General features: G+C 30.6%; 61 protein-coding genes and 1 tRNA gene. 20 read left to right on the forward strand and 42 right to left on the reverse strand.

What is annotated here, in order from left to right; translation table 11 throughout:
* Positions 1–52 precede the first annotated feature (52 nt).
* Genes Q0F04_RS02340 through Q0F04_RS02350 form a run of 3 tightly spaced genes read right to left on the reverse strand, consistent with a single transcriptional unit; the run spans position 53 to position 1,741 of the window.
* Positions 53–271 carry a hypothetical protein gene (locus Q0F04_RS02340; protein ID WP_117924904.1) on the reverse strand — a complete coding sequence of 73 codons (219 nt, stop codon included), beginning with the start codon at positions 269–271 and terminating at the stop codon, positions 53–55.
* 7 nt (positions 272–278) lie between these two features.
* Positions 279–1,376, reverse strand: a complete 1,098-nt coding sequence (locus Q0F04_RS02345) for a M56 family metallopeptidase (RefSeq protein WP_295749712.1) — start codon at positions 1,374–1,376, stop codon at positions 279–281.
* Complete coding sequence (locus Q0F04_RS02350; protein WP_256268729.1) at positions 1,376–1,741, reverse strand: BlaI/MecI/CopY family transcriptional regulator; 366 nt, start codon at positions 1,739–1,741, stop codon at positions 1,376–1,378. The genes Q0F04_RS02345 and Q0F04_RS02350 overlap by 1 nt, the downstream gene beginning before the upstream one ends.
* A gap of 702 nt (positions 1,742–2,443) precedes the next feature.
* Here Q0F04_RS02350 and Q0F04_RS02355 point away from each other — a divergent pair.
* The 3 genes from Q0F04_RS02355 (at position 2,444) to Q0F04_RS02365 (ending at position 4,562) form a co-directional block, all read left to right on the forward strand.
* Positions 2,444–3,004: a hypothetical protein gene (locus tag Q0F04_RS02355; protein ID WP_256268728.1), complete on the forward strand. Its 561-nt coding sequence runs from the start codon at positions 2,444–2,446 to the stop codon at positions 3,002–3,004.
* Between the two features lie 32 nt (positions 3,005–3,036).
* A complete protein-coding gene (locus Q0F04_RS02360) occupies positions 3,037–3,252 on the forward strand; it encodes a hypothetical protein (protein ID WP_256268727.1) in 216 nt (71 codons plus the stop codon).
* Positions 3,253–4,004: 752 nt separating this feature from the next.
* On the forward strand, positions 4,005–4,562 hold the full coding sequence (locus tag Q0F04_RS02365) for a DUF3267 domain-containing protein (RefSeq protein ID WP_295749718.1): 558 nt from the start codon (positions 4,005–4,007) through the stop codon (positions 4,560–4,562).
* Between the two features lie 388 nt (positions 4,563–4,950).
* On the opposite strand, the gene Q0F04_RS02370 is transcribed toward Q0F04_RS02365, so the two are convergent.
* The 8 genes from Q0F04_RS02370 to Q0F04_RS02405 form a co-directional block, all read right to left on the reverse strand.
* The gene (locus Q0F04_RS02370; protein ID WP_295749721.1) at positions 4,951–6,621 is read right to left on the reverse strand and encodes an ABC transporter ATP-binding protein; all 1,671 of its coding nucleotides are present in this window, start codon (positions 6,619–6,621) and stop codon (positions 4,951–4,953) included.
* 70 nt (positions 6,622–6,691) lie between these two features.
* A complete protein-coding gene (locus Q0F04_RS02375) occupies positions 6,692–6,877 on the reverse strand; it encodes a hypothetical protein (protein WP_295749724.1) in 186 nt (61 codons plus the stop codon).
* 32 nt (positions 6,878–6,909) lie between these two features.
* Entirely contained in the window at positions 6,910–8,193 is a 1,284-nt protein-coding gene (locus Q0F04_RS02380) for a hypothetical protein (RefSeq protein ID WP_295749727.1), read from the reverse strand.
* A complete protein-coding gene (locus Q0F04_RS02385) occupies positions 8,194–9,267 on the reverse strand; it encodes a hypothetical protein (RefSeq protein WP_295749730.1) in 1,074 nt (357 codons plus the stop codon).
* A complete protein-coding gene (locus Q0F04_RS02390; RefSeq protein WP_050755978.1) occupies positions 9,264–10,139 on the reverse strand; it encodes an ABC transporter ATP-binding protein in 876 nt (291 codons plus the stop codon). The genes Q0F04_RS02385 and Q0F04_RS02390 overlap by 4 nt, the downstream gene beginning before the upstream one ends.
* Positions 10,123–10,404 carry a hypothetical protein gene (locus Q0F04_RS02395; RefSeq protein ID WP_295749735.1) on the reverse strand — a complete coding sequence of 94 codons (282 nt, stop codon included), beginning with the start codon at positions 10,402–10,404 and terminating at the stop codon, positions 10,123–10,125. The genes Q0F04_RS02390 and Q0F04_RS02395 overlap by 17 nt, the downstream gene beginning before the upstream one ends.
* The gene (locus Q0F04_RS02400) at positions 10,394–11,413 is read right to left on the reverse strand and encodes a hypothetical protein (RefSeq protein WP_295749738.1); all 1,020 of its coding nucleotides are present in this window, start codon (positions 11,411–11,413) and stop codon (positions 10,394–10,396) included. Before Q0F04_RS02400 ends, Q0F04_RS02395 begins: the two co-directional genes overlap by 11 nt.
* Positions 11,403–12,818, reverse strand: a complete 1,416-nt coding sequence (locus Q0F04_RS02405) for a radical SAM protein (RefSeq protein WP_295749741.1) — start codon at positions 12,816–12,818, stop codon at positions 11,403–11,405. The genes Q0F04_RS02400 and Q0F04_RS02405 overlap by 11 nt, the downstream gene beginning before the upstream one ends.
* Before the next feature lie 321 nt (positions 12,819–13,139).
* Here Q0F04_RS02405 and Q0F04_RS02410 point away from each other — a divergent pair, with 321 nt between their 5' ends.
* The 6 genes from Q0F04_RS02410 to Q0F04_RS02435 all read left to right on the forward strand — a co-directional run bounded on the left by Q0F04_RS02410 (position 13,140) and on the right by Q0F04_RS02435 (position 17,852).
* Positions 13,140–13,589: a hypothetical protein gene (locus Q0F04_RS02410; protein WP_295749744.1), complete on the forward strand. Its 450-nt coding sequence runs from the start codon at positions 13,140–13,142 to the stop codon at positions 13,587–13,589.
* Between the two features lie 563 nt (positions 13,590–14,152).
* On the forward strand, positions 14,153–14,515 hold the full coding sequence (locus Q0F04_RS02415; RefSeq protein WP_295749747.1) for a type II toxin-antitoxin system PemK/MazF family toxin: 363 nt from the start codon (positions 14,153–14,155) through the stop codon (positions 14,513–14,515).
* A 109-nt stretch (positions 14,516–14,624) separates the two neighbouring features.
* Positions 14,625–14,807, forward strand: a complete 183-nt coding sequence (locus tag Q0F04_RS02420; protein WP_295749750.1) for a helix-turn-helix domain-containing protein — start codon at positions 14,625–14,627, stop codon at positions 14,805–14,807.
* A gap of 12 nt (positions 14,808–14,819) precedes the next feature.
* Positions 14,820–16,139, forward strand: coding sequence for a hypothetical protein (locus Q0F04_RS02425; RefSeq protein WP_295749753.1), 1,320 nt, complete (start codon positions 14,820–14,822; stop codon positions 16,137–16,139).
* A gap of 5 nt (positions 16,140–16,144) precedes the next feature.
* Positions 16,145–17,503, forward strand: coding sequence for a site-specific integrase (locus Q0F04_RS02430; protein WP_295749756.1), 1,359 nt, complete (start codon positions 16,145–16,147; stop codon positions 17,501–17,503).
* Positions 17,504–17,775: 272 nt separating this feature from the next.
* A tRNA-Arg gene (locus Q0F04_RS02435) sits at positions 17,776–17,852 on the forward strand.
* 253 nt (positions 17,853–18,105) lie between these two features.
* Here the strand turns inward: Q0F04_RS02435 and Q0F04_RS02440 are convergent.
* The 5 genes from Q0F04_RS02440 to Q0F04_RS02460 all read right to left on the reverse strand — a co-directional run bounded on the left by Q0F04_RS02440 (position 18,106) and on the right by Q0F04_RS02460 (position 22,243).
* On the reverse strand, positions 18,106–19,458 hold the full coding sequence (locus tag Q0F04_RS02440; protein WP_295749759.1) for a tyrosine-type recombinase/integrase: 1,353 nt from the start codon (positions 19,456–19,458) through the stop codon (positions 18,106–18,108).
* Between the two features lies 1 nt (position 19,459).
* Positions 19,460–20,752 carry a hypothetical protein gene (locus Q0F04_RS02445; protein WP_295749762.1) on the reverse strand — a complete coding sequence of 431 codons (1,293 nt, stop codon included), beginning with the start codon at positions 20,750–20,752 and terminating at the stop codon, positions 19,460–19,462.
* Between the two features lie 14 nt (positions 20,753–20,766).
* On the reverse strand, positions 20,767–20,949 hold the full coding sequence (locus Q0F04_RS02450; RefSeq protein ID WP_118114646.1) for a helix-turn-helix domain-containing protein: 183 nt from the start codon (positions 20,947–20,949) through the stop codon (positions 20,767–20,769).
* 112 nt (positions 20,950–21,061) lie between these two features.
* Positions 21,062–21,424, reverse strand: a complete 363-nt coding sequence (locus Q0F04_RS02455; RefSeq protein WP_295749765.1) for a type II toxin-antitoxin system PemK/MazF family toxin — start codon at positions 21,422–21,424, stop codon at positions 21,062–21,064.
* A 396-nt stretch (positions 21,425–21,820) separates the two neighbouring features.
* The gene (locus Q0F04_RS02460) at positions 21,821–22,243 is read right to left on the reverse strand and encodes a helix-turn-helix domain-containing protein (RefSeq protein WP_003864690.1); all 423 of its coding nucleotides are present in this window, start codon (positions 22,241–22,243) and stop codon (positions 21,821–21,823) included.
* A 366-nt stretch (positions 22,244–22,609) separates the two neighbouring features.
* Here Q0F04_RS02460 and Q0F04_RS02465 point away from each other — a divergent pair, with 366 nt between their 5' ends.
* The 9 genes from Q0F04_RS02465 to Q0F04_RS02505 are packed head-to-tail and all read left to right on the forward strand — an operon-like array spanning position 22,610 to position 34,822.
* Positions 22,610–22,834 carry a helix-turn-helix transcriptional regulator gene (locus tag Q0F04_RS02465; RefSeq protein WP_118114649.1) on the forward strand — a complete coding sequence of 75 codons (225 nt, stop codon included), beginning with the start codon at positions 22,610–22,612 and terminating at the stop codon, positions 22,832–22,834.
* A gap of 29 nt (positions 22,835–22,863) precedes the next feature.
* Positions 22,864–26,094: a helicase-related protein gene (locus tag Q0F04_RS02470; RefSeq protein ID WP_295749770.1), complete on the forward strand. Its 3,231-nt coding sequence runs from the start codon at positions 22,864–22,866 to the stop codon at positions 26,092–26,094.
* Positions 26,091–26,819, forward strand: a complete 729-nt coding sequence (locus Q0F04_RS02475; RefSeq protein WP_295749772.1) for a DUF4391 domain-containing protein — start codon at positions 26,091–26,093, stop codon at positions 26,817–26,819. The genes Q0F04_RS02470 and Q0F04_RS02475 overlap by 4 nt, the downstream gene beginning before the upstream one ends.
* The gene (locus Q0F04_RS02480) at positions 26,806–27,201 is read left to right on the forward strand and encodes a DUF2513 domain-containing protein (RefSeq protein WP_295749775.1); all 396 of its coding nucleotides are present in this window, start codon (positions 26,806–26,808) and stop codon (positions 27,199–27,201) included. Before Q0F04_RS02475 ends, Q0F04_RS02480 begins: the two co-directional genes overlap by 14 nt.
* Positions 27,202–27,214: 13 nt before the next feature.
* On the forward strand, positions 27,215–29,125 hold the full coding sequence (locus Q0F04_RS02485; RefSeq protein WP_295749777.1) for a site-specific DNA-methyltransferase: 1,911 nt from the start codon (positions 27,215–27,217) through the stop codon (positions 29,123–29,125).
* 16 nt (positions 29,126–29,141) lie between these two features.
* The gene (locus tag Q0F04_RS02490; protein ID WP_295749781.1) at positions 29,142–32,120 is read left to right on the forward strand and encodes a DEAD/DEAH box helicase family protein; all 2,979 of its coding nucleotides are present in this window, start codon (positions 29,142–29,144) and stop codon (positions 32,118–32,120) included.
* Between the two features lie 12 nt (positions 32,121–32,132).
* On the forward strand, positions 32,133–34,274 hold the full coding sequence (locus Q0F04_RS02495; protein WP_295749783.1) for a PHP domain-containing protein: 2,142 nt from the start codon (positions 32,133–32,135) through the stop codon (positions 34,272–34,274).
* Positions 34,264–34,566, forward strand: a complete 303-nt coding sequence (locus Q0F04_RS02500; RefSeq protein WP_295749785.1) for a hypothetical protein — start codon at positions 34,264–34,266, stop codon at positions 34,564–34,566. Before Q0F04_RS02495 ends, Q0F04_RS02500 begins: the two co-directional genes overlap by 11 nt.
* 28 nt (positions 34,567–34,594) lie before the next feature.
* On the forward strand, positions 34,595–34,822 hold the full coding sequence (locus tag Q0F04_RS02505) for a hypothetical protein (protein ID WP_295749788.1): 228 nt from the start codon (positions 34,595–34,597) through the stop codon (positions 34,820–34,822).
* Positions 34,823–34,835: 13 nt separating this feature from the next.
* Here Q0F04_RS02505 and Q0F04_RS02510 read toward each other — a convergent pair whose 3' ends face one another.
* A complete protein-coding gene (locus Q0F04_RS02510; RefSeq protein WP_295749791.1) occupies positions 34,836–36,308 on the reverse strand; it encodes a lysozyme family protein in 1,473 nt (490 codons plus the stop codon).
* A 141-nt stretch (positions 36,309–36,449) separates the two neighbouring features.
* Here Q0F04_RS02510 and Q0F04_RS02515 point away from each other — a divergent pair, with 141 nt between their 5' ends.
* Entirely contained in the window at positions 36,450–36,695 is a 246-nt protein-coding gene (locus Q0F04_RS02515) for a CPCC family cysteine-rich protein (protein WP_295749794.1), read from the forward strand.
* 86 nt (positions 36,696–36,781) lie between these two features.
* Entirely contained in the window at positions 36,782–37,153 is a 372-nt protein-coding gene (locus Q0F04_RS02520) for a hypothetical protein (RefSeq protein ID WP_118324691.1), read from the forward strand.
* 32 nt (positions 37,154–37,185) lie between these two features.
* Here Q0F04_RS02520 and Q0F04_RS02525 read toward each other — a convergent pair whose 3' ends face one another.
* The 25 genes from Q0F04_RS02525 to Q0F04_RS02645 form a co-directional block, all read right to left on the reverse strand.
* Positions 37,186–37,761 (reverse strand): hypothetical protein, encoded by a 576-nt coding sequence (locus tag Q0F04_RS02525; RefSeq protein WP_118324690.1) that lies wholly within the window; start codon positions 37,759–37,761, stop codon positions 37,186–37,188.
* Between the two features lie 105 nt (positions 37,762–37,866).
* The gene (locus Q0F04_RS02530) at positions 37,867–40,197 is read right to left on the reverse strand and encodes a VirB4-like conjugal transfer ATPase, CD1110 family (RefSeq protein ID WP_295749800.1); all 2,331 of its coding nucleotides are present in this window, start codon (positions 40,195–40,197) and stop codon (positions 37,867–37,869) included.
* Positions 40,139–40,567 carry a PrgI family protein gene (locus tag Q0F04_RS02535; protein ID WP_295749803.1) on the reverse strand — a complete coding sequence of 143 codons (429 nt, stop codon included), beginning with the start codon at positions 40,565–40,567 and terminating at the stop codon, positions 40,139–40,141. The genes Q0F04_RS02530 and Q0F04_RS02535 overlap by 59 nt, the downstream gene beginning before the upstream one ends.
* The gene (locus Q0F04_RS02540) at positions 40,554–40,787 is read right to left on the reverse strand and encodes a hypothetical protein (protein ID WP_003864669.1); all 234 of its coding nucleotides are present in this window, start codon (positions 40,785–40,787) and stop codon (positions 40,554–40,556) included. Before Q0F04_RS02540 ends, Q0F04_RS02535 begins: the two co-directional genes overlap by 14 nt.
* A gap of 65 nt (positions 40,788–40,852) precedes the next feature.
* Entirely contained in the window at positions 40,853–41,155 is a 303-nt protein-coding gene (locus Q0F04_RS02545) for a type II toxin-antitoxin system RelE/ParE family toxin (protein ID WP_295749806.1), read from the reverse strand.
* Between the two features lies 1 nt (position 41,156).
* On the reverse strand, positions 41,157–41,453 hold the full coding sequence (locus Q0F04_RS02550) for a type II toxin-antitoxin system RelB/DinJ family antitoxin (RefSeq protein ID WP_295749809.1): 297 nt from the start codon (positions 41,451–41,453) through the stop codon (positions 41,157–41,159).
* A gap of 79 nt (positions 41,454–41,532) precedes the next feature.
* Positions 41,533–42,363 (reverse strand): hypothetical protein, encoded by an 831-nt coding sequence (locus tag Q0F04_RS02555; protein ID WP_295749812.1) that lies wholly within the window; start codon positions 42,361–42,363, stop codon positions 41,533–41,535.
* Between the two features lie 3 nt (positions 42,364–42,366).
* A complete protein-coding gene (locus Q0F04_RS02560; protein WP_295749853.1) occupies positions 42,367–42,627 on the reverse strand; it encodes a glutamyl-tRNA amidotransferase in 261 nt (86 codons plus the stop codon).
* Positions 42,628–42,649: 22 nt separating this feature from the next.
* Complete coding sequence (locus Q0F04_RS02565) at positions 42,650–44,437, reverse strand: VirD4-like conjugal transfer protein, CD1115 family (RefSeq protein WP_295749814.1); 1,788 nt, start codon at positions 44,435–44,437, stop codon at positions 42,650–42,652.
* A complete protein-coding gene (locus Q0F04_RS02570) occupies positions 44,424–44,630 on the reverse strand; it encodes a hypothetical protein (RefSeq protein WP_295749816.1) in 207 nt (68 codons plus the stop codon). Before Q0F04_RS02570 ends, Q0F04_RS02565 begins: the two co-directional genes overlap by 14 nt.
* 5 nt (positions 44,631–44,635) lie before the next feature.
* Positions 44,636–45,346 carry a PcfB family protein gene (locus Q0F04_RS02575; RefSeq protein WP_295749820.1) on the reverse strand — a complete coding sequence of 237 codons (711 nt, stop codon included), beginning with the start codon at positions 45,344–45,346 and terminating at the stop codon, positions 44,636–44,638.
* On the reverse strand, positions 45,343–46,683 hold the full coding sequence (locus tag Q0F04_RS02580) for a relaxase/mobilization nuclease domain-containing protein (RefSeq protein WP_295749822.1): 1,341 nt from the start codon (positions 46,681–46,683) through the stop codon (positions 45,343–45,345). Before Q0F04_RS02580 ends, Q0F04_RS02575 begins: the two co-directional genes overlap by 4 nt.
* Positions 46,656–47,021, reverse strand: a complete 366-nt coding sequence (locus Q0F04_RS02585) for a hypothetical protein (RefSeq protein ID WP_003864660.1) — start codon at positions 47,019–47,021, stop codon at positions 46,656–46,658. Before Q0F04_RS02585 ends, Q0F04_RS02580 begins: the two co-directional genes overlap by 28 nt.
* A complete protein-coding gene (locus Q0F04_RS02590; protein ID WP_003864659.1) occupies positions 46,972–47,115 on the reverse strand; it encodes a hypothetical protein in 144 nt (47 codons plus the stop codon). The genes Q0F04_RS02585 and Q0F04_RS02590 overlap by 50 nt, the downstream gene beginning before the upstream one ends.
* A gap of 122 nt (positions 47,116–47,237) precedes the next feature.
* Positions 47,238–47,447 carry a hypothetical protein gene (locus Q0F04_RS02595; RefSeq protein WP_295749825.1) on the reverse strand — a complete coding sequence of 70 codons (210 nt, stop codon included), beginning with the start codon at positions 47,445–47,447 and terminating at the stop codon, positions 47,238–47,240.
* 17 nt (positions 47,448–47,464) lie between these two features.
* Positions 47,465–48,163 (reverse strand): DUF5688 family protein, encoded by a 699-nt coding sequence (locus Q0F04_RS02600; RefSeq protein WP_295749828.1) that lies wholly within the window; start codon positions 48,161–48,163, stop codon positions 47,465–47,467.
* 84 nt (positions 48,164–48,247) lie between these two features.
* The gene (locus Q0F04_RS02605; protein WP_295749831.1) at positions 48,248–48,577 is read right to left on the reverse strand and encodes a hypothetical protein; all 330 of its coding nucleotides are present in this window, start codon (positions 48,575–48,577) and stop codon (positions 48,248–48,250) included.
* On the reverse strand, positions 48,561–49,109 hold the full coding sequence (locus Q0F04_RS02610) for a hypothetical protein (protein WP_295749833.1): 549 nt from the start codon (positions 49,107–49,109) through the stop codon (positions 48,561–48,563). Before Q0F04_RS02610 ends, Q0F04_RS02605 begins: the two co-directional genes overlap by 17 nt.
* A gap of 105 nt (positions 49,110–49,214) precedes the next feature.
* Positions 49,215–49,685, reverse strand: coding sequence for a hypothetical protein (locus Q0F04_RS02615; protein ID WP_118325432.1), 471 nt, complete (start codon positions 49,683–49,685; stop codon positions 49,215–49,217).
* 273 nt (positions 49,686–49,958) lie between these two features.
* Positions 49,959–50,882: a DUF3991 and TOPRIM domain-containing protein gene (locus Q0F04_RS02620; protein WP_295749836.1), complete on the reverse strand. Its 924-nt coding sequence runs from the start codon at positions 50,880–50,882 to the stop codon at positions 49,959–49,961.
* Positions 50,879–52,558: an ArdC-like ssDNA-binding domain-containing protein gene (locus Q0F04_RS02625; protein ID WP_295749839.1), complete on the reverse strand. Its 1,680-nt coding sequence runs from the start codon at positions 52,556–52,558 to the stop codon at positions 50,879–50,881. Before Q0F04_RS02625 ends, Q0F04_RS02620 begins: the two co-directional genes overlap by 4 nt.
* 87 nt (positions 52,559–52,645) lie before the next feature.
* Positions 52,646–53,077 (reverse strand): selenium binding protein, encoded by a 432-nt coding sequence (locus tag Q0F04_RS02630; protein ID WP_295749841.1) that lies wholly within the window; start codon positions 53,075–53,077, stop codon positions 52,646–52,648.
* A 61-nt stretch (positions 53,078–53,138) separates the two neighbouring features.
* Positions 53,139–53,906 carry a class B sortase gene (locus Q0F04_RS02635; RefSeq protein ID WP_288522957.1) on the reverse strand — a complete coding sequence of 256 codons (768 nt, stop codon included), beginning with the start codon at positions 53,904–53,906 and terminating at the stop codon, positions 53,139–53,141.
* 5 nt (positions 53,907–53,911) lie between these two features.
* Positions 53,912–56,860 (reverse strand): SpaA isopeptide-forming pilin-related protein, encoded by a 2,949-nt coding sequence (locus Q0F04_RS02640; RefSeq protein ID WP_295749846.1) that lies wholly within the window; start codon positions 56,858–56,860, stop codon positions 53,912–53,914.
* A 385-nt stretch (positions 56,861–57,245) separates the two neighbouring features.
* Complete coding sequence (locus Q0F04_RS02645) at positions 57,246–57,620, reverse strand: PBECR4 domain-containing protein (RefSeq protein ID WP_295749849.1); 375 nt, start codon at positions 57,618–57,620, stop codon at positions 57,246–57,248.
* Positions 57,621–57,671: the final 51 nt, after the last annotated feature.

Consider the following 57,671-nt stretch of genomic DNA (forward strand, 5'->3'; position numbering starts at 1 on the left):
CTTATGTCAATTCCCATTTATACAAAGATATTAAAAGACTATTTTAAATTTATTAACAAGGAATCCAATGGTCTCCAACCCATTTATTCAATGTTTGATTCCATAATCTTCTATACAATTTTCCGTTTATAAATTTGTATTTCCAGACTAGCTGATCTTTGTATGGCATAGTAACATCAATATTTGCAGTGACTTCAGTTTCATTTGCTAAAACAGGTGTTACTATATTCATAGATGCGATCAACACTAACATAATCATTATTTTTTTCATAAATTATTTACTCCTCTATAATCGGAATATCCTTAAAACATTCAATTTTTGGATTTGATATTTCAACTCGCTTTTTGCCAAATACTAATTCATATGTTCCATCTTTATGTTTAATAATATATCCCTTATCTATATCTGATTGATCATACATATCTTCATTGTTTGGAGGTTCAAATGCAGACTCCAAAATAATGCTGTTTGTAAGTAATGGAAGAGCTAATACGGCGATCATTAGAATTTTGCTCGTTTTTTTTCGATACATTCCATCCATTAAATAATTTATACGATATTCTAATACATGTGCATTATCTTGAATCATAAAATGTGTAGATTGTCCCTTGAATTCATTTTTACTTTGAATGTTTTTTTGGATTTCTATAAGTGTATACATATATTTCATTACTTCCTCTTTAGAAAATGGACTTGTTGTTTGATAGTCTACACGCATTTCCAAAAATAAATCAATTTTATCTCTTAATCTATATACTGGAATAAACCACCAATACATGATAACTAATAGATTGATAATTTGTTTAGTGCACACATCATGATTTTTAATGTGCCATGTTTCATGAAGTAATATATTTTTTAAATTTTCTTGTGAAAGGTATACGTCTGGTATCAATATAGTTTTATTAAAGCCCATGACCATCGGGGAAGAAACATAGTTTGTTTTTAACACCACATAATTTTCTTCTTGATAGTTATCTATAAAATCGCTTATATGATAATGTTCTGAATGATTTTCAATACGTTTGTACATGTCTTTGGCAATTTGAATTGCGCGAATCCATTTAATCAGGTTCCATATAATGCCTAATGCCCAAACCAATAATAAGAATTGATATACTTGCACATTTGCATAGATCTTATATTGTAACAGTACAATGATTGGATTCATGATTGTGGGCACTATAATGGTTTTAGTAAATTTGAATTCAAGTGGCACAAACATTCTTACTACGACAACAACAACTAACACTGTTATAAAATCTGTCCGAAATAATTTATAACTTTTCTTGTATGAAAGTAATATGTCTAACAGAAGAATCAATAAAAAACTGATGCACAAAGTAATGAAAAGAGATGATGCAGAAAATCGCATTATTTTAACTCTTTCTCTTTTTCTTGAATCAATTTCTTTAATTGTTCAATCATTTCTAAATCATTTGTGTGTTCAACAAAATAAGCTGAAATTTTTGCACGTGTATCTTCGCCAATAAATGAATTCACATATTGAGCTTCGGATATAACTGGTCTATATAATCTTGTGATTGCCTTCTTGTTCTGTCCAATTCCTGCTACTTTGATATATTTGATCTCCAATAATTTTTGTAACGTTTGCTGAATCGTATTGATACTCAAATCTTTGGAAGCTAATTTAATATCGTTTGCAGACATTGCAATATCATGCTTCCATAAGATATCCATGACCTCATTTTCCTTCTTAGTAAATTGTATATATTTCATGTGCGTTCCTCCATTTAAATTTTTTTGTGTATATCTTCTCTTATATTATATGAATAAATATTTATTTTTTCAATTCGAATATAATTAAATATAACGAATATAAAAAAATATAGCAGATATGAATATTTATATTGTATTTTCATGGGTTTTATATTATATTTGAGTTAGAGATAGCGCTATCTTTGAAAAAGGGATAAGCATACTTGGTAAAGTATGTTGATGATTTTCCTGATAATATTTCAATATGAAAGAGATACACAAAGAGTGTATGAAGTTGTATTTAAAAGAATGGGATTTTTTAAATCATAACTTTCCCATAAAAGTACACTAATCTCCAGTTTGAAAGATGTTGTGTCACAAGAGAAACATTTGATTTTCTGGGTTTACTCATTTCAATAGTAAGACATGGAAGGGTTACTACATTGTGGATTAAAAAATCAGTCGGAAATGAAAAAATGATTTAGCCTGATTTGTAGAAATGTTCAAAAAAGTTTTAAATTGGAAAGGTTCTTTGAAATGTGGCAGGAAAGAATCATTCACCCATATATCCATGTAGATATATGGATTGTGATGAAGAAGCCATATTTATTAAAAAATGTTTAAATGTAGCAGTGGAACTGTATGTGGGAAAATCGCACGTGCATTTTTTAGACGAGTTTAATTTCAATTGTTTAATGTTAAAATTAGGAGGTGTATTTACTTATGAATAGAAAAATTAAACGATTATCGATTCTTGTGTTTAGTATGGTTTTGTCAGTATTTTTTAACACAAATATGTTGAGTGCTAAAGAAATTGATGTGCCTGTTCATTCTCAACAACGCGCCTGTGAAGCAGGAACTATGTATCCTATTCCAGACAAAGGTGAAGTTATTCTACTAGAAGATAACTCAACGATTGAACCATTATATGGATCTGAAATTTCTGCTTTATCTGATGTAAACCGCGCTGCATCAAGAATAAATGTAAATAAGTCATATAGTATTCGCATTCAAGATCAAGGTGGTAGTTGTGTATCAAGTGCTAAAGTCACTGTAACGGGTGCATATACATATAATAACGGGAAAATTTCAAATGTTAGTTTAAATGCCGCAATTACATATGTGCCTACATTATGGACTGTTTCTATTAATTCACAATGGCACAATATTAGTGGTTCTAGCTTAACACATAGTATTAACTATCGTTCTTCTGTAAATGATCCATATTCTTGTTTAGTAGGTGGAGGTTATTGGTATAGTGGTGCAACCATTAAAATTCGATAATATTATTTATAATAAGAAAGAGGGTGTAAAAAATGAAAAAATATGTGGATGCATTCCTTGTGATTATTGGATTATTAATTATTGTTGGGACAGTAATCTGTTATTTATTCTATAATTTAAATCCAACTACAATGTATGCCATCTGTGGAATTGTTTTAGTGATAATGGTTTTATTACTATATATTAGAAACTATAAGAACAATCATTATGGTGGCAAATTCAAAAATGATTTTCCTGATGCACATTAATCCAATTATTATTGATTCTTTTGTATAAATTTAAATTTCTCAATAAAAGAGTATCACTTGTTGCGGTGATACTCTTTCGTAACTTTGGTTTAAGTAGAAAATAAGGGTAATCCGCAATTAGATAGGGTCGACTAAAAGTTGGCTTCAAAAATTGTAGGGTTGAAAACCCTATGAGTGTTTAAAGGATTATTAACTAGGGAGCAGAGATGTTTAAACTGTTTGATGAATTTTTTCATATTTTAGGTAAACATTAATAAACTTTTCTTGAAGATTTATTGGAAGACCTATTGATAGTAATATAATCATGAATTTGTCTTACAATGGTTCCATTTTGATAAACTAATTAAAGATATATTTTACACATGTAATCGAAAAAAGGTGAACGTTTACAAATCTGCGAAATTGCGACATAATTTATGTCTTTAGATAGATTAAATACTCATAGAATTGTATAATAGTACTAGGGAATAGGTTCATGATGAAAACAAGGAAAAAAAACATGGAATAGAATACAAAGAGAAAAGTTAGCGTTGAAGAATTGAATGAATTATCAATTGTTGATGGTAATGATGGAAATCCAGAACCCAGATGTTCTATTTCTAACATTATCATTACGACTGTTTTGGTATCATTAGTGTCTATTTCATATTTTACTACTAGTCCAGAGCAGTGCTAGTTAATTGGATGTATTCCCACGTCTATTCGAATCGCTGCTCCAAATTCGTATAGATGAGTAGAGAGGATTTATGTGTATGGTAGAAAAGTTTTGTGATAATAGAAATTTTAAAATACTTAAAATAAACAAAAAAACAGAAAATATTAGTATGTTGATCATTGTGTTATGTACATTGCTACTATTGGTATTTTTTTTAAAGATTAAAAGATTTTATATTAATGATATAGACTTGTTTTTTTCTGCATTTGGAGCTGTGCTTATTTCTGTTTTTCCTTTTAGTATTATACATGAATATATACATTTGCTATCATATCCGAAAAAAAGTAGAAAAAAAATAATATTCAAAATGAAGAACTTACAACCGATAATATCTGTTGAAAGTGATGCGAGGATGAGCAAGTGTAGAACTCTAATAATGTTAATATCTCCGACGCTTGTCTTGGCAATTATTCCTATTTTTTTATCATTCATTATAAAAAATTTGATTCTTATGACTTTTCTTATTTTTTTTGGCTTTTCAAGCTTAGCAATGTCGGTAAGTGATATATATTTTTTTATTGTTATATTGTTAAAAATGAGAAATAACGAACTTTTTTATCAAGAAGATAATAAGATTTATATTTTAAAAAAATGAAGTTTTTTTCAGTGTGTGAAGGAGAATATGATTATGGAATATCAATTTATAGAATTTACTAAAAATATAATTAATAATTACAAAAACAGAAACTATTTAATCCTAAATTGAGTATTCCATGGTGGCGGAGCCACCCAATCCATGAAAATAGAACCACCGAATCCATTTGGACAGAGCCATGCAATCCATTGCTCAGAGCCACTAAATCCACGAAGAGGTAAGCGTCAAATAGAGCCCATATTAAAAGATCCAATTTGAAATGATACAATGTCATTGCCAAATGGATCTTTTCTATTTTACATATAGATTCTTTGGCTGCTGTTTAGAGCGCAGCAATACACTATTTATGATTTCATTTGATAATCCTTATAATCCGTCTTTAGATTTCTCATAATTTAACTATCTGATCTACATAATCATTCCATTCATTATCATGAGATACGACGATAGTTATTGTATTTTTATTGTATTTTCTAATTAATTTTACAGCATCCTTCTTTGACTCTACATCCATTGCATTTGAAACCTCATCATAGATATTAATCAATTTAGTATTAGCTAAAGATCGTGCAAGTAATATTTTTTGCATTTCTCCTCCAGAAAATGATGTACCATAATCATCTAATTCATTAGAAATAGGGGTGTATATAGTCAATGGAAGTTTTTGTATTTTTGAAGCTATTCCAACTTTATCTAATAAATCCCATACAAGTTTCTCGTCTGCATCCTTATTTTGAATTGGACGCATAATAATATTATAAATTAACGGTAATGCATAAAGTTGGCCATCTTGAAACATTATATTTACATTTTCTTTTAGCCATTTTTGTTCAGCTTTTATTACACCATTTATATAAATATCACCACAAGCTGTCTTGTACAAGCCACATATAATGTTTAATAGTGTAGATTTTCCTGCTCCATTTTTCCCTTGTATCAAATATATCTTATTATTTTGAAATTCATAATTAAAATTATCTATAATTCTTCTGCTTTTGAAAGAAAAAGAAATGTTCTCTAACTTTAGCGAATCTAACAAAAAAGGATAATTATTTAGACAATCATTATCTGATTCTGATTTTTTTGATTCAATGATTTCTTTAAATTCCGAAATATATAAAGAATTTTGGTAAAAATCTGGAATAATATTAAATATTGATTTTATATATAAACATAAATCCATGGTGCTATTATATAAAACTAAAAAATCACTTATCAAAATTTCGTTGACAATATATTTAAAGAATAAAATAATAATTGTACAAAATTGAAGAATAAATTCCAGTATATCTTGCATCATGGTTACTTGAATACTTTTTTTTGCATATTTCTCATTAATATGATATATATCATCAACAGACTTTTTATACGTTGCTTTAATTACTTCAAATATTTTAAATTTTCTTAACTCTTTTGAATATTGCTTTAGATATACAGTTCTTGTAGTATAATCAAATATTCGCGATGGATATATGCTATCTATATTTTTTTTGAAATCTAATTTTGCTTGGTAAAAGTTCAATATTACACTAAATAAAACAACGATAAGGACTAATACTATAATCCGAAAATCATATTGTATGACAATAGATCCAATTCCAATAATTGATAAAATTTGGGTCAATAATTTACCCAAGTTATTTTGTAAAGATAATATATTAGATAAACCTTGTGTCATATTCAAATATATCTTATCGTAATATTCCTTATCTTCGAAAATTAAAACATTTTTATTTAAAATTGAATTATATAAATCAAAGTTTGTGCGTTCTGACATAATTATCTTTTTTAGTTCTATCGATTGCTTTTCAATTTTATTTTGCAAATAATCAACAATTATAGAAATTGTAAAGATTATAAACAACATAATAGTTAATACATTTATTTTTTTTTGTAGAAAAACATCCAATAATACTTTTAATGAATAAACAGAAAATATTGATGAAAAAGCAGTTAAAATGACATTTAAAAATTCAAGAAAAATATAAGATTTGTCTATTTTATATATATACTTGATTGCATAAAATACATTTTTGTAAAAGACTTTTATTTTTTTCATATATATTCCATCCATTCTATCCAATCAAGTAAGCAGTTATTCACCGTGAATAACTGCTTATAACTTAATGTTATCTTGGTGTTACTGCACCAGCAGCACTAGCTGTATTACGCATATAATCATTTTGATCTTTTCTAATCCATTGACCAGGTCTTGTAGTTGCATCACCTGTGCAAACGTTTCGGCATGCGCAAGCTCTAGGTTGAACACTAGACAATGTACTTTTTCCGATTACAGTTTTCTTTAACTTGATCATCTTGCTGTCTCCTTTCTATTTTCCATGATATGTCAAGCGTGCACTTTCTTAGCACACCACTTCAAAACTAAATACAAAATCACACTATATAGTCCAATAATTACAACTCCCGCAAAATATCCAAAATAACTAGTACCTAATAGGTTCATTCCAAAATCTCTGTATGACATTGGATTGAATGTATTGATCTTCTGCATGTTTCCTAATGGCGATGCAAAAGAACAAAGACCCAAGACAACTAAAAATACAAGCAAAGATAAGTATTTGTTTTTCATAAGTTTAGATAATACAGTTATGAGTAGGACATAAAATGTTGTGGACATCACAATTCCAAATGCTACAAATAGTGTACATTGCCACAATGGCATCAATTCCATTCCTGGCGTTGTAAACTGATTGACACTCATATTCGTTAGTCCACTTGCCACAAGCTCAATATGATCCAATCCTTGTGTATCCCAATAATGAAAACCAGTAAATCCTGGCTTATAATATAAAACCGGATAGATCAGATTCGATACACCTTTAAAAGGTACAAGAACTATCATATAAACTAAAACAGGCAGGAAAACAACCAATAGAACAAAAAGCACGTCAGAAATCAAATTCCATCTCACATATTTTTTCTTTACTCCAGAAATAGTTAGAATTGTTTTTTCTGTCTTTGCTCGTCTTTCTCTTTGTTGAAACAATAGAAGTCCAACCAGCAAAGGTAAAACTACAGGCAATATATATCGAGCTATCTGTAATGAAACACTGGATGCATCCACATATGAATATGTTATTGGAGTAAGATCATGTTTTAACAAGTAGTCAAAGTAACGAGCCTGCTGCATAGAACAAAAATATAAATTAATATCATTTGATTTTTGTACAATTAATTTCTCGTATTGCGACAAATCAGGTAATCCATATTCCTTCCTTAATTCTTCTAGAACATCTGCATGTTCAAAATAGGAATCATTAGGCATGTTTGAAGTCACCATATACCACTGTGCTTCCAACACACCCACCTTTACTTTATATTCACAATATGACTTCCAATTTTTTTCTTTTCCATCCTGCTCACCCTTATCAATGGTCTGACGTATCAAATTTACTTCATCCATGAATTCTTGGTAAAGTTTGGGATCATTCTTTTGTGAAACACTTGCTATACTAATGCCTAGTGATGTTTGATATGGACTTTCCGTAAATGATTTTGTATTCAAAATAAACAACAAAGCAATCTCACAAATGATGAATAGTACGATTAGAATCAGATTTTCTTTTCTCTTTAAATTAGATTTGATATTGAAAAGCACATAAGTCCACATTTATCTCACCAACTCTCTTTTTCTGAAACATTGTAATGAAATCAAACTACAAGACAGAAAATACATCAAGCTTATAATAGCAGCTAGGACAACCTGCTTATAAATAATCATGTTCACAAAATCAATATGTAAAAATGGAATATACACAAAGAATCTAGAATAGCCTGTTACATTTCCTAAGACAAAGAAAAGTGCATATAGAATTAGATTTACAGCTACAATAAATCCATTATTTAAACTAAATGTAAATAACAATGCAGATATACCTACCACAAATATACTTTCTACAACTAATAGAATAATACTTTTCGCAACAATTTCTTTCACTGTATACATCTGATTAAAGTAAAAGTATGGATAATCACAATTTCCAATTCCAAAAATCAATCCAGAAAGAACGATAATCAAAAGCATCACTATTATCAAAAAAGCCGCTGCAAACAATGAAAACTTTATCTTATTCAACAGTAATTTTTGCTTTGAAATTCTTGAAACATATAAGTTTTTATAAAACCCACTTTCCATTTCCAAACCGAATATATCGCATAATAATATGCATAGGATCAACATGACAACTAAATACAGTTTTTGATTAAACAGTTCATTGAATATATTAAAAGTATTAGGTTCATATGGACTATTCAACATTTCAATATGATTCTTCTTTAGATATTTCAACTGCTTTGTTTCATTCTGCAAAGTTTGAACATCTCTTTTCTCAAAATCATTGATAATATACCCCTCATTATTTGCCTGCAGCATCAAGTGGTTCCAACTCAATTTTGATTCTATAAATTCATCTGTTTTATTTTCACTGTTGTAGTAAAAGTGAATCAGACCACTCGCATTACGATAAACCTTTTTCCAAAATTCAGACTCTTCTTCACTTCCTGCTTCATCCATTCTGTTTTCAGAAATTCGATAGGCCTTTTGGTAGATTTTGATTTGAGATTCATTATAGTGTTTATCCATATAAACGTTGTAACCTATAAAACAAACGAGAAAGAATACTAGAAATCCAAATACACCGACATTTCGTTTATTAAAGATAAACTTTTTAAGTTCGTACATCATAATGATGCCTCTTGAATAAACTCGTTGTATACATCTTCTAATGTTTTGTGTATTTGAGTAATATTCTTCACTTGAACCCCTTGCTTTTCTAGATTTGAAAGTACTTCCATAACAGAATTTACTTCTAATTTATAGGTGTTTCCTGTTTGTTCTATGATTTGCAAGTCTGATTGATCTGGTATTTTTCTATCCGTTTCTAATACATATACATTTTCTTTTTCTTCCATGGAAATCTCTTTGATTTTCCCAAAATGGATACCTATAATTCGATCTGCCATCTTTTCAATTTCACCTAACTGATGACTTGAAATTAGTAAAGCTACATTCTTTTCCTTGGCCAAGCGTATCAATTCTTCACGTAAGCCTTGAATCCCCGTAGCATCCAATCCATTCATTGGTTCATCTAGTAACAATACTTTAGGTTCTTTCATTAAAGCCACAGCTAAACCTGTTCTTTGTTTCATGCCCATGGAATATTGGGATACTGCCTTAGTTTTCAGCTGAGAACCAATCTGAGTAAACTCCATCATTTCATGTAGCTTTTCTTTTGAAGCATGATTTAAAGTGGCCATTAATTCCAAATTTTCTTTACCTGTCATATTTTCAAATAATCCAGGACCTTCAATCATACACGAAACATATGATAATGCTTTTTCCCTTTGTTTAACTACATCTTCTTCGCAAATAGAAATAGTTCCTTCGTCCATATTTATCAAATTACACATACATTTCATTAATGTGCTTTTCCCTGCACCATTTTGTCCAACAAAGCCAACTATTTCACCAGGTTTCATACTAAAAGAAACATGATTTAATACAATTTTATCTTTGAAACTCTTAACTACATTTTTCACCTCAACTACATTTTTCATCTTTCTCATCCAACTTTCTTTTTATCATAACAACGATAGAATCAATACTCAAAAAATTATAATTTAGAAAATCCTCTTCAATAAAGTCCATATTAAATGATTGCTTAATCAAAATATATAACTTTACCAACTCTATAGGGCTAAATTCAAACGGTTTTAAAAATAATGATACTTTATAATTGTTATCAATAATATTTTCTTCAATTCCATAATATGTTTTAATAAGGCCTTTAACTTTACCATATATTTGTAAACTATCTATCATCATATTCTCCTAAAATATTAATAATACTATCTACCAGTTCCGAATAATTTATTGTATACATATCGTTTTCTTTAATTGAATCTAAAAGACTAAACGGAAGATATGTATCTTTAGGTTGACTAGATAAAGTCGTTCCTTCTCCAAATCGCCAATAACCATTATTAACTACAAAAGCATCAATTTTCTTATTATATTTTGACTCAGAAACATCTTCAATTTCTTTTACCATATCTCTATCAATAAAATCATAAGGTAAAGACACTATTAAATAATCAGGTCGAATTAAATTATTAAGAAAAGAGAAATAAATTCCAAAATCATTAAATACATAATTATTGAGTTGCGAAAAACCACCGGGTACTTGAACAATAATTAAATCAACATTCATATCGTCATCCAATCTTTTAATTTGCTCATATAATTTATATTGGGTAAAATAAAGTTTTTCTGGTTTTTCCAAAAAAGATGAATCAAAAATAATATCATTAGAATATTTTAAATTTTTATTATAAGTCATTATTTTTGAATTATATCCTGCTTCTTTTAAATAAAATTTTAAATTCAAACTAATCAAACTGTTATGTATAGAGTCAAATATTCCTGAAATATAAATAATTGGTTTTTCAATTGGACTAATTGGACGAGGACTAAAAGATTCATTATCTTTTTTTTGCTTTATTTTAGTATCAAAATAACCAGTTAAATCGTGAATAGTTATCTTATTCTCCTTTGCTAAAATGTATACTTTTTTTATTTGCTTATACAAAGCCAAATTATCACCAGGATTAAGAATTACAAAATCTGTAATTTGATTCCAACTAACATCTGCAATATCTAGCACATTTACTCCTATATCTGGCATATTAACCGAATAAGCAACGTCTCTTCCAATAAGTCCAGTACCTTTACAACTTGCAACAACAAAATCACCATTTATCTTTTTTACATAATCAATTAGTGAAAATGAATAATCATTAAAAGGGAAAAACAATGTAGTTTTAATTGCCATATATCTTTCCTCCATCGATTAACGAAAGTATTTCATTATATGACATTCTATCTTTTAATGCCTGAACGAAATTTTCTCGTTGCACTCTGCATACTTGTAAGCTTTCTTCATTCTCTTCTAGACCACTTACACCAAACTGTTCTGGACATAAATTACACTCACGAACAGCAAAACAATTTATGCATCTGTTCCCAAATTTTCTATTAAAATGCATTAAATTGTTAATATTCTTTAAATTATATCCATCTTTCACATTTCCAATAATCATATCTTTTAATTTTTCATTAACTCTTTCACAAGGATAAAAATCACCATTTACAGAAACAAATGTTTTTGTCATACCTGGTAAACACATTCCTGAAGTAATAAAATCCTTTTCAATATATTCTGCAACTTTATTTCTAGTTCCATTATTAAATTCATCTTTTAATAACTTTTTTTGTGACTCAAATAATTTGGTTTCTTTTTCAAAATGAAAATTATCAATTGTTTCTAACAAGCACAGAAATATCTTGTAATTGTATGAATTTATAAAATCATTACTTATTATATTTTTCTTGTCCGAATAAGAATCATCAATTTTTACAGTATATAGATTTGTATTCTCTAAAAAAGGATATTTATCCAATAGTTTTTCATAGACTTCCATGTTTAAAGATGGATCCAACACCATATTTATTGTCATTTTTTTGAATAGTAATTTATGTTTTTCTTGAATCATTTTAATCTTTTTCAAAACTACATCAAAAACACTCAAATCATTCCCTGCAAAATGTCTATTTTTATCCGTGGAATCTTTATCACCATCTAAACTTATTAACAATTGAAAATTGTTTTTTTCCATAAAAGAAATGATTTCATCTGTTAACAAAGTGCCATTTGTTGTTATTGAGTAATGAATATCTTTACCCTCAAATAATCTATTTGAATAATCTACAATACGATTTACCAATTCAAAATTAAGTAATGGTTCTCCTCCATAGAAACCAATTCCAATAAAATCAGAATCTACTGAATGTTGAAAATAAAAATCTAAACCTTTTTTAGCAACTTCCCAAGTCATATTTACGTTCTTATGATGCCTTATCTTTTCATTAGATTGAGAATAAGGACAGTATGCACAACGTAAATTACAACCTTGAGTCACCTGAAAAATAAAGAAAGATAAATTTCTATCATTTAAATATTCGATTCGCTTTGAAAGAGGATTATAGAGTTGTTTAAATTGATAATCTTTAAAAAATCCTTTTTCTAATAATATTTCGTATTCTTTTTCACATAGCTCGTTACACGAATGTTGTTTTTGCAAATCTGTGAACAGTTCATCCGATATATAAGAAACCAAATTACTATTAACATCGTAAATATATTTTTTATCTCTGTTCTGAAATAAATGATAGAACATATGTAAGCACCTCCTTATTTTCTGAAACCACTTACATATTATATATCATTTACTTGTTCATTTTTCAATATTTATTTTGGTAATATTATATTTTTATTTTTTATCCGAATTATTTATAAAATAAAATTTATTGGTACAGATCTTTGTTTCAGACAGTGGATCTGTTTTTTTATATTCTTTGGCAAATTAGAAGAAGGGATACTCTTCTAATCAAAATTTTTTTAAAAAATTTCTTCGATTGTGCAATTTTTTGCGGTTTTCGTCGGCTCGATTATGAAGGGATATCCCTTCGAAGCTTAGCTATGAAAAGGAGGAATAATAATGGCTAAACCCTATAATCACCGTCGCGCTGAAAATGCGTATAAGAAATGGAAGGAGAAAGATGAAAGGTTTATGAAAAAGAACGGAATGCCAATGGATAAAATTCTTTTAATGAGAGATTTTGATAGAATGCAATTTAACTCCGATCGAAGATTTTTTGAAAAAGTGGATTATGATAGTGAACAAAAAATATCAAAAGTTGTTCAGCCAAATTTATCTGAATTAAACGATCCCAGAACTGTCGGAGATTTCTTGAATTCCATAACAAGTATTACTTTTGCAGAATTATTAGAAGAATTTGGCTTTGAGATGCAGCTGATTATTTTTTTAATGTATCGTGGATATTGTGCAAAAGAAGTATCTAAAATCACAGGAATTCCAGAGTGGACGATTTGTAGAAGACTAGCAAAACTAGATTACACGTATAAAATAAGGAAAACAAATAAATAATTGAATTGCAGAATCGAAGCCGATTCTGCATGCTTTTTAATACTCAGATTTAGTGGTTTTAGTAACTGTAAGCATTAAATTAGTGACTTATTCATTGAAAACTCATGTTGAAACTATTCGTTTTAGAAAAAAATATACTTTTTTTTTATAAAGCTGCAATTTTGAGCCGTTTTCATCGGCTCACTAGTGAAGGGGATACTCGTATCTTCTTAAAGAGGTCTTTGAAAATAGCATAACAACTATTAGATACAACACTTATATATTCGAGCTGGGTCACTACTGCGCGATGATGAAGCAATTCGAGCGACGATACTTTAGATGACAAACAATATTGCTAATTGTGCCATGACAATATATAAGATAATGATACTTCTAGCGACAGGCCCAAGCGTAATATGGGTTGGTGAGATTCCAATGAAAGATAATTAGCAACTATCTTGTCTAATAGGATTCCTTTGTTTTCGGGTAATCAGGTGATAAATAGAAGACGCGATGAATATTTTAATATTAATTATCAACCAGGAGATGTCCTGGTTTTACATATTTTATAGGAGTGGATAGAAATGAAAGTGAAAAAAGGAGAAATCTATTTAGCAGATCTGAGTGATGCCTCAGGATCAGAACAAGGAAAAGTTAGGCCGGTATTAATTATTCAAAATAATCGTGGAAATAAATATAGTCCAACTACGATTGTTGCGTGTCTTTCTTCTAAGATTTATACAAAACATCATCTTCCAACACATTGTATTTTGCCAGATGGACTAGGATTGAAGTACAGATCTATGGTGATGTGTGAACAAATTCGAGTGATTGATAAGTCGAGATTATTTAAAAAGATAGCAACGTTAAATAAAAGGCAAATGGCTATTATTGATAAGAAAATAAAAATTAGTTTAGATTTACGTTTACATAACCCGAAGAAATGATTCTTCTGGTTATGGACTCTTTTCCTGTGGAAGCAGTAATGAAACACTGCTTCCTTTTTTGTAGCTGGGAATTGTGCTTTTTGAAAGTTTATAGTGAGGAGGAAAAAAGATGAAACCTGTGTTATGTGAAAAGAAAACCTATACAGTAGCTGAAATTGCAAAGATATTAGGTGTAAGTAAAGGAGCTGCTTATTCTTTAGTAAAAGAAAGTATATTTAAGAGTATAAAGATTGGTAAATCAATTCGCATTAACAAGGAATCCTTTGACAAATGGTTTTATAGCGATGAATAGGGAGGACTTAAAATGGCCGTAGTAATTACTAAAAGACGTAAGGCATACAATGTAATTTATACAATTCAAAATGAGAATGGGGATATAGAGAAAAGATATGAAACATTCTACAATCGAGATCAGGCATTGAAGCGTAAAGAACAAATAGATGGTGGAAAAAGAAATAAGATTATTGTAAATAAGAATACACTCTTTATTGATTATTTGAATCAATACGTAAGTGTGATTATATTTAATGATTATTCGATTTCAATATATGAGAATAAACAATCTTTGATCAACAATTATTTAAGTAAAGTTGTAGGAGATAAAAAGGTTAAAGAGCTTAATGCTAAAACATCAAAACAAATTATGCATGATCTTCAATTATTGCCAGGTGTACCTCTTAGAAATCAAATATCAAATGATATTATTTGTGCATCTGCTGTAAGAGGCTGCTTAAATTTATTATGCCAGGCCAGTGACTATTTGGTTGATCATAATTTAATAAAATTAAATTATTTTACAGAATATAGGCCAAAAGTAAGTGCCAAGAATCAAGAGTCGCCAAGTTGGAACTTGTCTTATTGGACTAGATTGATTTCTAATTGTACAAATGAAAAGTTGTTTATTTTATTGCATTTATGTTTTGATTCAGGTCTTTCTTTAAGTGAAGTGAGAGCTATTACCTGGAGTAATTTGGATCATTTAGAAGAAGGGTATATCGTATCGAATAAAAGAATTAGACGATTGAATAAGAATATTGTTTTGGAAATGGATCCATCTTCAATTATTCAAACTTATAAGAAGAAAGGATTTCAAAATACAAATACAGTTGTAGTACTTCTAAAGAATAAACAAGAAAAGAAAGTGTATTTACATAGCCAGGTCATTGAATTGTTGATGGAATGGCGAAATAGATATGCACAAAATCGTTGTGATGATTCTACTATTTTCAGTTTGAAGGATGATCTTCCTTATGATGATAGAGTCGTAAATAAACATTTCAAAGAACTTATTAGTAAATTGGGTTTTCCAGAATTGACATTAGTAAAACTGATGTCATTTGGCAGACAAAAGGGTAGAAATGAGGTTTTGTATAGTGATGTGTATTATTCAAGTTTGAGGCAACCTTTAAGATGTAAAAAGCCTAATATTGATGGGGTTCGTGATTTTTTAAATTGCAGACAGGTGATGGAATGTAAAGAAAAATGGAATCAATCTTTTAAAGAGAAAACATCCGGTTTACTCCCAAAAGAAGAACATTCTGATTTTGATGCATTGGTGGATAAATTAAAATCAGATCCATCTTTAAAAAGAGAGTTATTAAACAAATTATTAGAAAAGAGATGATATGAATGGCAACAATTAATAAGCGTAATGGTAAATATTGTGTAATTTATTATTATGTAGATGCAAAAGGAAAAAAGAGACAAAAATGGGAAACATTTGATTCAATTTCTGAAGCTAAAGCTAGAAAGTCAATAGTTGAAGCTGAAAAGGCTAAGGGGTCTTTTATCCCACCTAATACAGATACTGTTGAATCATTTTTAGATACATTTATTGAACTTTATGGCTATCAAAACTGGAGTGTTTCTACATTAACAAGAAATCGTTCTACAATTAAATATTATATTCTTCCATATATAGGTAAAAAGAAGCTGCAAGATATTAAGCCAATTGTGATTGAAAAATATTATAGGGATTTAAAAGAACAAAGAGTTATTCGACCTATGAGATCAAACACAGATGGGAAAGTAACTTCTTATATATTAAAATCGGTTCATAAGTTATTGAGCTGTGCCTTTGGGTGTGCTGAAAAGTGGGAATTAATTGCGTCCAATCCTTTTAAAAAAGTTACACCTCCAAAACATGAATATGCCAAAAAAGAAATTTGGACTTCAGAAATGATTTCTAGAGCACTAGAAGTTTGTGAAGATCCAAAAATTTCATTGGCAATTCAACTATCGTTTGCGTGTTCATTACGTATTGGTGAAGTTTTAGGATTACAATGGAAAAATGTATTCATAAGCGATGAAGATATTGAAAATGATAATGCTCATATTGTTGTAGAACAGCAATTACAAAGATTATCTAAAAAGGGAATTGATGAACTGAATGTTCAAGATATTTTGTATACATTTCCATCAGCTACTGATAATGAAAGCAATACAACAGTATTGGTGTTACGAAAACCTAAAACACAATCAAGTATTCGTACTATATGGCTACCTAATACATTGGTACAATTTTTACGTGAATGGAAAGAACAACAAAATGAATACAAAGAATTCTTTCAAGATGAATATCATGATTATGATATGGTTTTATGTTTTGAAGATGGTAGACCAGTAGAGCATAATATCATTCGTAAAGGATTAGCTAAGCTTTCAGAAAAAGCTGGACTTCCACCGGTGGTATTTCATTCGCTTCGTCATTCAAGTACAACATATAAATTAAAATTAAATCATGGTGATATAAAAGCAACACAAGGAGATACCGGTCATGCTCAGGCAGATATGGTCACAGATTTGTATAGTCATATTTTAGATGAAGATCGTAAAATAAATGCTCAAAAGTTTGATGAGTCATTTTATCAGAACAATGATGAAGACAATGCCAAAAGGAAGAAAGATAGTATTGATGTGGATAAGCTGGTTGCTTCTTTAAAAGACAATCCAGATCTACTGGATAAACTATTAGATGCATTAAAATAAGATGTCCCTATCAAGGGACTTTTTTAATAAAATGGCCTTCTAGCTAATAGCCAGCTAATATTGACTATGCAAAAAAAACGAAATCAGATGAAAAATTCCGTATATTTTATTGAGCGGTCAAAATTAGGAAACACAAAAAAGCCGATAAATAAAGCATATAACGAAATTATATATAAATTTCAAGATTAAATAAAATTGTGATGAGTGGTCTCCTAAGCAGGAGGCCAGTTTCCTAAGCAAGAGGCAAAAACTTGTGGTATTATCTTTTATATATTTCGGTAGCTCAGCTGGATAGAGCATCCGCCTCCTAAGCGGAAGGTCGTGGGTCCGAATCCCATCCGGAATACCATTTTAGCCTTTATTTAAGCGGTTTTTCCGCTTTTTTATTTTTTTGTAATGACCTTTTATAGCATTCAGAATTTTCAGCTCAGATGGTAAAAATGATTAAAATTTCTCTGTATCAGATTCGTTCGGATGACCTGTTTCAATCCGAACTTTTTTACATCATTTTTAGGGTTATCTAATGGATTTCTAATGCTATCTAATAAAACCCTACGGCACTAGGCGCACCAGGCGATATGTCACGAATTCTAATATAGTGTTTAATCACCTCCCAAAGTAGCAATTAATAGCTGCAATAATTCGGGATCCTGCTTGATTTTTTCCAAGACCTGATCTATGTCAACTTTCTTACTTGCCTGGGGAACTTCGACATAGTTTTCCATGTTTTGTTTATAGAAACTATCTTCAAACCTTTGCGCATTTACTCTTCGATCTTCATCTAAAATATGACTATATAAATCCATAACCATATCAGCTTGAGAATGGCCGGTGTCTCCTTGTGTTGCTTTTATATCTCCATTATTCAATTTTAATTTATAGGTTGTACTTGTATGACGTAAGGAATGAAATACAACATGGGGAAGTCCGGCTTCTTTTTCTAATTTTGATAAGCCTTTACGAATAACACTTCCATCACATGGAATACCGTTTGGCTGACATATCACAAGATTATAATTATGATATTTATCCCCGTAAGCTTCTTTGTATTTATTTTGTTCTTCTTTCCACTGTTTCAAAAAACAAGCCAATGTGTTTGGTAACCAGATTTTTCGAACACTACTATCTGTTTTAGGAGTTTTTAAAACCAGTCTTGTTGCGTTTTTTCTTTCTTCGAATTGTGGAAAGATGAATAGTACATCTTTGTTATTCAGTTTTTCCAGTGCATCTGTACGTGCTCTTTCTAACTGCTGCTTTATATAAATATGTGTATCGTTATTTGAAAAATCATCATCACTGATATGCACATTATCCCAAGTAAGACCGAGTACTTCTCCAATTCTTAAAGAACAGGCAAATGCAAGTTGAATGGCAATCGAAAGTTTTGGATCTTCACAAACTTCAAGAGCTTTGGCAATCTGATTAGCTGTCCATATTTCACGCTTTTCATATTCATGTTTGGGTGTGTCAACTTTTAAGAATGGATTATTTTGAATATATTCCCATTTAACAGCTACATTAAATGTGCAACGCAAAACTCTATGAATCTCTGCGATAACCCTGCTAGATACTTTTCCGGTTTTCATTGCATTTTCACTTTCTTTAAGATTTGCATAATATTGTTCAATCGTTATTGGACGAATTTCATCTAATTTATAGTGCCCTAGATACGGTGAAATATAAGCTTTAAATAATGCTGTATTCTTTTCCATAGTGGATATTGACCATTTGTTACATCCATAAAGATCTACATACGTTGGCCAAAACTCATTTAAAGTCGTTGTACTTGGTGCAATGAATGTTCGATCCGCTTGTTGAAGTTCAACTTCGGCTTTTCTCTTTCTAGCTTCTCTTAACGTCCTGAAAGATTCCCACTTTTGCTTTACTTTTCCATATTTATCTGTGTAATAGTAAATTACATTGTATTTATCCTTTCGTTTTTGTATCGATGCCATCTTATTCACCACTTTCAATTTCTAATAGTTTCATCAATAACTTTTTACGGATATTTTTGTCCTCACTAAGCTGTCTGACTAAATCTACCGCATCTTTTTTATCTTTATCAGGCAATTCTTTTTTCATTTGATTTGAAAATTCGGAGTTGATTTTCGCTGTTTTTTCTTTGGCAGTTAAACCAGAATAGCTAAAGGGAATATCATTGTGTTCATAATAATAAATATCCCTATAAGATCTTCCATCTGGTGCAACTTTCCCAGAAAAGAATTTCAATCCTGCTAGTGTATGTCTTGGAAGATCCAAAGCGCATGTTGTTTGATCTAAATGTTTAAGCAATAAACGATCATCATATGGACTGATTCCAAAAGTTGTAAACATCAATGCATCAGGACTTGTATCAAACTGGAATATGTCTTTAGAACGCTTTTTCCAGTTTTGTAACAATTCATACAGAGTACGTGGAATAGAATATATATTTTCTTTATCCACATAATGATGAACAACCTGGGTTTTAGATTTAATCTTTTTATCATGAACATATTTTTTGATTACGTAGGATTCAGGAAGGAAGAATAATTCTTTTTCATACATGCGTTCCATCATTTTATTTGTTCGAATATAGTACTTATCCTTTTCATGATAAAAATCTGACCATACTAGACCAAGTACATCCGTCACATTCATTCCGGTTGCAAATACGATTTGCATAATGACATATAGTTTTTCCTCTTTGCAGCCATCAAAAATCTGAAGCATGGTTTCATAAGTCCAATCTGCATATTTCTTTGGCCTTTTTTTAAAATCATTCGGATCTGAAATATGAATCTCATTAAATGGATTTTCATCCATGATTCCCATCTTAATTGCATGATCACACGTACTTATAAGCAATAGCTTACAGGCTCGAATCGTCTTTACAGACAATGTACTATTCCTTCCTATACTTTTGATTGTGCAGAGCTGGTTAATAATAGAATTTGCAAAGGCTGAATCAACATCTTTAACTTTAGTTGTTTCTACAAGGCTACGAAGATACACATCATAGTTTTTTTGAGCCTCGTGATATTTTTTTAAATGATCTCTGAAATATGGATCAGCAAGCCAATCTTCCATTACATCCACAAATAAACTATCTGGGGAAAACATACATGTCTCACCATCTAATAATTCTTTTCGTTTAGCTGCATCTTCATAGTTATCGAATAATTCCTTAATCATTTTTATTTCTTTTGCAGGTGTGACTACCTCGTAAGTTACTTGAAATTTCTTTCCCAATTTTAAAATCACAGCCATCCCTCATTCCTCCTTTATTGTTGACTGTCAAACCATTGATCAAAGGATTCCTTGTTAATACGAAGAATTTTTCCAACACGAATGACTTTAAATAATCCTTTTCTTGTTAAGTCATAGGCTGCTGTCCTTCCAATACCAAGTATTTGCATAATTTCAGCAACGGTATATGTTTTCTTTTCGCATATAACAGGTTTCATCGCTTTGTTCCTCCTCACTATAAAATTTTTGAAATTTAAATTCTCACCTACAAAATAAAAGGAAGCAGCTGGGAAAGGACTGCTTCCATAAGGAAAGGGAACATAACCAAAGCTATTTTCTTTGGTTATGTAAACGTAAATCTAGACTGATTTTGATTTTTCGATCAATCGCCATCATATCTAATCTACCAATAGTGGCTATTTTCTTTAACAATCGACTTTTATCAATAACGCGAATCTGTTCACACATGACCATTGATTTGTATTTTAATCCAATACCATCTGGTAAAAGATGATGTGTTGGTAAATGATGCTTGGTATAAATCTTGGATGATAAACAAGCCACAATGGTTGTTGGACTATATTTATTACCACGATTGTTTTGAATAATCACAACAGGACGAACTTTTCCTTGTTCTGATCCAGATGCATCACTTAAATCTGCTAAATAGACTTCTCCTCTTTTAATTTTCATGCATATCCACTCCTTATGTAAAACCGGGAGTATATCCCGGTTGATGTTTAAAAATAAAATATTTATCGTGTTTTCTATTTATCACCTGATTACCCGAAAACAAAGGAATCCTATTAGACAAGATAGTTGCTAATTATCTTTCATTGGCATCGCACCAACCCATATCACGCTTGAGCCTGTCGCTAGAAGTATCATTATCTTATATATTGTCATGGCACAATCAGCAAATTGTTTATCAATCTAAAGTATCATCGCTCGTTAAAAACATCATCGCGCAGTAGTGAAATAGCTCGAATATATAAGTGTTGTATCTAATAGTTGTTATTTTGTTTTCAAAGAGCTGCTAGGAAGATTACATATCCCCCTTCACTAGATAGTCCTTGAAATTGCCAATTATTAGCCTCTCTTTTTACATTTTTTTGAGAATTTTTCGATTCTTTTATAAACTGCGTTGGTCGTCATATGTAAATCTTCAGCAATTTCCCGTACACAATACTTGTTTTTCAACATTACAATGATTTTCTGCATGACAGGATCACACTTTTTCAAATGCTTATAAACAACGGCATCGTTTACTCCATTTAGTACATCTTCCCATGTATATTCACTTATACAATCTTCAGAAGGTTCATTTAGAAAAAATTTTACTTCAGTTGGCGATTCATTACGGTGAAAACTGCGATTTTTGTTGAAATCAAAATCATCTAGTTCTCGAAGGTACTGAATCTTCCATTCAGGAAATCCTAATAATCGTAGCAAGTTTTCTTCTTTTTCTTTTTCTTCTAAATACTTTTTCTTTTCGTAACCATAGTTATACATTTTATTATTCCTCCTTTTGTGAAGGAGAAACAATTTCCCCTTCACTTGAAAGTCCACAAAAAAGGCTTTTTTTAGCCTTGAAAGGGATAAAAAAAACAGATCAACTGTCTGAAACAGAGATCTGCACCAATTCGTTGTATTCTAAAAATCTATTCTCTTTTCAAAAACGAAAAGAGTTAGGAGGACTTCGATTCTTTACCATTAACATTATTAGAACACTGTATATGCATTGCAGCAATGGTTATATATTTATAAACTATCAATATAATTTAAAATGTTTGATAAAAATCTTCAAAAAAGTAAAGATTTCCTTCAAACTGATTACTAGAAAAGGTATAATGAATTCGTATATGCGAGGTAAACAATATGAAAGTAAGCTACAATAATTTATTTAAGCTTTTAATTGATGCGAATCTAACAAAAACAGAGTTTGCAGAAAAAATAGGATTATCTTCAGGAACACTAGCTAAATTGTCTAAAGGACAAGCTATTTCTATGGATAAATTGATTGATATTTGTGATTATTTCAATTGCACATTTGATGATGTTGTAGAAATCATTCCTAAAGAGGAACGTGATGAAAATAAATAAGTACGAATAAACGTAAAAGAGGTGATTACATGCCTATAGTATTGGATAATAATAAAATTGGTGCCGTTGGTGAGTACGTCAAAGAAAATACACAAGAAGGAGCTGATATAACTATCTCGTCTCCTATCTTTACAATCTATGCTTTTGAAGAATTACGAAAAGTATTAGAAAAAAGTAATAAATTTAAATTTCTGTTCAATGAACCTACATTCATAAAAAGAATTATTGCCAATGATAAAGAAGTAAAAGAATTTGAATTACAGATGCATCAAAGAGAAAGAAATGTTTCTGAATTCAACTTAGAAATCGGATTAAAAAACAATTTGGATCAAAACCAAATTGCTTCTAAGTGTTATAACTTCATAAAAGAAAAAGGTGAAATTAAATCTGTTGTTAAATCAGGTAGTGTTTCTCCAAGTAACATTCTTGTTGAAAATAAAGAAGGAAGTTATTTGATTCAAGGCAATAATATAGCTTTTTCTAAAGACGGTTTAGGATATACAAATCAAATTCGCTTTGATTTCAATACGGTCAGTGATGATCAACAAATGATTGATCAATATAAAGCTTTTATTAATCAAATATTTGAAAATGAAGATTTGGTTGCGGATGTTAAAGACGAATTATTAAAACACTTATCCAATTTATACAAAGAAAATTCTCCTGAATTAATTTATTATTTAACTCTATATAACATATTTGGTGAAAAACTGTTAAACATGGATGACATGGCTAGAGTTAAAGAACGTACAGGAATCAATAAAACTAAAATATGGAACGCTTTATATAATTTTCAACATGATGCTGTTGTTGGAGCTATAAAAAAACTTGAATTATATAATGGCTGTATAATTGCGGATTCTGTTGGTTTAGGTAAGACTTTTGAAGCTTTAGCTATTATTAAATATTATGAATTAAGAAATGATCGAGTACTTGTGCTTTGTCCTAAAAAACTACGTTCAAACTGGACTTCTTTCAGAGAAAATAGTGTTACTAATTTCTTAGCAGAAGATCGTTTTAATTACGATGTTTTAAACCATACAGATTTATCTCGTGATAAAGGAAAATCAGGAGATATCAATCTAGAAACAATCAACTGGGGTAATTATGATCTTGTAGTCATTGATGAATCTCACAACTTCAGAAATAATAATGCATTTAAGGGTAAAGAAACACGTTATCAAAAATTGATGAATCGTATTATAAAGAGTGGAGTTAAAACGAAAGTTTTAATGTTGTCTGCTACGCCTGTAAATAATCGTTTGGCAGATTTAAAAAATCAAATTATGTTTATTACAGAAGATCAAGATGATGCTTTTAAAGATTCTGTAGGTATTAACAGTATTGAAACAACATTACGAGTTGCACAAACACGATTTAAAGAATGGTCTAAGCTGCCAGAAGAAAAACGTACAACAGCTACTCTTTTACCAATGCTTGACTATAATTTCTTCAATTTATTAAATACTGTAACAATTGCTCGAAGCAGAAGGCAAATTCAGACGTATTATGATACAAAGGATATTGGTGAATTTCCAACTCGTTTGAAACCAATTTCTGTTAAATCAGATATCGATATCAATAAGAATTTTCCACCTCTTGGAAAAGTGAATGGAATGATTGCGAGTCTTCATCTGGCTATTTACTCTCCTATGCTTTATGTACTTCCTAGTAAACTTGAATATTATGAAGCATTGTATGATCAAGAAGTAAAAGGCGGTACAGGAAAGTTTAAACAAGTAGATCGTGAAAAAAATATTGTTAACTTGATGCGTGTGAATATTTTTAAACGATTAGAAAGTTCTGTTAACTCATTTACATTAACATTGGAAAGAATTTTAAGTCAGATTGAAATTATGATGGATATTCTTGATAAAGGTCAAGAATACGATTTTGATGATGACACATTTTCAAATGTTGAAGATGATGATTTTGATTATGAAGTTGGTGGAAAAATTAAAATCAAAGTCAAGGATTTAGATGCATTAAGATTAAGAGAAGATTTAGCAGAAGATCGTAAAATCTTAGAGGAACTGCTATATCAATCTATTGATGTTACACCAGATAAAGATGCAAAATTACATGATTTAAAAAATCAGATTACTAACAAGATTATGCATCCAATTAATGAAGAAAATAAAAAGATTATTATCTTCACTTCATTCTCAGATACAGCAGAATATCTATATAAATGCTTAAATGAATGGCTATTAAAGACACATGGTTTGTATTGTGGTTTGGTTACTGGTGGTTCAGGGGTTAAAACAAATTTAAAATCTGTTTCAAATCAATTTGAATCTATACTTGCTAATTTCTCGCCAAGATCAAACCATTTAAGAACAGATAAAGATCAAATTGATGTTTTAATTGCGACAGATTGTATTTCGGAAGGTCAAAACTTACAAGATTGTGACTATTTGATAAACTATGATATTCACTGGAACCCAGTACGGATTGTTCAAAGATTCGGGCGTGTGGATCGTATTGGTTCAACAAATAAAGTAATTCAGTTAGTAAACTTCTGGCCGAATATGGAATTAGATGAATATATCAATCTTGAAAACAGAGTAAAAAACAGAATGGTTATGTTGGATCTTTCAGCAACTGGTGACGATGATTTGTTATCTGCTGAAAGTAAGAATCTTGAATATCGTAAGAATCAATTAAAACAACTTCAAAATGAAGTGTTAGATGTTGAAGATTTACAAGGTGGTATTTCTATTACAGATTTAACATTGGATGATTTTATTATGTCGTTAGATCGATATATGAAAGAACATCCAAATGTATTAGAAAAATATCCTACTGGTGTATATGCAATTACAAACATTCCAGAAAAAAATAAGGATGAATGTACAGCAGGTGTGATCTATTGTTTAAAACAAAAGAAATATACAGATAATCAAGAATCTGCTTCTTCTTTATATCCTTACTACCTTGTATACGTAAAGGATGATGGTTCAATTCAAGTTAAAAATACAAACCCTAAAAAGATACTGGATCTGTTTAAAGTACTCTGCCAGGGTAAAGAAGAACCAATTGAAAAATTAGTCAAATCTTTTAATAAAAAGACAAAGAATGGATTAGATATGTCAGACTATACATATTTGTTGGAACAGGCTGTTTTTGATATTAAAGGTGTTGTAGAACAAAAAGGAGTTCAATCTTTATTTCAAATCGGACAAGCTACTTTGTTAGATAATACAGTAAGTGGATTAAATGATTTCGAATTAGTTTCTTTCTTGGTGATGGAATCATGAGATTATTAGAAAAGTTAGAAATTCCAACATTACAAAAACAACGAATTCCTGTTAAAACACTGATTGAACAACTACAACCTACACCTGAAAATAAAAGATTAATTGAAAGTCATGTTGCTTCTATTTATCTTGTAAGTTTATTGAATGAACAGATAATTCATTATAGAGCATATAAAGATGAGGAGTACAGCTATCAGGCGATTTATGTGTTACAGGTAACATTGAAAAAGGATGATCAGTTAACTGATCTTTCTGTTCAGCTGCATTCAGCATTTCCAGAACCTACCATCCTTTTAATGGACTATGCTTCTGATAAAGAATGGATCAGTGCAGCACCTAAAAGAATCAACAGGGTGGATACAACAAAAACTGTTTTAGATGATATTGTTGTACAAAAGATAGATGGAGAAGCTTATAAGTATTTAGATCTATCAAAATTATCAGCAGCCAATCTGAAAGAATATTACATGAAGGTTGTACAATTACTGTACAGAATTGCTGTTTATAGCATTATCAATATATATCCAGAAGTTGATTTGGATTTTAAGACTGTTATTAAAGAGTATCAGCAATGTTCTTCAAATATCAGCTATTTGAAAGAACAGTATAAAAAATCTGCGATGAAAGCGGAGCAGCTGGATGTAGATGATCAAATATATGATGAAGAACAGAAACAGAAACAAATTATACAGAAATTGAGAGGCGATACACTTGGAATTAAATAAAGACTGTGTTAGAGATATACTTTTAAAATGTAAAGAGTTACTACATATGAATGATGATGGTACAATGAATATTTTAAGTTCAAAAGATTTACATGAAGTACTACCAAATTATGATTTATCAGTTATAAAGTATTCTGTTTTAAAGATGAAAGAAGCAAAATTAATTAATGCGAAAATTTTTTCTTATGATGATTCAATAATAGACGAATTCTTAATAATAGATATTACATATTTTGGTCATGAATTTATTGAGCAAATTAAAGATGATAATAACTGGAATAAAGTCAAAGATGTTGCAAAGAAAGTTGGATCATCATCAATTGATATTCTTTTGCAAATAGCAGCTGGGGTATTAACAAATAAGATTAATAATTGTATTTAAAGGAGAAACTGAAATGGATAGAATCGATGGGCTAAGTTTAAACTTAGAAAAGAATAATATAGCTAAAATTAAAGAATTATTTCCTGAAGCAGTAGAAGAAGGAAAAATTAATTTTGATATGCTGAGAGCAATGCTTGGAGATGAGATCGATGATTCCAGGGAAAAGTATCAATTTACTTGGAATGGTAAAGCTAAATCAATTAAATTAGCTCAAACACCTTCATCAGCAACATTAAGACCTTGCAAAGAAAAATCAAAAGACTGGGATACAACAGAAAATCTTTATATTGAAGGAGATAATCTAGAAGTATTAAAACAACTCCAAAAAACATATTATGGCAAAATAAAAATGATCTATATTGATCCACCTTACAATACAGGTAATGATTTTGTATATCATGATGATTTTAAAAACAGTCTGGATAATTATAAGGAACAAACAAATCAGATAACATCATCAAATCCAGAAAGTAATGGTAGATTCCATACAGATTGGTTGAATATGATGTATCCAAGACTACAGCTAGCTAAAAATTTATTGTCAGAAGATGGTGTTATTTTAATAAGTATTGATGATAATGAAGAAGTGAATTTGCAGAAGATTTGTAATGAAATATTTGGTGAATACAATTTTGTGGGAAAATTTGCGGTACAAGTTAATCCTAGAGGAAGAAATCTTGATTTATATATTGCCAAAACATATGAACCAATACTTATTTATGTAAAAAATTATGGTAATACATCTTCAATAAATAAAATTGGAAAAGATGAAAAAATGTTATCTGAATACAATCGCATTGATGATAATGGAAAATTTAGACCTATAGGGCTAAGAAACCGTAATCAAGCATTTAATCCGGAAACAAGACCAAGTCTATACTATCCGCTATATGTTGATCCTGAAAATGGAAATGTTTCTGTGGAGAAAAAAGATAATTATACCGTTGAAGTATTTCCAAACGCCTCTGAAACAATACCAACATGTTGGACATGGTCAAAGCAGAAAGTAAAAAATGAAAACAACTTAATTTTTGCTGAACAAACTACAAATGGATGGAGAATTTTTAGAAAAGATTATTTAAATACCGGAAATTCAGCTACTACTTTAGCAAAATCACTGCAATTAGAAAATGAATTTAATAATGATTGGGGTAAAAAAAGAATAAAACAACTTTTTGACTTAAATATAATGAGTTTTCCTAAATCACCCAATTTAATGAAAAGATTAGTAGAGCTTGGAGCTGAGCGTGATTCTGTTATTTTAGATTTCTTTTCTGGCTCTTCAACTTTAGCGGACGCAATTATGCAATTTAATTCAGAAGATGGTGGAAATCGCAAATTCATCATGGTTCAACTTCCGGAATTATGCGATGAAAAATCAGAAGCATATAAAGCTGGATATAAAAATATATGTGAAATTGGAGAAGAACGTATTCGCAGAGCTGGAGAACAGATTAAAGTCGATTGGGAAAAGGAACATCCTAAAGATACTTTATTATCAGGTGAAGAAGAATTTACTGCAGATATAGGATTTAAAGTATTTAAACTTGATTCTAGTAATGTGAATGAGTGGGATACTAGTTTGGAACTAGACGAAAAAGAATTATCTGCTCGTTTAGGTGAAGTATTTAAACATGATAGAAGTAAAGAAGATATTCTTTATGAAATCATGCTTAAATATGGTGTATTTGATAGACAAGTAGAAGAAATAGAAGTAAATGGTAAAATAATGTATCGAGTGGGTAAACGATACATGATTGTTTGTCTAGAAGATGATCTTACAAGTGAAGATGTAAAAGCGATTGGAGAATTATCACCAAGAACTGTAATCTTCAAAGAAAGTGGCTTTGTTGATGATAATGCTAAAATCAATGCAGTATATAATTTAGAACACGCTGGTGTTGAAGATATTAAATGTATATAAAGAAAGGAGTTTGCAAATGAAGTTAAAATTTGTAGATCAACCCTATCAAACAGATGCAGTGAATGCAATATGTGATATTTTTGATGGCTGTGAAGTAAAAGATTCTTTATTTACAATTGAAGTAGATCAAAGAAATCAATTGGATTTTAATGCTGAAGGTGTTAGTTACTTCATAGGTCATTCTAATAAATTATCGATTAATGATTTTACAATGCTTGAAAATGTTCAAAGTATTCAAGAACATAACGATATTCAAATGTCTAAAAGTCTTCAAAATCGTAATTTTACGATTGAGATGGAGACTGGTACAGGTAAAACATATGTTTATACTAAGACTATCTTAGAAATGAATAAACGTTATGGTTTTACTAAGTTTATTATTGTTGTCCCTAGTATTGCAATTAAAGAAGGTGTGAATAATTCTTTAAATGCGACAAAAGATCATTTCATGGAAAAATATGACAATGTAGTCTACAACTACTTTGTATATGATTCTAATCACTTGGAAAGGATCAGAGAATTTGCTACAAGCACAAATATTGAAATCATGATTATTAATATTGATGCTTTTAGAAAGAGCTTTACAGATCCTTCTAAAGAAACAAAGGCAAATTTGATTCATAGAACAAGTGATAAATTAAATGGGAATAAGCCAATCGATTTGATTGCTGGAACAAATCCAATTGTTATCATTGATGAACCGCAATCTGTAGATGGTACAAAGAAATCAAAAGAAGCCATTGCTTCCTTAAATCCTTTATGTACCTTGCGTTATTCAGCAACCCACAAAGAGCTCTACAATTTAATGTATCGTTTAACACCAGTAGATGCTTATCAAGAAAATTTAGTTAAACATATTGAAGTTGCTTCCATTACAAGTAATGAAGCAAGTACAAAACCATATGTTAAATTAATGAGTGTATCTGAAAAAAATGGATTTTCTTGTCGATTGGAAATTTATGTAAATAATAAAAAAACAGGTGTTATTGGTAAAAAAGTAGTTACAGCAAAAACAAAAGATGATTTGTGGGAATTATCAAATGAAGTTGATTACTATAAAAATAATGGCTATATCATTGATAATATTGATTGTTTCCCAGGTGAGGAATCAGTTACTTTTAGTAATGGAGAATTCTTGAATATTGGTGATGTAATTGGTAATGTTGATGAATCAGCTATGAAACGTGCACAAATTCGTCAAACAATTGAAATGCATCTCAATAAAGAACTTCATTATATGAAACAAGGCATTAAAGTTTTAAGCTTGTTCTTCATTGATGAAGTATCTAAATATCGTGATTATTCTAGAGAAGATGAAAAAGGTGATTATCAAATCTGGTTTGAAGAAGAATACAGTAAACTCATTAATCAACCTCGTTATAAACTTCTTAGAGAAAAATATGGAGATTATATTTCTACTGATCCTACTGCTGTACATGATGGATACTTTGCACAGGATGGTAAAGGTAGAATTAAAAACTCTAGTGGTACAACAAATGATGATGAAACAACGTACCAGTTAATTATGAAGGATAAGGAACGTTTGTTGAGTTTTGATGAACCAATTCGTTTTATTTTCTCCCACTCAGCTTTAAAAGAAGGTTGGGATAATCCAAATGTGTTCCAAGTTTGTACTTTAGTTGAAACGAAAGATACAATGACAAAACGTCAAAAGATTGGTCGTGGTTTACGTATTTGTGTTAATCAAAACGGTGAACGTGTACTTGAACCTAAATACAATACATTAAGTGTTATTGCCAACGAATCTTATAAAGAATTCGCAAGTACGCTTCAAAAAGAACTTGAGAGTGATAACTTCAAATTTGGTATTATTGAACCAATCAGTTTTACTGGTATTGCGGTTAAGCAACATGATGGTAAATTAGTGGAATTAACGCAAAAGGAATCTGAAGAAATATTCAACTATCTTGTAAAGAATGAATACATGACTTCTAAGGGCAAAATCACAAATAAATATCATCAAGAAAAGCATGATGATAAATTTGTTTTACCAGAACAATATGAATCATTTACTCCAAAGGTTATGAAACGTATTGATAATTTATCAAGAGAAATTGAAATTAAAGATGCTTCTACAAAAGTACCTGTAAAGATTAATAAAGAAGTTCAATTGTCTCCTGAATTTGTGTCATTGTGGAATAAAATTAAACAAAAGACAGTTTATACAATCAATATGGATATGGATGCATTTAAAAAGCAAGCTATTGAACAAATTCAAAATATGCCACATATTCGTGCTGATAAAATTGATGCTCAGATTACCAATGTTGATATCACAAAACAAGGTGTTAAAGATGTGGGACATCAAGTAAGAGAACTTGGGGCGGTTTATGAATTTGAAAAGATGACCTACCCTGATTTTATTCGTAGACTTCAAGATTCAACAGGTTTATTAAGAAAAACAATCATTGAAATTGTTGCAAAATCAGGAAGACTAAAAGAATTCTATGTTAATCCTGAAGAATGGATTAAACAAGTATCTAAGATATTATTGTCCGTAAAAAAAGAAAATCTTACTGAAGGAATCAAGTATGAAAAAGTTGACGATTACTATGAACAGGATTTTATTTTCAATGATGAAGAATTGTATGGATATAAAGATCGTAATTTATTAGATGTTTCTAGTGAAAAGAACATTTATGATCATGTTATTTATGATTCTGAAATTGAACGTGAATTTGCGGTAGATGCTGAAAATGATGATGATGTTCTTCTTTATGCAAAATTACCTAGTAGGTTTAAAATTGATACTCCTATTGGAAATTATAATCCAGACTGGGCAGTTGTTTTAAATACAAATGAAGGAGAAAAGCTTTATTTTGTAGCAGAAACAAAAGGTACTGAAAATATCAATGATTTAAAGGGTACAGAAAAGAAAAAAATTCTTTGTGGTAGAAAACATTTTGAAGTTATCGATACTGGAATTAAATATGAAGTTGTAAAAGAGTTAAAAACATTAAAATCAAAATGCTAAGGAGATGAAATAATGAAAATTGATTTACATTGTCACACAAAAAAGACTAAAAGTGGTGATGCTATAACACGAAATGTTTCCTGTGAAAAGTTCATCTCACAAATACAAAATGCAGGAGTCTCAATTGTTGCGATTACAAATCACAATTGTTTTGACTATGAACAATATGTTGAATTTAATAATGTGGCGAAAAATCAAGGTATACAAATATGGCCTGGCATTGAGTTAGACGTTAAAGGTGATCAAAGTAAGGGACATTGTATAATAATTGCAAATCCACAATATGCTTTTGAATTTTCAGAAAAATGCAAAGATGCAATTAAGGATACTCATCCAGATTTATTTGAGATGAATATTCATTCAATTGTGAAAACATTTTATGAATTCGATATTACTGTTATAGCTCATTATGGTTGGAAAAAGCCTAGTTTATCTGATTATGATTTGGAGCAATTGAAAAATGATTTATCTGGAAAAAAACCATTATTTCTAGAAGTTCCACAATTAAGAAGTGCTGGGATTTTATATGCTCACAATATTAATAGTTTTATCGGTTCTGATGTGCAAAATTGGGATAACTACTGTAATTACGAATTGCCAGAATTGAAAATGCCTATTTCTGACTATCAACATTTTAATTTGTTGGTAAAAAAAGATGAACAGGTTTTAAATACTTTCGTAAATCAAAAAATAAATGAATTGGTAAAAATTGTTCCTTTTGAAGATTGTGCTATTCAATTACCAATTTACAATGATATTAATATTATTTTTGGTGGTAAAGGAACTGGAAAGAGTTCATTTTTAAAAAAGCTAAAAGAACATTTTGAATCTCGTGGCAACTCTGATGTTTCCTATTATGAGGGTCAAACTAAAGAATCAGAATTTAAAAAAATGATTCAAATTGAAAATGAAGATTCGGATTTTTTGTTATTTGGAATAAATGATTGCTCTAAAGAAATCCAATCTATTTCTACATGGACAGATTCAATAGTTACACCGATAACAAGATATAAAGAATGGGCTAAAACTAAAGATATAAATAAATATAGTGCAAAGTTTGGGTTTAAAGATACAGTTTTTACCGAAAAAATATCTAGTGAAAAATATATTCAGGTTTTAGAAGATTATAGAACTTTATCTAGTATATTGAATGATTTTAATAAGTTGTATAATGAAAATCTTTATTTAGATAAAGAAAATAAAGAGTTACTAGTTCAATTGTTAAATGCAGCACTTCGTAATGCCAAAAACAGTCTAAAAAACGAATGGTGTAAATTACAAGGGTTAAAACTCGAAAAATTTACTATTGAAAAAATGAAAAATCTTTGTCAAACAAAGTCTGGTGTAAATCAATTGCCTTCTAGTACAGGTTTATTAGATACATATTCTAAATGTTTAAATTTATATAATGAAACGACTAATATCAAAAAATTGTTAAATGAAGAAAATAAGTGCATTAAATCTAAACTAGGTGATTTAAAAGAAAAAGGTCCTATTTATAATGAAAAATTGATTTTCATAAATCCAAAAATTGCAAAAAATGTTTCTTTAAAAAAAGGAGCTAATTATACAATTACAGATTTAAGAACTGCATATGATTATATTGAAAAAATACAGGCAAAGTCATTTGAACAAAATAAAGGATCCAATATTTCAGCATTAAATAATCTTTTACAAAACAAAGGTATAACTTCTTTACGCGATTTCATAGGAGTAAAAAATAGAATAGTCAATCAAAATAATGAAGAATATAATCCTTCAAATGGGGAACAATCAATGTTACTTTTGGCCAACGCATTGGTTGACGATTCAAAAAATGTATTTATATTAGATGAGCCAGAAATGAGTGTGGGACATAAATATATTAATGATATTATCCTTCCACGACTAATTGAACTTTCAAAGCTTAATAAAACAATTATTATTTCAACTCATGATGCAAATATAGGTGTTAGAACTTTACCGTTGCTATCAGTTTATAGAGAGTATCTCGGAAATGATAAATACGCAACATATATTGGAAATCCATTTACAAATGTATTAGTAAATTACAAAGATGATAACGATACATGTATTTGGTCGGAAAAAAGCATGAGCACACTTGAAGGTGGTGAAGGAGCTTTTATTGAGAGAGGTGAAATTTATGGAAAGTAAAGTTGTGCAACTTAAGGAAGAAAACGGGAAAGATGTATTGGAATTCAATATTAATTCGGATTTAACAAAGCAAATTGATCTAAATAATAAAGATCAAACAGGTTTGCGAGAGTTATTTTATGATGTTATTAACCAAGCGTTTGAAGAAGAATTTCAGTTTATATTGAATGTTAATCCAAATTATAAAAAAACTCTATATATAGAAATTTCTGAAGAATATATTAAACAACTTAATTCTGAGTTAAAAAAAATTATTCAAGATATTCCTGAAGAATTAAAGAAAAATCAGTAAAATAGATTAGTTATTGTGAGATGATAATTTGAAACGATTCAATGAAGGAGATACTGTTTACTTTATTGCTTCTTCTGTCTTTGTAAGAAAAGCTAAGGTTGTTCGAAATGCTGGTGGATTTTGTACTATTATCTTTGACGGTAATGGCAATTGTGGTACTTCTGGTACTCGTGTTCGTGAATCTAAGTTGTATCGTACAGAAGAGGAAGCTAATGAAGTTGTTAAACTGCATAAGGAAGCAAACAAGCGAAGATGATGAGTCTTCGCTTTTACTTTGGATTGGCAAATACAATACCTCCATGCCTTCTTCTAAGTTCTGATAAGGTATAGGTGTTAGTTCGCCAGTCTGTTTTTGCTTCTTCAAACGTATTGGTTTTACCATCGTAGTTACCATCTTGGATTGTAATGTTTTCTTCATCAACTTTTAATACAATACCAACATGATTTTTTCCAATACCTGAAAAGACGGCTCCTGCTTTTGGTGTATCAGCTCTTTCAAATTTATCACGATGTGCAGCAAGCAATTCATCGACACAATCCCATCCATTACCAGTAAAGCCTGGATCATAGCCATAGAGTTCATAGAATCTACCCCACGCAAACCATGTGCATTGGCCATATAAGCCAATTCTTGCATATGGATTTTTTGTTACCCATGCTTCCAGGTTATTGAAGTTTGGATTTGTTCCACCACGAAATGTGATTCCTACATACCGCATAACATGATCAACATAGAGTGGATCACCATATCCACTTACATGGAGTTCTTGTTTCTTATTGTCTGAAAAGAGTTGTGCATTGTATTTAGAATAACCACCAAAATTAGTAAGTGCCCACTCAATATAGCCATTTCCATAGTTATATCCTTGTAAAGCTAAATAGATATGTTCTGTATCCGATGGATCTTTGACATTGGCTTTTTTAATACAGTCCGAAATAGTCTTAACTCCTACTTCTATTGAATATTCAGCTTCTGCAATACCATTAGGAACTCTTGGATATTTGGTATTATATCCAGATTCACTAGCTTGCATTGGATCATTTCCTTTGCCACCTGATTCTTGCATCATAATAGCTTGGATTAAAGAAACATAATCTTCAATATCATTTTCTTTAGCATATTTACGAATGGTATTTTCATATGCAATGACTTCTTCACTCAAAGAAACAATTTCACTATTGGATCCACCATCTTGTGCTAGTACTCCAAAAGTACCGATAAATAAAACAAGTACGAGTAATAAGATCATACCTGTACCAAATGAGAAGAGTGCACCAATACTGGATACACTCTCCTTGATTACCTTGTATGTTGTTTTAATAACTTTTGTTGTATTTTGAACAACTGGTGTAGAAACAATCTTTTCACTTGTTTGTTTGACTTTAGAAGCATTCACTTTATTTACTACAGTCTGTTTTGCTTTGGAAATATATGATACTTTTTGAGGATGAATCTCATTACGATTTGGTAATGGATTTTGTTTCTTGATTTTATGTTCATTTCTTTTTTCTTTAATGAACTTCGTTGTACGATAACTCGATTCAATAAATGTTTGTTTTGCAGTTCTTTTTACTGAATTTGTAGCCTGTACATTTGCATTGGATGAAATACTCTCCTGGCGAGTATCATTATCCATATTGCGTGTGTGAAGTGTTTGCTGCTTAATAAAGTGTTTTATATTTGCCTTAGAATCTTTTGTTTTAATCATCTGCACTTTCTGTTTTGTCTTAATATCTTTCAAATCAATCAACTCCTTTGTATGTAAAAGAAAAAATTCGTTTTATCGTTATAATCAAATAGTGTTTCTATGATTTGGCTTTATATTAAATTGGTAACGTGAGATAATCCTTTTAGTAATATTTGTTTAGAAAGAAGGAAACTAATGAGAAATAAGATTCCTGTTCATATGTGTCCAGTATGTGGAAAATATAGGTTTACTGGTTATGGATCTTTTGACATTTGTAAATTTTGTGGTTGGGAAGATGATGATCTAATGGAAGATAATCCAGATTATTCAGGAGGTGCTAATGATTTAAGCCTAAATGATTTTCGAAAAGAATATCAAAAAAAGATTCAAGAAAACCCAAATTACAAATGGATAATTGAAGTGGATAAAAAAAGGAAGTGACTTTTATTTTCTGATATATGAAAATGTAGGATTTTCACCTACTTGAAATCATCAGATCCCTATAAGAAAAGGAAATTTAACGTAAAATGAGAATTAACGAATACAACAGTTTAGATGAATTTATTGATGAATACTACAAAGGTGTAGAAATGCCTTGGCAAAGTTCTGATGGGAAAAGAAGATATATGGGAATTGAATTTTCTTATAAAGGTGTTTACTACCGAATGTGTAGAGAGCCTGGTGAAGATGATGAAATGCCTAAATTACCAGATGGAAGAATTGGCCGCTATGATGTGATGATTTGCCATTGGGCTATGCCTGAATTTAAAGATGACGATTTCATTCTTATAGGCTGGTATTCAGATTTAAATGATGTCTTAGAAAACTGTATTATAGATGGTAGAAAATTCAAAGATGTAATCATGGATGATTCTACTAAAATTGAAGGAAAAGATTAATTATAAAGTCAAAGACTCACTGAGAAAATAGCTCAATGAGTCTTTTGTTTATCATGTTGAATTTTAATAAATTCAGTTTCCACACTTACTTCTATACCCTTTATCCATTGGTCTAAGAAATAATCATTTCTTTTTGGAAATTCAGATAATAAATCATGGCCACGTTTGATTTCAATTTCTTCCGAAAACGCAGTATTATCTTTCTCAAAGTATATATCACAATTTTCTAAATGAAATACAATAGCTCTTGTTAGCCATAAATCACATTCTTGATCATTGATATTTACCGTTTGATGCTCATTTACTAAAGTAATGCTATTTATGTTTTGATTGATTGAGGTATCAATTTGTTCTGTATTTTCAAAAACTGAATGAATTTCTGAATCGTTTACTTCTTTAATATTCCATAATGCAACATCATCTATTGAATCAAAATATTGAAATGCAGTCTGTTCATTCTTTAATTCAAATACTTTTTTACCAATGTATAATCCAACAATACCAGTAACAGTATTTGTGAATACAAATGGATCACATTTATATTTATTGAATTGTTTACCAATCATTTTTTTGAAGATCTCTTCATCTAAGCGTAAATCTCTTATCATCTTTGAATCAGCTCCATTTCTAATATTATCATTTAAAACGATTATACCTAAGCAGATTGTAGCATAGCAGTATTTTAAAAGCACTGAATTTAGAAATTGCTTGAACTATGCCATCTTTTTATCACCAGGCTTTGTTGTGTTCAAATCATATAGTAATCCTTTAGGCATTTTATTTACAAATGGAACTATTGAACCACCATATTTGATTAATCCACACCCTGTTGGTGCATTAGTAATATAGCTCATTTGTTCATCTGAAATGTTTAGTAGTTTGGCTAAATCTTCTCTGTCATTGGCAGATTGATTCAACATGACAATGAATTCAGAATTGGATAACATACTTGTTCCTTGTTGAGAAGAAAGAAGATATTTAACATTTTGTGTAATACCCGTTGGATAGGCATCTCTTTTACGAAATTGTCTCCATGCAGAGGCAAAGAAGGTTGCACTTTCTTCATTTTCAAAGATAACGTGAATCTCATCAATAAAGACATGGGTACGCTTGCCTTTACGCCAGTTTTCATTAACTCTATTAATAATCGCATCAGTGATGACAAGTAATCCCATCGTCTTTAATTGTTTACCTAAATTAAAGATGTTGAAAGATAGGATTCTAGATTTGATATCTACATTGGTTTCATGGGCAAAAATGTTTAAGGATCCATTTGTAAATAATTCAAGTTTAATGGCTAGTGATTTGGCTTCTGGTTCACTTTGTTCTAATAGTTTGTTATATAAATGCTTTAATGTTGGAATATAGTTATTTTTTATGGCGTCTTGATAAACCAAAGATACACAACGATCGATAATAGAACGATCAATAGGGGATATACCACCATGATTTGTATCTAACTGTTCAAATAAAGACATGATAAATTGAGATTTATCCGCAATCGCATTACCACTATCTCCATATCCTTCTGACATATCCATGGCATTAATATAATCTTTACTGTTCGTTCCAATGCGAATGATCTGTCCTTTCATCGCTTTAATGATTGGATCATATTCACCTTCTGGGTCTGCAATAATAATATCGTCATTCGTAGATAGAATTAAGAATTCAATTTCTTCTTTTGTAAGAAAAGATTTACCTGATCCAGGAATACCCAACACAAAAGAATTTGGATTTTGTAATAAAGCTTTGTTACAAAGAATCGGATTGTTGGTAATGGCATTCTGTCCATACCAAATACCACCTTTCTGCATGATTTCATGGGCTCTAAAGGGAATAAATACAGCAGCACTTTCTGTAAGCAGGGTACGAGTGATATTGAGTTTGTTGACTCCAATAGGAAGAGCTGTTTGTAGACCATCCAGTTGTCTTTTCGAAAAGTATAATGTTTCAAGTTCACAAACATATTTACGAGCAACAGCTTTTAATGTTTCCGTATCTTTATCGAGTTCTTCTAAAGAATCAGCAAGGTGTACAACTGTAATATTACAAAGCATCATTCTTTGATCTCGTATAATTAAATCATCCAAGAATTCTTTACATTCCTTACGTTGAAGTTCCATATCATAAGGGATAATGGCTGAAAAGTTATTATTTCGATTTTGTTTCATTTGCCAATCCGTTATGTTCTTTTCAACACCCAAGAATTTATTTTCTACTTCACGAACAGCTTCATCTGTAGGAATCGTAATAATGTCCATGGAATACATCAAGTTCTTATTTAAATCGCAAAGTTCGGATACAAACTCGTCTTTTAAAAAGCCTGGATAATTACTTAGATAAAGGACTCTTCCATATTTACCATCAAATTCAAAATATTTGTTATGGTATTTACTCATTCTGGGTGTAATCAAATCTTTAAAAGAATGACCTTTCTTAGCCAAATCATTCATATCTAGAGAAAACTCTTCCGTTTCACTACGATAAAAATCATGAAGCATTTTTAATCGTTCTTCTGCATTTAATTCGATACAAGAAGAGCCAAGACGTGCAAACAGGGTAGAGAATTCAGTGGTGATTCTAGAAAAGGTAAATCTTGCTTCTTCTATACTGTTTTTAAAAATTGTTACCGTAATATATTTTTCTTGAACAATATCATCACTTTCGGACAATTTAGCTAAAAGCATATTATTGTATTCTTCACGATATGGATCTAAGCTATCTTGTTTTAATGGAATTAATATATCTTCTTTAAACTTCTTGATGTCCACTTTTCGATTGTTGATAGTTATCTTTGTCATGACAGAAGAATCAAATGAATTTAGCAAATCACTATAACTTAAAAACAAATTGTTTTTATCTTCACCAGACGCAATCTTATAATTGATATCCAAGAATCTATAACTCTTTGTATATTTATTACCAGAACGAAAAATACCATCCTTATAGATTATATCTACGGGGATGGTATCCTGAACAGTTCTAGGCACTCTTGTTTTTTCTTTGTTGAGCTTTTTCAATCTTTCGTAGCTTTTTATCATGTACAATCGACTCCTTTCTAGATTGTTTAATAACTGGCTCCAATATTTCGTAATAAAGATTAAAAGGGGCATTAATCAAATTTCTTGTAGACAAAGCAAAAGAAGATATTGCCATCTTCACAATATCTTCTGTATACATCCCTTGAAATTTGATAAATCCAAATGCTGCAAATGGTGCAGCTCCAAGCATACATAGCCAACTAGTCACTTCTGTACCAAATCTTTCTTTGAATAAAAAATACAAACCACACGCAATAGCGCAGGCAATGATAGAAAAGATACTTTGTCGAAGTGACAATCCAAAGAAGATACTTTCCGTATAATCACGTATTTCCTTGTTAATCTTGATTTCAAAATTAGATTTCATCATCTAAATCCTCATGAATGACATCTAGTGGAATAGAAGATGCAAATAAGATATTATCGACCGGAATAACCATCTTTCCACCATCACGACGAACAATGATTTTATCCTTTTCATGTTCCACTTTGTACATCAATTTTTCTGTTAATGGTAAAGTTGAAGATTCAACAATATCTAATGAATCTCCTGTTTTTAATACAACTTTATTTAATATATAATCTTTCATTTTGTGTTCCTTTCTTGCCAAAAAGGCATAATAAAAGCAGGAACAATATGCTCCTGCAGTAGTAATTAAAATAGTAATGATAAGTAATCCTGCCTTGAGTCAAGTATTCTAATAATTTCAATATTCTCTTCATTGACATTATAGAATACAAGTTGCTTAGATACGATTAAATAGCGAAATGGTGTATCTATGTCGAAACGATCTGACATTTTAGGACCTAGATAAGGATTATCTTTTAATAATGAAATTGTATCTACAATATTGTTTTTAAGTTTTTTTGCGGCTTGATCGTTATGAAACTGATTAATAATATAATTTTCGGTATTAAGAAGATCATCAATTGCTGATTTTTTATAAATAATCTTCATTTTACAAACCCAACATTTTTTTGGCTTCTTCTTCTGAATAAGATTCAGTACAATTCATACCAATTTCCAATTCTTTCATTAATTTAGATAAAGCTTTTGCTTTCATCTTTTCAGCATTATCTTCGGTCACAGGAAATGGGAAACCACCTGTATTTAATACTTGCTGAAAAAATACATTTACGGCATCCGTTAGAGTTAAACCGTTTTTCGCAAAAACTTCTTCTAATTCATTCTTGATTTCTGAGTTCATGCGAATTCTAAATACATCATCTTTTTGAGCATTGATTACGTTACGCATAATTAACACTTCCTTTCGTATATATTATAATCAGCTTTTTACAAAATATCAACAAATGTGGTAACTGAGTAGCTACATATTATAGCCCCATCATTTCTTTAACGATTCGATCTGACATCTTGATTGTTCCTACAAGAACTAACATATTGAATATTAATTCACCAATATAACTCCATACCATAGATACACTAGATGCTGTTGAATCCACTACTGGTGGACTTGATGCAAAGGCAGAGAAGATTATACAGGCAAGGACTATGATGGCTCCTTCTAAACATACTCCTGCATAGCTTTTAATAAATGTAAAAGCTGTATTTTGTGTGCTTTCTCCTGCAGCAGCTGCAAGTGGAATGGGTGATATAGCTGTATACATGTAAAGCTTAAAGAATCTTCCATAAACAGTTAATATCATCACAAAAGATAGTATTGTGATAAATATAGATCCTAATAATGTAACTGCCCAAAGTGGAATAGATTCTAAAAATCCTGTATTACTAACTGCATCTACAATTTCTTGTGGAATCACTGTTTCGTTAGATACTCCAAGTCCAACAGTTTCTGTAATCGATTGGATAATTCCTTGTACGATTTCAAATATTTTTGCCATTAGTTCCATTCCATAAAGTACTAAGGTTCTTGCGATGATAAATCTAAGAAATAGTTTGAAGGCTTGTTCTGGTCGTTTAACATCCTGCCAGCTTGTGCAGGTTCGTATTAATCCCCATACAAAGAAAAGTACAAGAAGGGCAAGTCCAATTGCTTGTAGGCCTTCATGTACTTTCACAATGATTTTCCATATATCTCCACCTTTAAATGACTCTGGTGATTCAGTTAGCAACAACCATATTTCAGCAAGCTTAGAATTCCAGGTATTGATTGCACTTGTTAGGTTATCGATGATTCCATCCATATATTAACCTACAATAATATTCAAAATCTCTTTAGCAAAGGTAATTACAATACCACCAGCTACTGTCATAAATCCATTGGCTCTCTGGCTTGGATCATGGCTTTTTAAAGATAAACCAACCTGTACGATTCCAAAGCCCAATAGAATCATTCCAATAGCTCGAATAAGTCCGAACATAAAATCACTGAAGTTATTCACTACAGTGACTGGATCATTAGCTGCATAAATAGGTGTGGTAAAGTTAGTAATCAGTATTAATGCCATATAGGCAAAGAGTAAAGCTTTTCTAATTGTTTTTACTTTCTTCATTTTTCTCAATCTCCTTTAAATAGTTTTCTACTTCTTCTTGATCTAACAATTCATATTCATTATCAGTCAAAAGAATATTTTGCCAATCATCAATGAAATGATGTACTTGACCATGAATATAAGGTTCTCGTCCTCCATCTAATGTTTGTTTGATATTTGGATGTTTCAACAAATCATATTTTTTATCTTTGATTGGCCTTTCACCCTTAATAAAAAGAAGCCCGTAATTGTTATCCAACAATCGAACTTCATCCGCTGTTAATAATTCTCTTCCTGTCTGTTGATAGTTGGTTGAATAATTACCACTTCTTCCTGAAGATTTACCAAAGGTATTGGTATCTAAAGTTTCTTTTCCAAGTAATTCACTGATATACTTATGTGTGCTTTGTTCATTACCACCTAGGTAATACGTTTCATCACAGTTACCTAAAATGGATTCCCAGCTATCCTTGTATAAAGCTTTGATCTGAGCTAGGTTCTGTAAAATAATGGATACAAAGATCTGTCTTGAACGCATCGTTGAAAGAAGTTTATCAAATTCATCTGGTAGGGCAACATTGGCAAATTCATCCATTAAGAAATGTACGGGTATTGGTAGTTCTCCACCATGCACATAATCCGCCTGGTAATAAAGCATTTGAAACAACTGGGTGTACAACATTCCAACTACAAAATTGAATGTGGAATCGTTGTCTGGAATAATCGCAAATAAAGCCGTTTTTCTTTCTCCAATCTGTTCTAATTCCATCTCGTCATATTTGGTTAATGATGCAAGTTCTTCCAAATTAAAAGCAGCAAGTCTTACACCAACCGAAATCAGAATCGATTTGGCGGTTTTACCTGCTGCCTGTTTATATATTTTGTATTGTTTTAAAGCTAATGAATTAGAATCTATCATTTCTAGTCTTTTAAATAACTCATCCAATGGACTTTCGTAGTCTTCTTCATCTTCTTTGACTTCTGCATAATTGAGCATTTCCATGACCATTGTAAAATTCTGTTCATCTTCTGGTGCATAATGGTACAGATATAACATCAGCGCTTCCAATAGTGCTGTTTCACTCTTTTCCCAGAATGGATCATTGGTAGAAGAACCTTTAGGTGTTGTATTACGGATCAAGTTGGTAATTAATTTAAGTACATCCTTATCACTTTGAATATAATGGAATGGATTATATCCAAGAGATTTAGACATATCAATCAAGTCAATGACTTTAATGACATAACAATTCTCTTCTAATAGATGACCAACACTTCGAATGATTTCACCTTTGGGATCCAATACAACAAAACTTGTATTACACTGCATGATGTTTGGTTTTGCATAAAATCTTGTCTTTCCAGCACCAGAGCCACCAATCACAACTGTATTTAAGTTTCGACGATGTTTTTTACCATCTAACCCCATTCGTACATTTTGTGAAAAGACTTTGTTAGCAAAGTAATCTTTATTCGCGTATTTCTTACAAACAGTATTGGGATTTGCCCATTTAGCTGATCCGTATTCTTCAGTTCTTCTATAGTTTTTAGATGAAGATAAATACATCCCAACACCTAATACATAGATTATCAGAAAGATACCAATCGTTTTTAATGTTGAATTCGTCCATTGAATTTGAAATGGATGATTTAAAGCTTCATTAAGATATGGAATTGCATTGATTAATCCTTTATCCATGTAGGGTGCAATAAGCAATGCAAACCAAATTGTTGGTATTAGTAATAAGCCTAGAAACACATATTCATCTTTTTTAGCATCTCTCATAATGATCTTTTATAGAAGGTGGATTTGCATCACAAACTTTGACAATCAATGAATCTAGAAAGTCATAGTTTTTATGTGCCATACGTTGTTTATCTCTTAAATCGGCAAGAGCACGAACAATAATTCTTCTTTCTGTATCATCAACCTGAATTTCAATCATTTCTTCATTTTGTTTTTTAAACCAGTTACGCATACTTGTTATCTCACTTTCTTTTTTGATTTCTTTCTTACCGGATATTTAGGCGCAGAAGATTTTAATTGCTGTTGCTTAATATCTTTTAGCTCCTGACGTACAGAAGGTCTATCCGTAATAGCTGTTGATTTTTTTCTTTCGACGGTTTTCTTCTTGTTTTCTTTCTTCAATGTTTTTGAAGATGGCTCGAACGGAGTACCGTCCTTGCTTGTCCGAGCCTTGTTGGGGTTTGTTTTTTCATCCATCAATTTCGATAACAATGCGTCATGCTCTTCATCACTCATTGGCTTTATATCCTTTTGTGATAAGACAGATTCACGAATGGCTTTTGTATCAATAGTAGCCAAGTCAAATTTATCCACCATTCTAGAAATCTTCGATGCATCTTCTGCTTTGACCATAATATCTACAATTCCATCTGTATTGTTCTTTTCTTTTAATACAGAGTAGAGAACACCATAATGCTTTGCTTCTTCACAAAACTTTTTTAAATCTGAATGATGAATCGCAAATACCTTTAATTCCTTATTGGATTTTAAAAGGTTATCTAAGTTGGTTTTACCTTTGATTCTCTTATTATCGGTAATAATGGCATACAAAGTGACAGCTAAAGATTTGGCAGCTGTACCACCAGCTTTTAATCCAATTTCAGCAGCCACTTGAATACCTTCTAATGTCATCTTCATCATTTGATCTGCAGTATCGGCACTGTTCATAAATTCAAGCTCCTTTCATATTCTTTTTGTGTTTGCATACGCTCTGTTTCTAATGTATTTACCATTTTTAGTTTTTCTTCAATATCAGGTACTCTCTTTTCTATATCTTCGCATATGCGGATTTCCTTTTTCCCATGTGCAATTTTGGAAGTGAGCGTATCTCGATCCTGTTCTAATTGTTTTTTTAATTCTGAATCACGAGTTCGTTTGATTTTGTTGTAGATGGATCTTCTTTGATTCATCCAGTTTTCTATTTGGTTGTTTAAATTCAATTTAAAAGCAAGCACATCTTCAATCGATTCAAGATTATGCTTGCCAACAAATGTATTTTCATCTGTGATTTTCTCCATATAAATTAAATCCTTTCTAAGTGCTGGACTTGGATATTTTTGAGGTATTCCTTTAGGTCGTAAAATACCCAATTCAAAACAATATCGAATATACATCGCTTTGATTCCTTTTAATTTTCTATGATTGCCTTGATATTCTTTACAAGGTATAACATCTTTAACAGATGACTGCATGGGAAACAAGAAGTTACTGTTAATCCGTTCCATCAAATGTTCTTCATCATAGCGATTATCACGAGTCAGTTTATAAAAGCGAAATGTTCTTTTAGATTGTGGATGTTTTAAAGCCCAATGTTTACCATTCAAATTTACAACATATCCAATTTCTTCAAGACTAGATTGAAACTGTTCAGGTGTTCTTGCATACAATAAAACAGAATCCACGTCATAGCGAATCAATTTCCGTAAATAGATAGAATCATTCTTTTCTGCTTTCCATTCTCCATAATTCATCGCTTTGCCTTCCGGTTTTGTGATGACAGTTAAACCATGCTCTTTACAGATCGCATCATTTAATTCACGGAAGTGATCGATATCAGCTTTCTTATTGTCATACTTTTTACCATCTACCCAGGAAACGGAGTTTACCACGAAATGATTGTGTAGATGGTCTTTATCCAAATGAGTAGAAACAACCACTTCAAATCGATTGCCCCACATTTGTTTAGCAAGCTGAACACCTAATGCATGGCATTGTTCTGGTGTCACTTCACCTGGCTTAAAAGATTGCACCGCATGAAAGGCAAGGCGACCATCCATCTTGTTGTAAGAAAGCTTTGTATTCATCATCTGTTTTAAGGCCGTACGAGGTTCACAATTGATTCCGGTAATAAACTCTTTTTCGTTTGTTTTATAGCCTTGGGTAGTGTAAGTTAAAACTTCTTTTAAACCATCACTCATATCTTCTTTTGTTTTATCTGGATTTTTAATATAGTTTAGGACACGATTTAAATCATCTTTTACTGCCCATATTTTGGTAATTGCCATACTTCCTCCATATTGATTGGTTGTCGAATCAAAATCATAATCTCATTGATTTGATCTTGCAGCTTTTCATAGTTTTCCATGTAAAAGGATTTATCCATTGCATTTTGTGTATAAACAGATATCGCGATTTGATTCATGTTTTCAGCAATCTCTCTTAAAATTTCGATTACTTCGATGAATTCTTTAGTAGGCGCAGGTCTAGGTAACAAACCGTTTATACACATTCGAAGGTAAGATTCTCGTGATAGATTTGATTCTTTAACCAGATTGTTAAGATGATCCAAGTCATTATTCGTTAATCTGACTTTGATTTCTTTTTTCTTCGATTTTGTTTTCATTGTAGAAAGCACCCTGAACAAATAAAACTGTACCCATTCCAATCATTCCACCACCAAGGAAACTGATAAAACATAGTGTTATACTATTAAACATTTTCATGTACCTCCAATTTTAAAAGAGCTATCAACAAATTGTGATAGCTCAGGGTCTTAGGGATATTCCCTAAATACTTGTCTTTTGTCCCCAAAAGACGTTGCTTGTTACAACTGTAGACATTAATTGGCTACAGTCTTTTTCTTGTCCGAAATCAAATCTGCAAGATCTTGATCCATTTTTTCTAGCATTTCCTTTTTCTGATTCAACAATTTCAAATTTGCATTTAGAACATTATTTTCATCCGAAAGTGTTTTGATGCGTTCTTCATTTTTGATTTTCTTCTTTTCAATTGTGGCAATTCTTTTAACGATATCTTCATACTTTATCATTTTGAAATCTCCAATTTCTAATGTAGTAATTGCGAATATTTATGTTTGTTGATTCGCTTTTCATAATCATCTGCTTTTTCTAAAATGTGTTCATCTTTATCATAATGATACAAATGATCAGATAGCTTTTTATCAGGATCTACCAATGTTGATTTATTAACAGAAAGAAGCATTTCTTTAACATGTTCAATATTCAAAGAAGGGGAATCACATAATGCAATACACTCATCTGTTGATGATGGAATGATATATAAGTCATGTTCTAATTTTTCAGCCAAATCATTTAAAATTCCAGCATAGAACATTGTGGCTGCACCATCTGTTTTATGTTCATTTGTCAGAACAACAAGTTGATGTTCTTTTTCTTCCAAGGCTATGTCTTTTGGAATTCCTATCAACATGGTTTCTAATGGAAGTATTTCTGGTTTCATCATATTTGGCGATGAAATCAATGCATCGTTATGAAGTTTGTTTACATCAATTCCGTACTGATCCATGAGTTGATTTGTAACTCTAGCCGAACAAAAACGGTCATTTGTTGTTTGTATCATAATCTTATAAACAATCGCAAGATCTCCAATAATAGTATGAGGCATAGTGGCTAAATCATTTTTATGTTCTTCTGCATTAATGACTGTCATAAATAAATAATCTTTAACGGCATTATAATCAAGCAGAGCATTTACATCCTCTAAAACTTTGTCGTTGTGTACCATTTTCCACTAACCTCCATCTTCAAATTCTTAAAATAAAAAGCCAATCTTTCAAGATTAGCCGTACTGAATTCAATTGTTTCTACATTATTCATTTTCTAAGTCCTCCATTTCTACATACAATCCATAGAATGGATCATCTGTATCTAATTCATATACTTCATTTTCATAGCTATCAATCGCAAAAATCATATATTCAACAATATCGTTATACATATTTTGTTTTGCTTCTTCTAATGCATGGATTCCTTCTTCAAAGGAAATTGTTTCTAAAGTATTTGTAGAAGTTTCCTTTGCGTATGTGTAATTTGTAATGGTATCTTCTACAGATTCCAACATGAGTAATTGTGCCTGTACGATTTGTTTATCTTCCAAGTGAAGATTGGCATAATTGTAAATTCTAGTGTTGTAAGTCATTGCTTTTTCCTCCTTTTGCCTTTGGTTTTTCCATATCCATTTCATCTAATTCAATAGAATAAACTCGTTCATTTTGTTGTTCACCAAAAAGTTGAGCCATCAATTCTGAATCGTTCTTTGTGGATTCATAGGCATTCAAATATTCATTATCCACAAGATGAAATTTCTTCTTTTGCGTTTTTTCATTTTCTACAAGTTCTGTAGCTGTAATCTTTAATGCAGCTTCTTCATTAAGTTCCAAGCTATCCGGTGTTTTATTCAAATCCATCAGCAACAATGTTTCATTGAACAGAATTGGTTCTTCATCCTTTAAAGCTTTCATTTGTTTAAACATGATATTTAAGAACTGCTTCTTTACCTGATCATTAACCAATACTTCTACAGGCTGATCTAGAATATCTTTATAATGCTTTGACGGTACTATGGTTGGTTGTTTTGTGTCTGGATTGATATATGCATAAGTCATACGACTAATATTTTCACAGACTTCTTTGATTTTCATTTTTTGAAATAAATCAAATTGTTTATTCAAAATACGTCACCTCTACTTTCTTAAATTTGAACAACAAAAAAGAGAAAGTATTTGTTACTTTCTCTAAAATAGATATTTGATAATTATCAAAAATTTATAGTTTTTTTATTTACTCTGTTTTAGTTTTTCTAATATTGTTATCACATCTGGCTGCGTAGGAGTGAATTTAATTCCTCTTTTCAGCATACTCATTACCTTTTTTGCTTTTTGCTCAATTTCTTTGGCAACATGATTACTTGTTAATAGTAATTGATTTCCGGAGATTGTGTATTCTCGCTCAATATATTCATCTGTTATTGGAAACATATCTTGTATGAGAAATGCACTTTCACGACTATCATCTAGTTTAACAATATGGATGATATCACATGGCTTTCCTGCTTGTTCTTTTTTTTGCATGATACGCCTGTATTTTTCAATACGGCTAGATAAAGGAATCATCCAATATATTCCAGTTGTTGAATCTTCAAAACAATAATAATGTGGTCTATTTCCTGATTTATTTCCTTTGAGATACGGATCGTTCATATCTTCAAAAAATTGATCTTTGATAATATAAAAACCTGTTTTTTTCATCTTTGTATCCTCATTATCTTCAAAAAGTAATAAATGTTTTGAAGATATTCTGTAACGAAAAATCCTTCACCTAATGGCGAAGGATTTTACTTTCAACCCAACCATTTATATTCCGCATATTGGTCAGCGGTAAACTTTCAACCCAACCATTTATACCCCGCATATTGGTCAGCGGCAAACTTTCATACTAACTAACTAATTAGCTAGTAATGTACTTCTTTTTACAACTCTATTTTAGCAAGCGTACAAGTGATTGTCAATTTGAATGTTTATTCATATTTTTATGCTTACTAATTCCTCATTTACATCTTTAAAGTTCACAGGATGATTATCAAAACATTGATAGTTACATCTCGCAATCATCATGATTTTTTGTGTTGCACCTCTACCTACTTCATCATTATCCAAATGGAAAACAATAATTTGAATATTGGGATTTCTTTCTAAAAAGGCATTTAATGCAATCGGCATATCAGCTTCATTTTTTGCTGCTATCTTATCACTGGCTCCGGCAAGAGACAGATAATTAAATTCGGTATAATCTATTTCATCCATTTTTAAAAGTGTCATGTAGGACAATAAATCAATAGCTGCTTCAAATACATGCAGTTCATTACTATTTGTATTTGTGTAATTGAAACTAAACGCTTTATTGCTTCCGGCATGATCTAATTTAAAATTCTTAAAGATGCTTCGCTTAAACGCATACGCTGGTTTATCTTTATCATATCCAACAAACACTGCATTCTTGAAGTTAGCAGATTGATAAATCATTCCTTTGGATATGAAATCATCCACAATTCCTTTATCGATTTTTCGTACTTCACATAAATAACTAATGACTAAATCATTGTTTTTATCTTTAATAGGTAATTCAAATGATTTTATAGGTTTTGGATGATAATAAGTAGTAACTGGTGCACTAACATTCATTAATTCGGATAGATAGTTACACGCATCTTTAAATTCATAACCTTCCACAATAATCAAATAATCAAGTGCAGATGTTCCACCTTTGCCTTGTGACCACCAATACCATTTTCCATTTGAAAAATGCAAGGAATCATGATCTCGATGATAATAATCTGTTCTCCCATTTTTTACTAACAGGTCTGGAGCATAGTTTCTTAAATAATCAAAAGCAGATAAGGTTCTTACTTTTTCTAAAACGTCTTTTCGTATAAATCGTTGACTCATCTTTCCAACTCCTTGCTTTTTGGTGCCATTTTTGCAATTCCATGTTCTTTACAAAACTTACGTACACCACTTGGATTTTCTTTTGTGGATAATTCGAATTCATCTGTATAAACAGTTTCGACTTTGTATTTTTGTTCCTGGATATTGTGAATCCACTGATTTATAAATCGATTGAGTTCATTAGCACGAAATGGATCACCATCCACTCGTTCATAAAATTGAAGATTATCCTGCTGATAAGACTGTGGATAGAGCAGTCTGTTATCTTTATCCACTGTAAATTCAATATCTGGATCAGCCATTAGATCACCATTCAATTCATAGTTATGAGCCATGACTAAACGATTATCTTCAATGATTTCAACATTCAGATCCATAAATCCAGGTGTTGTATATTTGATATAGTAAGCATCACTAGTAAGTAGTGGTTGCGCAATCTGTTCAAATAACTCATAGTTTCTATGTTCAATGGAATTTTCAATAAACCAGTTCTTACTTAAATCAAAATTGGGATTTGTGAATGCTTCAAAGCATACTGTCCGAAGGGTTTGATAATAGTCGTGATTGTTTCCAAACAAAAAAGCCTGATCAGAATATGCAGGCTTACTGTTAATCACGTCATAGATTTGTTGATCCACCATTTCATGAATATCCGAAGTGGATACATTTGGATCATCTAGTGCTTCTTTATATTGTTCCATCAAAGAAGAAACCTGAATCACAATATCATGATTCATATGTTCCATTTCTAATGGCGTTATATACTTATTTTTGATTTCTATCATATGCAGTTTCTCCTTAAATACAGGTTCTAGTTGTTCAATCATTTCATGAGCTGTACTTTGAATATTAACTAAGATAGATTTCAATTCATCAAAATCTTTATCAGCATAGCTAGCAATATAACCAAATGAATATTCAGAAGTATCTAGTCCAAAATGATCACATAATACAAAAGCCAACGATTCGGCTTCAATTTCTCGTTGGCTTTGATCTTTATTGGTTTGTTTATGGAGTATGCTATGAGCATATTCATGAATTAATGTTTTTGCGATTTGTAAGTCTTCTAAATCTTTGTTGATTACAATCTTATCTTCTTTAGGAGAATAGTATCCCTTAGCTCCTGTCATAAGATTCAGATCTTCGGTTTCTGTTTTAAATTCAATGGGATTTTTACAGATGGATTGTACTGATTGAATAATTGCCTTAGCTTCATTATTAGATCCGGTTAAATCATGAATCAAAGAGGGAAGAGGATCACCTGAAGTTTGCGATATATCAAATACAGTTGTTGTTTTAAATCGAGTAACATTGACTTGTCGTTGTTCTTGTACTGGTAAACCAGTTTCATCTAATTCAACATTTCCATTTTCATCCACTTTATTCATCAATCGATCTTCTTTGTACGTAACAGGAGCAAGAATTATTAATCCTTTTTCGCCTTTATCCACATGGCGATTAAAGTTTGTTTGCCAGGCTCGATATCCAGCAACTAAACTTGCATCCGGTTTTTGTGCCAGTATCAATAAAGTGTTATTCAATGAATAATTGTGGAATTTGCTGCAACAAGATAAATATTGTTTAAAAGAATCAGAAGAATAAACATCTTTTACACCTTGTTCAATCATTTCAAAGGCTTGTTTGGTTTTCTCATCCGAAGATTTATAATTAGCCATCTTTTCACCGTCCTTTCTAAAATAGGGTAAAAGAAAAGCACTACCGAAGTAATGCTTTCATATGGTATCTCAACATGAATTTATTCATTAATATCCACGATATTTATAAAGCATATCACTGAGCTCTTCATTTTTCTTTATAAAATCCAACAAATATTCTTTGGTTATTTCAAATTGAATATTTCCATCTTTTTTCCGAGTTTTTGTCGCAAGTATTTGCTCTCCTTGTTTTGATGTAATTCTAAATCCATGAATTATTCTATTTCTCATCTCAACTATTTCAGAAAATAATATTTCAATATCCTTATTTCCTGTATTTCTAGAAATTGTATCTGCTACAGATTTTTTAAGTTTTCCAGATTCCAAATCAATAAGATTGTACCAATCATATGCATTGCTTGTATGAATAATATTTTCTATAATAAATCCATTATTTGAACTAAAGACACACAGAGCACTACCCAACAATTCACGATATTCTTTTGAGGGTAATGATTGTCTTGTGTAAGGTTCGTACATTTTTATGCCTCCTCGTTTTGTAATCTATCTAATCCAACAATAGCATAGAACCATTAACATTTCATGAATTTATGGATTTTTTGAATTTGTCTGTTCTTTTTGCTAATATGACAATTCTCTTGTTATCATTTCTTGTATCACAAGTCACTAAAGTCATTAACTTATCATCTGTGTTTATTGAAACACCAGTTTTATATAATTCTCTATTGATGGAATCAGATATAAAGGCATTGAATGCAGTATCTGAATCCCAATTGGATTGCGTGAATTCTAAGGAATCATTCAAATTATTTAGATCAATATTCATCACTTCAAATATCTGATAGGTTCTTGTTTCATTTTCTGTAATGAAATGAAATGTTGGATGTTCTTTATAATAGCTTTGATTAATATAGCTCATTAATGGTGTGAAAATGATGTTATTCCATTTACTGGAATGCCCATAGATTACAACATTTTTGGAATCAATATTTCCATCTGCCGATACAAAGGGAATACCTGCATTGGCATATTCTTTCTTAATATTTTTTCGAACATAGTAATCATTGTCTGGAGCCTGTACAACTGGTTCATAAATAACTCGATCATCAAACTCTAAAATCCCCACAATATCTTTATTTGTTTTTTGAAGTAAAGATAAAGAAAGCTCCTTTTCAGAAGCTTCCTTATCATCTTTGTTTTCTTTTGTTGTTTTACTAGGTTTAGATTCCACATAGTATTCTGTATAATCATAAGATTTCTTTGCTCCAAACTCACTATATAGAATTCCACCTAGAAGGCCTGCCGTTACAATCGCAAGTGCTGCTAATTTTATTTTCTTATGTTTCATACTATTTATACCCCTGTATTTGGAACAACGATACGTGCATTTTCAAAATAGTAAATAATTGTATCCGTATCTTTATCTGCTTCTACTTTGTAAGCTTTGGATTTATCAGCCAACTGATAAGAAGTAGGCGCTTTTATTTCCTTGAATTCATATTCGTGACCATAGATGGCATCGGATAATACTGCTTTACCATCTTTAATGACATGTTTACTAACTGTTTCATCACCAACTTTACGAGAATAATAAGTTCCATCATCCATATCTAAGATGATTTGTTTATTTTCATCTGTTTTAGCGGTTTTAATGATCTTTGTAAAATCTTCATCTTTAGAGATTTCATATTCTTCATTAACATCATTACCAACAATCATTAACTGACCAGATGCAAGTGTTGTGACATGAGATTTAGTTGTTTTATCGTATACTTCAAAGATAGCTCCATTTAAGAAATGATCATGATGGTCTTTATCTACTTTGTTGACATCTAATTCAATACGACGTTTTTCATTGTGTAATTCCATAGGAACAATGACTGTTGATTTTGTCGTGTCTTTATCATAGTTGAATGTAAAATCATGTTCTTCTTCATCTAATTTGAATCCGACATTTGTTTCAAGCTCTTTAACGTAGTAATCACCTGTAGGAAGATCTAAATGTTCAACATTTTTACCATCTTTATCAATCGTTAATGTGCCAACTAGTCCATCAGCAGGAATGATGACTTTATCATCTACAGTAATATCCTTTTTAGAATAAACACCAAAGACAACATCTTTGTAGGCTTCTTTATCTTCATCTTCAAATGTCTTAGTGATCTGTAAATCCAACTTTTGTCTTTCGTTGACATAAGACTGTTTGATTTCGACTACATCGATCATCTGACCCGCATATTCAATATCAAAGTTATAGCTGTTTTCATCTAATACAAAACCTGTTTGTGTTGCTGTTTCTTTAATAGAATATTTACCTAACTGAAGTAAAGAAGAAGTTGTAATTCCATTACCTGTCGTAAATGTATCTACAACATCCCCTTTATGAAACCATACAGTTCCTTCTGGAGTAACAATATCTTCACGTGCCGTAATTTCATACGTAACACCAGATAAATATTTTTCTTTATAGACTGGTGTATAAAGTGTTCCATAATCTGTTTCGGATTCTTTGACGCCAGATAACATTTCACCACTCTTTTCAACATAGACCTGTCCTTTTTGTGTTTTGTTGTCAAAGCTCATAAAAATTTCTGTACTTGATCCATCTACATTGATTGGAATTTCCGTATCTTTTAATACGTAACCATGTGGTGCTTTGATTTCAACCAATTTATATTCTCCATATTTTAAAGGAGCAGGTAAGTGAACAGAACCATCCTCATCGGTTTTAAATACATCTGTTGTATATTTTTTAGGATATGTCACAGTCTGAGTTACATAGTTTCCATCTGCATCTTTGATTTTGAATTCAACACCAGAAGCAGGAATACGTTTACCTGTTTCACTGTCCGTTTTATAGATGGTTAATTCGGCTTTGATTGTATCGTTATAGATATTGTAAAAATAGGTCTTTTGATCTTTATCAATCTTTACTTCAAATGGTTTTAAAATATCATAGCCAGTTGTTTCATGTTCTTTGACGATATATGTTCCATAAGGAAGATAATCACTGATTGCTCGACCATCTTCATCCGTTGTTAGTGTAGATACAACTTTGCCACTTGATTTTAGGATAATATCAAACTTAAATCCTTTACCAGGCTTTTGAACATTCGACTGGAATAATCCATATTTCTCTTTATCGATTGTCTTGGCAATTTCAATACGACCTTTAATAACCTGATCTTTGATTGTTGTAGAAAAAGTTGAAGGAGTATTATTACCTGAATATTTGAGTTCAACACTATTACAAGAACTGTTTGTTAAATATCCTTCTGGAGAAGTGACCTCACATACATTCAAAGTTGTTCCCACTGGATATTTTTTAGATTTAGCTTTTGAACCATTTGTCGTAATTGTTTCTAAAGTATTTCCACTTGAATCTTTGATGGCAAATGTTGCTCCATTGAAAGTTGCATCACCTTGCGTAAATGTTCCAGTTTCTGCATCTTGCTTTTCAACTTCGATATCAGCATATAGCAATTCAAAATTTAATTTGAAATTAGGAGAAGGATCTCTTCTGCTTGCCAGATAAATAACACGCTGATAACCTCCACTTCCATAAATAATATTGACGTCTCTTGCTCCAAAGTTTCTTGAGAAGGTAAGTGTTTTATCATAGTTTTCTGAAGTGATGGATACCGTTAAATCATTTCCATTTACAGAAGCATTAACACCATTTCCACTTGTAATAGAATAATTGCTTAATGTTCCTTTTGAATCTGTTAAAGTAACTGGAGTATTTAGTCCCATTTTGATTGTTTGGTTATTGAATGAAGGTCTTCCTTGAGGTGTACTTCTTAAGTTGTTAATTTCATTCATTTCATTTGAAATATCATATGTTGTCGTTCCATCCATATAGTACGGTTGATACCAATTGCCAGTAACAACTTGCCAGATCATGATTTGAGTAGCTACATAATAGTTTTCACTTTCATGTCCTGGATAAGAATAACCATAATAATTGATTTCCCAAATAGCTTGTCTTTGGCTTTCACTTAATTCATCCCATTTGGCACTATCTGGAACATAATCATTACCAGCTATAAACAATTGCATCGGCTCAATACAAAATACGGTTTTATCACCAACATATAAATGTGAGATATAATCAAATCCGTACTGGTTTTCGATATAAATCATGGCATATCGTGTCCCACAGGAAGTTGTATCGGTCATCATCGTATCATTTTCATTTATGATTTGATCCGGAAATACATTTTCCAAATAGCCTAATTCTGTAATTGTATCTAAATCATTTTCTGTAGTAGTTTCTTCTGCATGTACTGTGATTATATTCATAAATGAATTCAATATCACTAGTGCAGAAAGAAAGAACTTGCTGCCTTTCTTTAATATATTTATCATCTTCTTTTTCCTTTCATTTAGGTTGTTGCAACAAAAAAAGCGAGAATTTTTCCTCGCTAAAATAATGTATTTCATTTAGATTAAGTTTTTTGATATCAAGTGATAAATATCTTTATGATAATAAGATAATATTTGCTCATTTCCATATTCTATTTTATTAAATGTTTTATCCTTTTTTTCTTTAGATAGTATTAAGTCAATTTGATTGGTACTCATATTAAGCATATTACCTTTAAGAAGTGTTTTGGGTCTTGAATAAATTCCTTCAGAAAAACCAATTGTTATTTTATTGTCCGATGTAGCAATTACACAACTGACTTTATTTTTGCGAAACCCTTCTTCGATATATAGCTCTTGTGCAAAAAAAATTATTTATGTTTTCTAAAGCTGATATTTTTCTTCTAACCGAACCTTTTACACTTTTTTCACTTTGATTCTTTTTTGAAAAATCAAAATCATTTTCAGTAAGAGTATCATTAAAACATTTTTCAAAAAATTCAGAAGGAGTTAGAGTTGTATGAACGCCTACTAAATGCAAGTAGTTATCCTTGTTTGCAACTAAAATATAGTATTTGCGATTCGTAAAACATTTCGAACAAATTAGGTATTGCCGATCAATAAAGATTTTTTTATATATTTTTGATTGATCAATTATTGATTGACATACCCTTTGTTTAAATGAAATATTATTCATACAATTCTCTCTTTCTAAAATTAAAAGGCGATTGCTCGCCTTTTAAGAAGT

The organism is uncultured Holdemanella sp. (assembly GCF_934772795.1).
Lineage (GTDB): Bacteria > Bacillota_I > Bacilli_A > Erysipelotrichales > Erysipelotrichaceae > Holdemanella.

Bases quoted from the DNA above. Each gene is read 5' to 3' on its own strand.
- Q0F04_RS02560 (WP_295749853.1), bottom strand. From the start codon at position 42,627: ATGGCATTAATACTGATTACTAACTTTACCACACCTATTTATGCAGCT.
- Q0F04_RS02350 (WP_256268729.1), bottom strand. From the start codon at position 1,741: ATGAAATATATACAATTTACTAAGAAGGAAAATGAGGTCATGGATATC.
- Q0F04_RS02590 (WP_003864659.1), bottom strand. From the start codon at position 47,115: ATGTTTAATAGTATAACACTATGTTTTATCAGTTTCCTTGGTGGTGGA.
- Q0F04_RS02595 (WP_295749825.1), bottom strand. From the start codon at position 47,447: ATGATAAAGTATGAAGATATCGTTAAAAGAATTGCCACAATTGAAAAG.
- Q0F04_RS02525 (WP_118324690.1), bottom strand. From the start codon at position 37,761: ATGATAAGAGATTTACGCTTAGATGAAGAGATCTTCAAAAAAATGATT.
- Q0F04_RS02400 (WP_295749738.1), bottom strand. From the start codon at position 11,413: ATGGCAATTAAAACTACATTGTTTTTCCCTTTTAATGATTATTCATTT.
- Q0F04_RS02545 (WP_295749806.1), bottom strand. From the start codon at position 41,155: ATGAAGATTATTTATAAAAAATCAGCAATTGATGATCTTCTTAATACC.
- Q0F04_RS02490 (WP_295749781.1), top strand. From the start codon at position 29,142: ATGAAGTTAAAATTTGTAGATCAACCCTATCAAACAGATGCAGTGAAT.
- Q0F04_RS02635 (WP_288522957.1), bottom strand. From the start codon at position 53,906: ATGAAACATAAGAAAATAAAATTAGCAGCACTTGCGATTGTAACGGCA.
- Q0F04_RS02565 (WP_295749814.1), bottom strand. From the start codon at position 44,437: ATGAGAGATGCTAAAAAAGATGAATATGTGTTTCTAGGCTTATTACTA.
- Q0F04_RS02520 (WP_118324691.1), top strand. From the start codon at position 36,782: ATGAGAATTAACGAATACAACAGTTTAGATGAATTTATTGATGAATAC.
- Q0F04_RS02395 (WP_295749735.1), bottom strand. From the start codon at position 10,404: ATGATAGATAGTTTACAAATATATGGTAAAGTTAAAGGCCTTATTAAA.
- Q0F04_RS02620 (WP_295749836.1), bottom strand. From the start codon at position 50,882: ATGAGTCAACGATTTATACGAAAAGACGTTTTAGAAAAAGTAAGAACC.
- Q0F04_RS02465 (WP_118114649.1), top strand. From the start codon at position 22,610: ATGAAAGTAAGCTACAATAATTTATTTAAGCTTTTAATTGATGCGAAT.
- Q0F04_RS02630 (WP_295749841.1), bottom strand. From the start codon at position 53,077: ATGTACGAACCTTACACAAGACAATCATTACCCTCAAAAGAATATCGT.
- Q0F04_RS02440 (WP_295749759.1), bottom strand. From the start codon at position 19,458: ATGGCATCGATACAAAAACGAAAGGATAAATACAATGTAATTTACTAT.
- Q0F04_RS02355 (WP_256268728.1), top strand. From the start codon at position 2,444: ATGAATAGAAAAATTAAACGATTATCGATTCTTGTGTTTAGTATGGTT.
- Q0F04_RS02625 (WP_295749839.1), bottom strand. From the start codon at position 52,558: ATGGCTAATTATAAATCTTCGGATGAGAAAACCAAACAAGCCTTTGAA.
- Q0F04_RS02645 (WP_295749849.1), bottom strand. From the start codon at position 57,620: ATGAATAATATTTCATTTAAACAAAGGGTATGTCAATCAATAATTGAT.
- Q0F04_RS02485 (WP_295749777.1), top strand. From the start codon at position 27,215: ATGGATAGAATCGATGGGCTAAGTTTAAACTTAGAAAAGAATAATATA.
- Q0F04_RS02430 (WP_295749756.1), top strand. From the start codon at position 16,145: ATGGCAACAATTAATAAGCGTAATGGTAAATATTGTGTAATTTATTAT.
- Q0F04_RS02415 (WP_295749747.1), top strand. From the start codon at position 14,153: ATGAAAGTGAAAAAAGGAGAAATCTATTTAGCAGATCTGAGTGATGCC.
- Q0F04_RS02410 (WP_295749744.1), top strand. From the start codon at position 13,140: ATGGCTAAACCCTATAATCACCGTCGCGCTGAAAATGCGTATAAGAAA.
- Q0F04_RS02380 (WP_295749727.1), bottom strand. From the start codon at position 8,193: ATGTGGACTTATGTGCTTTTCAATATCAAATCTAATTTAAAGAGAAAA.
- Q0F04_RS02445 (WP_295749762.1), bottom strand. From the start codon at position 20,752: ATGGCTGTGATTTTAAAATTGGGAAAGAAATTTCAAGTAACTTACGAG.
- Q0F04_RS02450 (WP_118114646.1), bottom strand. From the start codon at position 20,949: ATGAAACCTGTTATATGCGAAAAGAAAACATATACCGTTGCTGAAATT.
- Q0F04_RS02385 (WP_295749730.1), bottom strand. From the start codon at position 9,267: ATGATGTACGAACTTAAAAAGTTTATCTTTAATAAACGAAATGTCGGT.
- Q0F04_RS02580 (WP_295749822.1), bottom strand. From the start codon at position 46,683: ATGGCAATTACCAAAATATGGGCAGTAAAAGATGATTTAAATCGTGTC.
- Q0F04_RS02585 (WP_003864660.1), bottom strand. From the start codon at position 47,021: ATGAAAACAAAATCGAAGAAAAAAGAAATCAAAGTCAGATTAACGAAT.
- Q0F04_RS02405 (WP_295749741.1), bottom strand. From the start codon at position 12,818: ATGTTCTATCATTTATTTCAGAACAGAGATAAAAAATATATTTACGAT.
- Q0F04_RS02370 (WP_295749721.1), bottom strand. From the start codon at position 6,621: ATGAAAAAAATAAAAGTCTTTTACAAAAATGTATTTTATGCAATCAAG.
- Q0F04_RS02360 (WP_256268727.1), top strand. From the start codon at position 3,037: ATGAAAAAATATGTGGATGCATTCCTTGTGATTATTGGATTATTAATT.
- Q0F04_RS02640 (WP_295749846.1), bottom strand. From the start codon at position 56,860: ATGAATATAATCACAGTACATGCAGAAGAAACTACTACAGAAAATGAT.
- Q0F04_RS02615 (WP_118325432.1), bottom strand. From the start codon at position 49,685: ATGAAAAAAACAGGTTTTTATATTATCAAAGATCAATTTTTTGAAGAT.
- Q0F04_RS02460 (WP_003864690.1), bottom strand. From the start codon at position 22,243: ATGTATAACTATGGTTACGAAAAGAAAAAGTATTTAGAAGAAAAAGAA.
- Q0F04_RS02550 (WP_295749809.1), bottom strand. From the start codon at position 41,453: ATGCGTAACGTAATCAATGCTCAAAAAGATGATGTATTTAGAATTCGC.
- Q0F04_RS02470 (WP_295749770.1), top strand. From the start codon at position 22,864: ATGCCTATAGTATTGGATAATAATAAAATTGGTGCCGTTGGTGAGTAC.
- Q0F04_RS02375 (WP_295749724.1), bottom strand. From the start codon at position 6,877: ATGATCAAGTTAAAGAAAACTGTAATCGGAAAAAGTACATTGTCTAGT.
- Q0F04_RS02555 (WP_295749812.1), bottom strand. From the start codon at position 42,363: ATGGATGGAATCATCGATAACCTAACAAGTGCAATCAATACCTGGAAT.
- Q0F04_RS02420 (WP_295749750.1), top strand. From the start codon at position 14,625: ATGAAACCTGTGTTATGTGAAAAGAAAACCTATACAGTAGCTGAAATT.
- Q0F04_RS02500 (WP_295749785.1), top strand. From the start codon at position 34,264: ATGGAAAGTAAAGTTGTGCAACTTAAGGAAGAAAACGGGAAAGATGTA.
- Q0F04_RS02535 (WP_295749803.1), bottom strand. From the start codon at position 40,567: ATGATGAAATCTAATTTTGAAATCAAGATTAACAAGGAAATACGTGAT.
- Q0F04_RS02515 (WP_295749794.1), top strand. From the start codon at position 36,450: ATGAGAAATAAGATTCCTGTTCATATGTGTCCAGTATGTGGAAAATAT.
- Q0F04_RS02455 (WP_295749765.1), bottom strand. From the start codon at position 21,424: ATGAAAATTAAAAGAGGAGAAGTCTATTTAGCAGATTTAAGTGATGCA.
- Q0F04_RS02605 (WP_295749831.1), bottom strand. From the start codon at position 48,577: ATGACTTACAACACTAGAATTTACAATTATGCCAATCTTCACTTGGAA.
- Q0F04_RS02390 (WP_050755978.1), bottom strand. From the start codon at position 10,139: ATGAAAAATGTAGTTGAGGTGAAAAATGTAGTTAAGAGTTTCAAAGAT.
- Q0F04_RS02600 (WP_295749828.1), bottom strand. From the start codon at position 48,163: ATGGTACACAACGACAAAGTTTTAGAGGATGTAAATGCTCTGCTTGAT.
- Q0F04_RS02425 (WP_295749753.1), top strand. From the start codon at position 14,820: ATGGCCGTAGTAATTACTAAAAGACGTAAGGCATACAATGTAATTTAT.
- Q0F04_RS02540 (WP_003864669.1), bottom strand. From the start codon at position 40,787: ATGAAAGATTATATATTAAATAAAGTTGTATTAAAAACAGGAGATTCA.
- Q0F04_RS02340 (WP_117924904.1), bottom strand. From the start codon at position 271: ATGAAAAAAATAATGATTATGTTAGTGTTGATCGCATCTATGAATATA.
- Q0F04_RS02495 (WP_295749783.1), top strand. From the start codon at position 32,133: ATGAAAATTGATTTACATTGTCACACAAAAAAGACTAAAAGTGGTGAT.
- Q0F04_RS02570 (WP_295749816.1), bottom strand. From the start codon at position 44,630: ATGCGTAACTGGTTTAAAAAACAAAATGAAGAAATGATTGAAATTCAG.
- Q0F04_RS02575 (WP_295749820.1), bottom strand. From the start codon at position 45,346: ATGAACAGTGCCGATACTGCAGATCAAATGATGAAGATGACATTAGAA.
- Q0F04_RS02345 (WP_295749712.1), bottom strand. From the start codon at position 1,376: ATGCGATTTTCTGCATCATCTCTTTTCATTACTTTGTGCATCAGTTTT.
- Q0F04_RS02530 (WP_295749800.1), bottom strand. From the start codon at position 40,197: ATGATAAAAAGCTACGAAAGATTGAAAAAGCTCAACAAAGAAAAAACA.
- Q0F04_RS02475 (WP_295749772.1), top strand. From the start codon at position 26,091: ATGAGATTATTAGAAAAGTTAGAAATTCCAACATTACAAAAACAACGA.
- Q0F04_RS02365 (WP_295749718.1), top strand. From the start codon at position 4,005: ATGGTAGAAAAGTTTTGTGATAATAGAAATTTTAAAATACTTAAAATA.